Genomic DNA, 57,671 nt, shown 5'->3' on the forward strand with positions numbered 1-57,671 from the left:
CATCAATGGTACATGCTTATGTGCAGCGGCATGATAAACAACTTGAGGCTGATATTGACTCATTACTGACATCATTTTCAGATCATCCTGTACATCAGCAATTTCTGTGGTAACGACAATATCTGTGTCACCGTATAGCTCTTTCAATTCCATTTCGATAGAATAAATACTATTTTCACCATGACCTAATAAAATCAATTGTTTTGGGTTGAATTTTGCAATTTGACGACAAATTTCAGATCCAATTGAACCACCAGCACCAGTTACTAAAATAATTTTATTAGTAATAAATTCTGAAATACTTTCAATATCCAATTCAACAGGATCACGTCCTAATAAATCGTCTACTTGGACATCACGAAATTCATTCACTGAAACTTTTCCAGTCACTAAATCCTCTAGCATTGGAAGAATTTGTGTTTTTATTTTTGTCTTGGAACATTCTTGAAAAATCATATTTAATGCTTTCTTGCTAAGTGAAGGAATTGCTATTATGATGCTATCGATATCTAATTGCTGAACAGCAAATTCAATACGGTCAATTCCTCCAATTACCGGTATTCCAAGAATATCCAACCCTTGTTTCTTTATATTATCATCTATAAATGCCACAGGCAGTAATTCAGTATCATTACTATTCAAAAGTTGCCTTACAACCATTGTACCTGCAGAACCCGCACCAATAATTAGTGTTCTTTTTTTGTCCTCCCCTTTTTGAATATAAGCATCTCTGAACATCCGCCATAGAAAACGTGATCCTCCAATCAGTAGAATATGAATCATCCACGTTACAACAAGAAGACGGAAATAAATATCTTGAACCAATATTTGTTGTACTACTGCTGTTGTGATAACAGAAAGTGTGATTGCTTTTAAAATAATTAGCAATTCTCCTACACTTGCATACTCCCATGCTTTTTTATAAAGCTTATAAATAAAAGAAAAAATATGATGGCTAAATAGCAGCGTCATTGCACTCACTACGATGGGAAATGTTATGACATTGAAATCAGCACTTACTAAGAAGCGACTAAAGAAAACCGTAGTTAATACGATTAAGGAATCAATTAAAATTAATAAGGATAATCTCTGGCGATACGTCATAATAGGCCCCCCTCTCTAAATTTTTTATATATAACAAAAGGAAATCCTCATAATTGTTATCTTAGAATTAAAAGATTTATATATTGAATATGTCTAGCTAAACATATAGACAAGGAAAATAATCAATAACCAACTAATACAAAGTTCCTATCTACAAAATCCTTTAGAAAGACTTTCTAGACAAGAACTTCAAATAAGTTTGGGCATCCAACCCTCCCTCACACCACACTCTTGACGACTAACGTCTAAGGTTCTTCAACCCACAGTATGATCGAGTGTCTCCATTGATAGTGGTAAGGAGACATCACCGTACCCTATAATTTTTTATAGGTGGTCTTTCATTCTCTACTATAAAATATATGAAAAGCTTCTCATCCTTACGTCACCCATTAGGAAAGCACTGTATTATTATTTTATGTATAATCAATTCTAATAAATCTCTTATACTTTTTTATTTAGAATAGCCCCTACAAGCTTTCCTTTTGTTAAATCTAAGGCCCTATTCGCTTCAACAACTGCTTCACTAGCAGTTTGATAGCAACTTAACACCAATAATACCCCATCACATTGACTAGCTAGTATATTTGTATCTATAACCTCAAGAAGGGGCGGAGAATCAAATAAAATAATGTCATACTGCTCTATTGCTTTGCTAATTAAATTTTGCATAGATGGTAAACTAAGCATCTCAGCTGGATTATTAATTTCGGGACCACTTGTCAATATATGTACATTTTTGATTTCTGTCTGCATTACCACTTTTTCTAATGCTGCTTTTCCCTCCAAAACATTTGTTAATCCAGATTTATTTTCCATTCCAAAAATCGCATGTAGTTCCGGAGTTCGCAAATCCGCATCAACAACTAAGACTTTTTCATCTCGCTGAGCCATAGAAACCGCCAAATTTGCCACAGTGGTGGTTTTACCTTCTCCATATCCAGGAGAAGTAATAATTATAGTTCTTGTTTTGTCCGTGCCAATTGCAAATTGAAGGTTAGTACGAATTGTTCGATATTCCTCAGCCATCTTCGATTTCGGAGCGATATGAGCAATTAAATGACTATTATCAAGGATACGGCTTTGCTTTTTATTATGAATCAAATGTTTTCCCCTCCACTATTACACTTTCTCTCTTACTTGTTTTATCTACTATATTATTTTTCTTCATTTGAGAAACACTTCCTAAAACGGGAACCGGTAATAATTTTTCAATGTTACGTTCCGATTTAATTGTTTCATCAAGAGAATCCAATACAAAGACTACTCCGATACTCAGTATAAGACCGGCAGCCAAGGCCATCTCAATCGCTTTTGCATGATTCAAGTTTATCGGTAAAGGATGCTCTTGTACTTTTGCTTCTGTTAAGATGCGGACATTCGAAAAATTTAGGATAGCATTGGCCTCTTCTTTATAAACACTTGCTGTAGCATTGGCAATTTTGACTGCCTCCGCTGGATTAGTATCCACAGCTGTAATAACAAAAACCTGCGACTCTTCAATCTTTCCAACACTAACCTGTCCATTCAATGCATCTGCTGATTTTTGCGAATTTAATTGCTGGGCCACTTTCTCTAAAACAATAGGTTCCTTTATCATCACTTTAAGTGTAGCTATAGCATCAGCATTAGCTGGAATGAGGATTCTTGCAGAAGACGCATATAAAGGCGTTTTCATGAAAATGCTATATATACCACCAATACATGCCGCTAATATCGTAATTACTGCAATAATCCAAAATTTTCTTTTTATAACATTAAATAAATTTTTTAAGTTTATTTCCTTTTCCATGTTTCCCCTCCATTACTGTCTATTTAACTAATAAAAAAAGCTAATCGCTGGTAAATCAAATCGTATAACCTAAGTTAATTTTGATTATATCGAACATAATTTACTAAATCATAAGTAGAATGAAATTTCTGAGTATATATTTCATTCAGAAAATATATACCTTGTTTCTTTAATCTTAATATACTCATTTAATATTCATTTTAGTTCTTGATAATGAAGCCGTCAATATAAATTTATACATCAAATCCAACGATTACCTTATTATATTTAATTCAATTATCCTTATATAAATTCAAAAATAACTTCATAAATAATTATTTCAAATGAATTAATTTCTTCATATATTGACATATTATAAAAACTATTTAAAACTGAATTAAACAATATCCTACAAGTTTGACGACTGAAAAAAAGAAGTATTATTAAAAAGCTAATTCCAAAAACAGATTCACCTTAACTGTTTACCCAACATATTGATTCTGATCCATAAAAATTTTAGCATCCTTTTCTACAAAAAAAGACTTCATTTCTAATGAAGTCTTTTTTGTATCGTTAAAGCTTAGTTACAAACCATTTCACTTTCCACTAACTTTTTCATATAATCTAATAGCTCTTTTTTTAACTCTTCGTGTTGCAGTGCCATTTCAATTGTTGTTTGAATAAACCCTAGTTTTTCTCCGACATCATAGCGCTTTCCTTCGAAATCATATGCAAATACACGTTGAATTTCATTTAAACGCTGAATCGCATCTGTTAACTGAATTTCTCCGCCTGCCCCTGTTTGTTGATCTTCTAAGAACATAAAGATTTCTGGAGTTAACACGTAACGCCCCATAATCGCTAAGTTAGATGGTGCTGTTCCTTTAGCAGGTTTTTCAACAAATTTACTCACTTGATAACTGCGATCCTTTTGCTCTAGCGGATCAATAATACCATAGCGATGCGTTTCATTCTCTGGAACAGTTTGAACACCAATTACTGATGATTGTGTATTCTCATATTGATTCATTAATTGGCGTAAGCACGGCGTATCCGCTTGAACAATATCATCACCAAGTAGTACCGCAAATGGCTCATTTCCAATAAATTTACGAGCACACCAAACAGCATGTCCTAAACCTTTAGGCTCTTTTTGGCGAATATAATGAATATTGATCTTTGAAGATTCTTGTACTTTTTCAAGAGTTTCATACTTTCCTTTTGATAGTAAGTTTTGTTCTAATTCAAAGGAATGATCGAAATGATCTTCAATTGCACGTTTTCCTTTTCCTGTTACGATAATAATATCTTCAATTCCAGACGCAATTGCCTCTTCCACGATATATTGAATTGTTGGTTTATCAACAATTGGTAACATTTCTTTTGGCATTGCTTTTGTTGCTGGTAGGAAGCGAGTCCCTAATCCAGCTGCTGGAATAATAGCTTTTCTTACTTTTTTCAATGATATTCCTCCTAGTAATCTAAAACATATTTATATAAACTATAAAATTTAACCACTATAAAAAGAATTAAATAATTTAATTACACTACTATGTAAAAATAAATTATCTATCCTCTGTTTTAATTTTATGATTTTTGCCTACTCATATTTCCCACATTATTATTCTATAACTAAAGATATTACTAATACAAAATCAATGAAATATTATATCGATATCTCTGACAATACCTTCTTATTCTATTTTAACTTTTTTTGTACTTGTTCTTCTAAAATATTTTCCCACTTATCACCAACAACATTAAAAGTATATCTTTCAACATTTTTTTTAGCCTTGCGACCATATTCTTTTCTTAATTCTTCAAATTCCATTAAGGTCATTAATGAATTAGCAAGTTCATCAATATTTCCTTCTTCTACAAGCAATCCATCTTCTTTATTTTTAATTATTTCGACAGGCCCTGTACAAGCAAAACTTACACAAGGAACTCCTACTGACATGGCCTCAATTATAACCATTCCAAAAGGTTCATATCTGGAGCTTAAAACATAAATTGATGAATTAAGCATCTCACCAATAATATCATTCGTTTTTGGCATTAAGAAAATATTATTATAGGCTTTATAATCAAAAATCTGTTGTCGAAGAAGTTGTTCATCTTCTCCCGAACCAAATATTTTTAGCTTCCAATCCGGATATTTCTCTATAACTTTAGAAAACGCAGGGACTAAAAGGTCAAAACCTTTCTGAGGTACATATCTACCCGCAGCAATCACTACTTTTTTATCTAGTGCAGCTATTTCTTTAGGAACCGCTGTAGCATTTTCTACTTTATATAACGTTACCCCAGTTCCCTTTAATAGTGATTGATAGTCGCTAATTTCTGAATCTGTTAAACATGTTAAAGCATCTAATTTCCCATAATATTTTTCAATTTTATTTTGTAAACACTTTTCATGACCACCGAAATACTTATGTTCTTGACCAATCTTAATTACATTATTACTTACAAATCTAGTTGCTAAGATATTAAATGATGGTATTGTTGTAATTAAGATACCCTCATTAATTTTCCTTAGAGCCGCAATAATCTTAAAATCGACAAAGAGATTAAACATATGATATAAATCTTCGCTTTTATCTATGAAATAACTTGGCATTTTCAATAAGATCTTTTTTATTACTTTCTGGTAAAGAGGTGTGTTTCTCCCAAATAATTTTCCTCTTCTAGCATCAAAGATAGGATTAAGCTTTACTTTTTTATTAATATCGAACATCGGTTTTGCACTCGTTCTTCTAACACTGACAATCTCCACATCATAATTTTGAGAGGCAAAATAGTTAGCAGTATTCACAACTGTTCTTACAGTTCCCCCCATTCCATAAATATTATATACAAGAAAGGTAATTTTCATCCTTATATACCTCACTATTTCTTTATTTTTCATTTGATATTTTCTTGATTTCTTTATAAATTCGTTCAAAATTCTTTTTATCATGACGCGCATAATATTTTTTAGACTTAATGAGGTACTTAGGTTTATATTTAAAATCTTTTTGAACATACTCATTAATATATTTTATTACTTCATCTTTTGTATATGCTATATCTCCAACTAACTCCCTGCTCAAATCTACATAAGATCCTCTATGTTTCAAATAATCATTGATATCAAAATGATAGAAAATCGATGGTTTTTTCAAGTAATTAAAATCAAACACAACACTTGAATAATCTGTAATCATTAAGGAACTACTTTGCATCAATTCTTTTACGCTTTCTTCGCCTAATTTAACAATTTGTATTCTCTTATATAAAGATGAAAATTCATCTTTATATTTTTTTTGTATTTCGATATGTGGAAAGAATTTTAATACTAAATCATTTTCCTCTAATAGATTATGCAACCTCTTATCTTTTAATAATTGACTATAATGCACATAAAAATCTGATGCTAAAAATTCTTTTTTTGAATCAATAATCCAATCTCTCCATGTAGGCATAAGAAGAATCTCTCGAGTTTTTCGACTTTTACTTTTATCTACTAAAGAATCAAATCTAGCTAATCCGGTAACCATCACTTGATCCTTTTTAAAATTCATTTCGTTTATCATAATATTTTGTTCATGTGTAGAGGAAACAACGAATTTTTTAATCATTCCATTATAAGACTTTCTATTAAACTGCAATTTTTTCATTGCAATAATACCATGTTGTAGGTAAATTACTTTCTTTGGATTACTTCCCATCTTAGGATGGACAATGCTTGGAATAACATCCCTAATGCCATGACTTACGATAAGATATTCACTTAAATGATATAGAACAAGGTGTTTAAAACTATCATACCGCAGAACCTTTTCTTTATACGGTTCTAGGTTTGCCATATTTTTGTTATTGGTTGTACTCACATAATAGTAATTTTCTGAGGTTTTATTCTTAACACAAGACTCAAAAAAAGCAAATCCATTATCTTGCGCAACTTCCCCCAAATTTTCCCCAATAAGCCATACTGGTTTCTTTCGAAATTTACTCCATACTTTAGCAACTCCTCTGGCCATTAAGAATTTTATTTTTTCTTTTTTTCTTTCATGTGCCTTTAAGCTCCTTATTTCAAGTGACATTATCTTATCCTTTTTATTAAAGAACGTAGAACAATATAAACCACTTTCCATTTTTATCGTATTTTCTTTAAAAGTGGAGTTTTTATTGATAATATTTATATCCTCACAAAGTACCATTGTTTCCACATTATTATTATTAACATTCGCAGCAAAGTACACATCCCATTTCCCTGCATCATGAAGCTCATTTACTTTCATAAATGATGAATTAATATAAAATAGATACTCATTAAGATTATTTAATTTACCTTTCTGTGTTACAGTTTGACCAGTTTTCTTTTCCTTAAAAACTAACCTTGCATCTTGCAATTCAAGCTGTTTTTCTACCGTTGAATAAATTTTGAGTTTTATATTATCCTTATTTACATCCATTTCAGTACAATAGGATTGTAAAGAATTCTGTACAGACACTGATAATTCATTTTGATTTGTATAATAGGGCTGAATTTGTATCGGATGCCCATTAACATTCCGGTTTAATGAAGGATAAATAATTGCCTTTGCTTTATTCTTTATATCATCTAAATTAGATATGAATTTAAACACAATATTATTTCCATTACCCTCAATATAAATCATAAACTGTAAGTTTACTTCACCAATTGTTTCAATATCAAATGAATCCCAATCATATGAGCTATTAAAATAATAGCCTCCGTCTCCTTCTGAAAATTCATTTATACAATTGATTTTTAAATCCATAGATTCCTCATGAAGATACACATCTTTTAAAACATAGTTAACATCCGGAATGCTTACAAAGCCTTTTACGATTAGCTTACTCGCTTCATAATCAACTCTAATAACATCACAGTATACTCCTTCATCTCTAACCAATACTGCTAAATTATTATCTAAAGTAACATATGGTCGGATTCTTTTTATAGTACCGGATCGGGAATAAATTGTTTTAGGTATAACTACAAAGTCCATTTTAGCTTCTAGGATAGAATCTAGATTTAATGGAACTCTATCTTTAACCCCGCTCACTTTAAAACTTAAGAACACATCCCAAATTCCCTTTTCTTCAAAGAAATCACCTTCTTCAAACGCTATTGTCTTTGTAAAAGAATGGTTTATTATCCTAATAGGATGTGATTGATGTCTTTTCGTATCTCGATGGATAAACAATAACTCTACCATCTGATTTTCCGCATCCACCATACAATTAAATTGCACGAATCCCTCGATAGTGAGCTTGTTCTGTCCTAAATTTACAGTTTTAATTTTAGTAGAAACCATTCTCTCTTCATTTTTTTCAATTTTAAGAATTAATTCCTGTTTATTATTACGAGAAAACACGTGATAATACAATTGATCATTATAACGAAAATAATGTCCAACTACTTTTTTTTCTTGTTTATTTTCAACCTTTATTAATACAGACTTGCCATTAAGCTCCCCTTCGCAATACAATTCCCAGTTACCTTCATATAAAGGATTTCCCTTTAAATTCAGCGTTACTTGATATTCATTTGTACTGTCATTCACTTTTAAATCTGTTAAGTTTTTCACTTCTTTTGTAAGGCCATTTTTCAAAAAGAACTCTTTTAAATAAACCTCTCTACGCTTAGACTTCGGGGAGAAATCCCCCAGTATTACAAAATCTTTTTCTTCATTTTCAAAAATTTCATTTGCAGAGACAACAATACCTACAGAGTCTTTTCTACTAAATTCAACAAACTGTTCAACTGAATTAATCGCATTCACTTGAAAAATTGTGTTATCAGGACATATAAAGAATTCCTTCTCCAAATTGTTATATACATGAAGAACAACAATGTCTTTATCTAGTTGTAAATAAACTTTTAATTTTCCATTATTCATTATTTCGGAAAGTCCCGAAATTGGTAGAACACATATAATTCTATCTTTATGGATTTTCATACTAGATAGTGATAACTGTTTTTTAGAATTTCCTTTATGAATAAATAATCCCTTTACTCTCTCATAAATATCTTGCATATTTCCATCTGTTTGTATAGAGATTTCAAGTTCGATGCTTTTATTTTGCGTAATTTTCATTTCTTCCAATAACACTTTTACTTTCAATTCAATCTCACCTTTCATCTGTTAACAGTTAAATCCACTATCCGACTACTTTGTGTCCATTTCTCTATTTACAATTTATGTTTTATAACTTATATAAAAAATTATCCTAACTACTATCATTAGTAGGATTGATATTTCTATATTCAAATAAAGATAACGTAGTATACTTATTTATTTAATTAACAATATAACGAAACAATTCTAACTAAAAAAGGGAGGATTTAGTTTTTCAGTTGCTCTCTCTTTGCAAGGATCTCCAGGACAATTCTCTTTGAATTATTTTTATCGATATATGAGAATAAGTGATTTCTAAGCGATTTATACCTTTCTTTCTCCTTAAATCCATTGTGCATATAGAAAGTTAAGAGTTGAACTAGTTCATCCACATGCACACATCTATCTCCAAATAATTCATGTTCTACGTTTAAATAACCATTCATTATATGATCGAACTGAAAGAAAATAATTGGTTTTTTTAAATAATACATATCCCAAGAAACACTAGAATAATCTGTTATAAGCAGTGAAGATTCCATTATCAACTCATTAATTTTTATATCTTTGTATTTTACAAATTGTACATTTGAAGTATTACACTCAAAATAACGAATAGAACTATGAATTCTTGGATGCATACAAAATTTTAAAATAACGTTATGTTTCTCTAGTTGTTCAACAAGGGTTGTATCATTTAGCAGCCTTTCATATTGCCTATAAAATTGACTATCTAAAAACCCTTCCTCTGATACCTCATCTAGCCACTCTCGCCATGTCGGTAGCAATAGAATTTGTTTTTGCTCCCCACTCTTATCTTGCAAATAATCCCACCTTGCTAATCCACTCACAATGATTTCATCTTCTGTATAATTAAAAAATTGTTTTACAATTTCTTTTTCATATTCCGAAGATACACAAAATAAATTCGTTCCATTCGGACTACCTTTTTTAAAAATTGAATCCACCTTTTTCAAACCTAGCACACCGTGTTGTAGAAAAACGTGCTTTTTAGTATGAATAACTTTCTTTAACGTTCCCCTGTTTTCTTTCCATATATAACAATGTGCCTTTGACTCAGAAGATATCATAAGTGTACTAGCAAGGAGATAAATCATATACTTGATGCTCATAAAGTCGATAACTTTATCCTCATATTGATCAAGCATCTTATAGTCATTAGACTTTTTGTTAATCACATAATATAGATTGGGAATTTGCTTATGATCATAGCAATACTTAAAGAAATAATAAGAATTATCTTGTGCGGTATGGCTAAATTTCTCATATACTAATACAATGCCTTTTCGATCCCAATGCCATTTAAATGTATAATATATGATTAATGCCAGCTTTTCTTTCAAAGCATATTTTAACTGATCATAGGTTCCCTTCCTTCGATAATGTAAGCTGAGTCCACCTTTAACAGTCACATATGGATATACTACATATCCATCTTCACCATGGTCACGCTGTAATCGATTGTTTAGCTTTCTATTAACAATATAGCTGGGATGTTTAATTCGATAACTTTTAAGTTCATCGGATTTCAAATGTACATAAAAATCCCAAAAAAACGGGCCTAGCTCAAGTTGATCCAGCTCTATTTCAAAGATAACCTTTTTTTCAAATTCATTTACGCTACTTTCCTGATACGGGAGTTGATAAACTTTATCTCCGTTCCTTTTTTTTAAAGTTATAGCCTCGACCGTACATTTATCTCTACATTTTACTCTAATAGCAAACTGCCATTTTCCTTTTTTCTTCTTAAATGACGTTATTCGTATTTTAGAAATTAACTTTCCGGAGGATTTGACCATTCGCTTCACTCTTTCTTTAGCACTTCAACGAATCAAATTCATATAGTTAAATATATGATTTTCAAGAAATTTGTATGTTATAACTCAACTATGAGCGATATACGAAGGTTTTAATCCCACCGTAATCATGTAAACACTTCATCAATTTAATTAGCATGTAAAAATATAGATATTTGATCAACAGTTATACCATCTGCGGATGAAAATTTAAAATCATATTTATCAGAGCGGTATATAAATGATGCTCCGTCTTCACTTACTAACTGCGCTTGACCTAACTTCTCTAACATCGCCACCTTAGGGATAGACATATTCTGTATTGTAACCTGTTTTACAGTGAACTGATGGTTATATAGAACATTGATATTTTCATAACTATTTAATGTACCCTCTAATAGTTCTTCGGTGTTTTTTGGCTTCCCTATCACACCTTGTACATCTTGTTGATTTTTTCCTAATAAAGATATACCACTTTCAAAGTTTTGATTTGAGCCCGATAGCCCCTTTAACTTGTTGGAGATAACCTCATACTGTAAAGCTGAGCTAAAAGGAATCGTACTTGACACACCCTCACTAATCCATCCTTCTGTTCCATCTTCATATACAATTTCCAACCAGTTTATATCGTTTTTTTCATCTTTTTGCTGTGTCTTTACCACAAACGGTGTACCAAATTCCATCATAGCTACTTGTTTACCATTTAGATTTGGCATACTTCTGATCTTTGCCTTTGCCATTTTCACATATCGAATATCTAAATCCGCCAATGGATTTTTTTTCTTTTCATTAGACACTTGTTTCTTTTTACTTTCAGCTTCCGCCTGGGGAGGCTGGACAAACAGATCCTTTTTCAAATAAGCAGTACTTCCAACTCCGATACATAAGACCAATCCTGCCAATGGAATCATATATTTTTTCTTCCGTTTCCTTGGATTTAATCCAGTATGTGCAATATCTAAAGCCTTAGCGTCCTCCTGCTTCATTTCCTGACCGGCTTGTTTTCTCTGTGCTTCTTCTTTAAATTTTTGTTGCTCCTCTTTACTCATAGCACGGTATTCTTTTAAAAACTGTTCGTATTTAGGCATTACGTCTTTCATAAGCCCATAATCCTTAATTTCACCATATTCAATCCATAACGCTTTTGTACAAAATTGCTTTACTTGTCCTAATGAATGACTCACAAAAAAGATCGTTTTCCCTTGTTCTTTAAATTCATTCATTCGTTTTAAACACTTATCTGTAAATGTTTGGTCACCTACAGACAAGGCTTCATCAATAACTAAAACATCTGGATTAATATTCACAGAAATTGCAAAACCAAGGCGAGATTTCATACCGCTAGAATATTTTTTTACAGGCATATCAATAAACTTACCAATATCGGCAAACTCGATAATTTCTGGTGTTAATGTTTGAATCTCATCCTTACTTAGCCCCATCATCAAACATTTCAATTCAATATTTTCTCGGCCTGTTAATTGGTTATTAAGTCCGACAGCTATAGCAATAAGTGATATTTTACCCTTTATATCAATAGTTCCTGCCGTAGGTGGTGTAATGCCAGCAATTAAATTAGACATTGTTGATTTACCAGATCCATTTACGCCAATAATACCAATTACATCACCTTTTTGGGCTTCAAAACTTAAATTTCTTAACGCGTAAAAATCTTCACCAAACCCGCCCGGATATATAATATCCTTTAACTTATCAGAACTTTTACTATGCATTTTATATTTTTTTGTTACATTATGAAACTTCACTGAATAGTTCATTTTTTACAATCCTCATTATAGATAGTCTACAAAATGTTTTCTAAATTTCACATGTACTGCTGTACCAATCAATAGCATAAAGAACACAATTCCCCAGAAATACAGTGTATACATTATATCTTCATAAAACCAACCCGTTCCTAAAAAAGCATTTCGATAGCCTTGGACTATGTAGCATAATGGATTCAGCTGCATAATCTTTTGTAAAACAAGCGGTAACTTCTCAGGGGTCCATAAAATGGGAGTTAAATAGAGTAGCATCCGCATTAAAGATTGCACTATCATTTGTACATCACGCACGATCGTAGATAAAGTAGAAGTAATTAAAGAAAACGCAAAAACAAGCATAACTGTGGCAAACATATAATAGGTCAATTGAATATAATAGATTGAAATCCCTTGACCCGATACTAAAAATATAAAGGTAACAATGCCTATTAATACTAGATGTTGATAAAAGTTAGACATAATTACATAACTAGGAATAACACTCATTGGAAAGCTCATCCTTGAGATCATATTTAACCTTGTATAAATAGATTTAGAAGCTTGCATAGTTGCAGGATTAATAAAGAACCATACCGATATGCCAGAAATCAACCAATATATAAATGGAACACCATTTACCCCTGAACCACCTCTTATTGCAGTTCCAAAAACAAACCAATAAATGCCCATTTGGATTAGAGGGTTTAACATTTCCCAAACGATGCCTAGATAGTTATCTTTATTTGTACTTTTAACTTGATAAATAGATAGGCGTTTAATTAAATAGAGACTATTTATCTGTTCTTTTAATACCATAATCATTGCATTCATTTTATTGTGCCTCTCCAAAAAACACTTTCTCTACTACACGTTTAGATGCAAGACCATCTTCCAAATAACAGTAGTTATTATAGAAAGTATCATATTTTTTTTCAAATTCGCCCAATCCATCCCTTGTGAATTTCATAATCTCTTCCAATACACCTTCAGTTGTTGAAACAACTGGTCCAGGAGCTTCCTTTTCTAAATCAAAATAAAAGCCTCTTAGCTTATCACGATATAAATCAATATCATACGTATAAAAAATAATAGGTCTTTTCAAATTTGCATAATCAAAAAAAACAGAAGAATAATCTGTAATTAGCACATCTGATAATACGTACAATTCATTAATATCGACATGATGGGAAAAGTCATAAACAAACCCTTTATACGGAGCTAAATCAAACTGTTCTGCTACTAAATAATGCATCCTTAACACAATGATATAATCAGAACTTAACTTTTGCTGTAAAAGGTTTAAATCCAGTTGTAAGTCTAATTTATAACGCCCTTGGCTATAAAATTGATCATCTCTCCACGTTGGAGCATATAAAATGATTTTTTTATCTACAGGTAAACCGTTTTTTTTCTTCAGCTCTTCAATCTTCTTACAATTATTGTTTACATATAAAAAGTCATTTCTAGGATATCCAACTTCAACTACATCTTTTTTAAATTGAAATGCGCTTCGGAAAATCTTTGTTGAATACGCATTCGGTGACAATAAATAATCCCAATTTTGCGCTTCTCTCTTAAATTTTTCCTTATATTTTTCTGTAGTTGTGCCTGGCATATGAACTTCTTTCATATCCATAGCTAATTTTTTTAGTGGTGTACCGTGCCAAGTTTGTACATAAGTAGTATGCTTAGGCTTTGGAAGCCACAATGGCATCCGACTATTTGTAACCCAATATTGCGCACGTGCCATTAAAATAAACCAACGGATTGAAAAGCGCTTAACATATGGAATATTCGCCTCTTTAAACTGTTCTATATAGTTTTTATTCACACTCCACACCATTTGGAATCCTAAATGTTGCTGTTCCATATACTCGTATATCGCACGTGGATTACAACTATACTGTTTGCCAGAAAAACTTTCAAAAACAACTAATTTCTTTTGAGCAGGTAAGTGACTGCATAGTACAAATATCGTTTTACAAGCAACCTTTACTATTCGATGATTTTTTATTTTTTTGATTACACTCATATTATCCATGCACCTTCTAACTACAATTAGCCTTTTTATAAATTATCACGATAACCATTTACATTCTTACATTCAATGCCCCTGATTCAAAGACCGTAAGAAAAATTAAACACCCACGAAAAAAAGCTAAGTATTTTCCTTGGATCTCACTTAGCCCCTTTACCTTACAACTTAACTTAAAGCTCAACCTCTTTTTGATCAAATAAGCAATTGACCAACTTCTTACTTGAATTCCCATCCGAATATTGATTCCAACGTGCATTGAATTGCTTCAACTTATTACTATCAAACGAATAGTTTCGCACTGTTTCAATAATTTCAGCTGAGTTATACACAACAGGTCCAGGGACATCAGCAATAAAGTCTCCAATGATTCCTCTTTTCTTCACATATTTCTTTAGATCATATGCAAAAAATATCATTGGTTTATTTAACAAACAAAATTCAAAAGGGACAGAAGAATAATCTGTTATTAAAATATCTGTTACTAAAAACAAATCATTTATATTCGGGTATAGAGAATAGTCGTATAAGAAATCTTTATACGATTCCTTATATTCCAGATTATTTCTAATAGCTGGATGTAGTTTGATCACAAGAATATATTCATCTTCTAAAGCCTCATACATTGCATCAATATTTAAATGTAAATCAAAATCTTCCAGTTCTTTATCTCTAAAAGTTGGAGCATATAAAATGACCTTTTTCCTTTGTAGATCAGGAAGACCACATAGGAGACTATTAACAATATGCTTTTGATGATTTTTATTAAAAAAAACATCTGTACGAGGGATGCCCGTTTTTAATATATTTTCCTCTTCTATTCCAAAGGCATCCATATAGATATTTGCCAAAGCATCAGAGCCTACTACAACTTTATGAAAATTGTTGTAAACCTTTAAAAACCTTTTTTGTGCGTATTTACTTCGCCTTTTAAAAGAAGGGGCCAATAATCCGAATTTTTTAATGGCACCCGCCGCATGCCAAATTTGGATACATTGTACCCCGCTTTTAAACCGGATCGTTGACAACGATCCAAAATAATTATCGATAATAACATGTTGAGATGTCGCTAAATGATACACTGCTTGTATAGTTTGTACTATACTTTTTGTTTCAAATGCGAATGATTTTACATCCGGATAACTTTTCACTTCATACTTACAAGTTGATTTATACAAAAAAACAACTTCACAATTTACATGTTGTTTCTGCATTTCTTCATAAATAAAGATAAGATTTTCCCCATAAGACATAATAAAGGTTACCTTATTTTTAAGAGGAAATACTTTTGCTATGTTGAATAGGATTTTGAACACAATTAGATATACTGTTACAATCAGTTCTCGAAACATAATACACTATCTAGCAACTAACACTAGCTCCTGTTTAATTTTAGTAGTAGAAATCCCAATTGTTCTTGGTAAATAAACAACCTCACAGTATTCTTTCAAAAAATCAAATTCTCCTCCCCAATCATCACCCATAACAAAAATATCTACGTCATGATTAACAACATCTTTTACTTTCTGCTCCCAACTATGCTCAGGAATCACCTCATCCACATAACGAACCGCTTCTAGAATCATTTTACGATTCTCATAGCTATGATAAGATTTTTTATTTTTTAATTTGTTAAATTCATCTGAAGAAACAGCAACAATTAAATAATTCCCTAAATCTTTCGCTCTCTTCAATAAGTTAATATGTCCCCAGTGCAATAAATCGAAAGTCCCATATGTAATAACCTTTTTCATAATCGCGCCCCCTGTGAAATGTTCTTTTTTTATAATTATTTGCTTTAGAAATATATTAAAATTAGAGCGTCCCTTGCACCTATGTAAATCCAAAACAAATTTACATAGATTTTACATCAAGTTCACACGAAATTCACAAGGATGATTATAACATAATTTTTATTTACAAACTATGACAATAACCTAACAACCATTGTCACATCTCGTTTAAGAAAGCGCTTTCTTATCTAGTGTTACAAATCTCCTCTTCCTTCCTTTTATTCACAAAAAAGTGCGAAGGAACTATTTCCTTCGCACTTTTTACTACCCTTTATATAACTATTTCAACATACGACGTGGCAATTTATCAATGTTCTCTAACATAATACCGGTACCAACTGCAACACATTGCATTGGGTTTTCAGCAATTAATACTGGTAATTTTAACTCTTCTGCTAGAAGCATGTCGATACCGTGTAATAAAGCTCCACCGCCTGTTAGAATAACACCACGGTCAATAATGTCCGCAGATAGTTCTGGTGGTGTGCGCTCTAGTACGCCTTTTGCAGCTTGTACAATGATAGCCGCGTTTTCTTTTAGTGCTTCTGTAATTTCTTCAGAGCATACTGTAATTGTACGTGGTAAACCAGTTACCATGTCACGTCCGCGAATTTCAAGCTCTTCACTACGTGCACCTGGGAATACTGTACCAACTTTAATTTTAATATTTTCTGAAGTACGTTCTCCAATCAATAGCTTATACTTACGTTTAACGTAGTTTAAGATCTCCATATCAAACTTATCGCCAGCCATTTTGATAGAGGAAGAGGTAACAATATCACCCATAGAAAGTACGGCAATATCTGTTGTACCTCCACCAATATCAACAACCATGTTTCCGCTTGGCTGGAAGATTTCCATACCAGCACCAACTGCGGATACTTTTGGTTCTTCTTCTAAAAATACTGTTTTACCACCTGAACGTTCAGCAGCCTCACGAATTGCTTTTTGTTCTACAGATGTGATATTTGTTGGACAGCAAATTAAAATGCGAGGTTTTGAAAAGAAGCTCTTCACGTCCAATTTGTTAATGAAATACTTTAACATTGCTTCTGTAATTTCGAAATCTGCGATTACACCATCTTTAAGCGGACGAATTGCTACAATATTACCAGGTGTACGTCCCACCATACTTCTTGCTTCTTCACCTACTGCTAATACTTTTCCACTATTACGATCAATTGCCACAACAGATGGCTCATTTAATACAATACCCTTACCTTTAACATGAATTAATACGTTAGCCGTACCTAGGTCAATTCCGATATCTCGCGCAAACATTCCCGTCATTTCCTCCTCGATATTCAAAATCAGGTTACACCCGAATTCTTTTACACCTAATTCCTGATTTTATCATAAATTTAACAGAAACGTAATATTCGCAAAAAGAATTCTTCTGAAAAATATTACCGAATTTGCAAGGAATGTTTGCTATTTTAGATTTATTGGCGCACAGGGTTTTCAGTATCTTCTTTTCTATACTTCTGCTTTGTTGCTTCTCCCCCTCTTAAATGACGAATAGACTTATGATAATCAAGAATTTCTTTCACTTCATTTGCGAGCTCTGGATTAATTTCTGGCAAACGTTCTGTTAAATCTTTATGGACTGTACTCTTTGATACCCCAAACTCCTTTGCGATTACACGCACTGTCTTTCTTGTCTCCACGATATACTTGCCAATCTTGATAGTTCTCTCTTTGATGTAATCGTGCACACCACTCGCCTCCCTAAATTGGATGTGAGAAGTGTGAAATGAGACTCGCTGCATACGACTATGAAGTAAATGTGAGTGCTGTTTGTAAGCGTTAAACATTCTTGGATTTATAATGAAATGATTCACGATTTCTCACCTCAAACACTCTCTTTGCATTGGTTTATACCATTGTATTGCCCGCACTACTGATATATGCTACATGTTCACTATTTTTGCGGACTAAGTTAAGAAAAATTACGTTTTTTTGTGAGAAATACGTTAACAATGACAATTATGGCGAAAAAAAGTGACACCTCTTTATAAAAGGTGTCACTCTTCTCTTTCATACTCTTCTTCTAACAACTGATGGTGGGGAACTTCTTTCTTACCGGCAATATAATAATATAAAGCGAATAAAACAAACAATAAAATGATAGCAATCGACAGAACAGATAAAAATGACACAGTATCCCCTCCCTTTTGTAATATATATTCGAGAATCTCGTCATTTTTCCTTGTTATTGCAACTTTTTTCTCGAAATTGATTATTTTTATATAAAAATAAAAAAATCAGCTCTCCTAATGAGAACTGATTTTTTTACTTTATTATTCTTGTGAAGAAGAACCGTTAGATGATTCTGTAGAACCATTCGTTGATTTTTCTTCTTTTTGAGATTTGTCATCTTGTTTGCCGTTCGTCTCTTTATCACTAGTCGAACCGCTTGTTGATTTTTCTTCTTTTTGAGATTTCTCATCTTGTTTGCCATTCGTCTCTTTATCACTCGTCGAGCCGCTTGTTGATTTCTCTTCTTTTTGAGACTTATCTTCTGTTTTACTTTCTGGTTTCGTGCTTGTTGACTTTTCTTCTTTTTGAGATTTGTCATCAGTTTTTTTACCAGAAGCATTTGTCGCCTTTGCAGCACCCGCATCAGCTTTAATTTCTGCTACTGATTTATTTAAGTAACGCTCAGGGTTCACAGCCACATTGTCTTTACGTACTTCAAAGTGAACGTAAGAACCTACCTCTTTATTCATTGCATTTAGACCTGATTTTCCTAACACTTCACCTTGCGCGACTCTTGCACCTTTTTCTACTTTCACACTGCCTAAACTTTGATAATATGCCGCTACACCATTTCCACTATCTACTGTTACAACATAACCAAGAAGTGAATCTTTTTCAGCTTTCGTTACTGTACCACTTAAAGCAGCTGTAACATCAAATTCTTTTCCGTTTTTCGCAGCAATGTCGATTCCTTTATTCGGGGAATATGTGTTGTTATAAAAGACAAGTGCTTTTTCTTGTTCCGCCTCTGATGCTGCATCTTCATAGAATTTCTTCTGTACTACTACTTCTGCATTTGCTGCAGCTGGCATTTTCATTACTTCTGAAGATTTTGTTACCGGTACTGCTTGATCTTCCGTTTGTGTATACGGTGTTGCTTGATCTTGGTTCGGAGCTTTCTTTGGATTAGCTCCCTGGAACCATAGCGCAACCATTAAGATTACCGCTGCACAAGCAATGTATAGTGCCGGAAACACCCATCTTTTTTGAAATAAATGTACTACTTTTCGCGACTTTTTACTATTTCTTCCTCGCATTCCATCATCACCTCAGCAATCATTTTGAACAATATTCACTCATCCTATACAACCTATAACTAATTACTTTTCGACAAAATCTGTAAAAATATGTATAAGAATTGCAGAATTTCCGAGGAAATGATGAAAAAAGAAAAAACTGAGCGTTTGAGCTCAGTTTTTAGTCCATTTGTTTCTTTCTATAAATGAAGAGTGTAATAACAAGTACTGCAACTAACCAAATTGTTATGTTCAATAAATTACTAGTAATTGCACTAAAACCTCCACCTTTTATAACACTGCTAACTGCAAGACCGATATGACGAGTTGGCAAATAATCGACTATTTTTGTAACGACTTCATTCTTCACAAACATTCCAATTAAATCACCGAAAAGGAATGTCATTAATATTGGTAATCCAATTGTTGATGTTTGCGGTACATTTTGAGCTAATAATCCAATACAAGTACCAATGAGGTTAAATATTAGCATTCCAAGAACAAAGATGAGTAATAATAATGCAATATTACCTTCTAATTTACCTAAAATAAGTAGATTAATAAAACAGATCGCTACTGTAATCATACCCGTTAATGAACTTTTACCAATTAATACTTCAATAGATGATGCTGGTGATAGCATAAGAACACGAAGCGTATTTTTTTCCTTTTCTTCAGCGATGAGCATCGCCTGTACAAAGCCTCCGACCATAACTAACGCCATCGCAGTTAACGTACTTGCTCCAACTTCTCTCATATTATCTGAGCGACTAAATAATACCGAAAAGACAAGTGGCATTACCAACATAATTAAAGTTTGTGAATTCGTTTTAAAATCCTGTACCTCTTTCCGAAAAATTGCTGAAAATCGTCTCATTGAAAATGTCATTATAGTCCCCTCCCAGTAACTTCAATAAAGATATCGCCTAATGTTGGCTCGTGTGAATGAATAGATAGTAATTCGCCTTTTTTCATCCATTCTGAAATGCGTTTTGCCCCTAATTCATCTTTTTTCACAATTTCTTTCTTCTTATCTGTTAACACAACTTGTATTTGATCTTTCGCGTATTGCAAGCGAAGGTTTTCTGGTGTATCAAGAGCTACTATTTCTCCTCCACATAGAAAGGCAATGCGGTTACAAAGCGTTTCTGCTTCGTCCATGTTGTGCGTTGTTAAGAAAATCGTTGTTCCTTCTTTATTTAAGTCTTTTAAGATTTTATGAATGTTTTGTACGTTTACTGGATCAAGTGCAGATGTTGGTTCATCTAAGAAGAGGATATCTGGTTTATGAAGAATTGCTCTCGCTAGTATGACGCGCTGCTTCATTCCTTTTGATAACTTTTTCACTTGTGTTTTTTTATCATCCAATAAGTTCACTTGTGCTAACACTTCATCAATTCGTTCTTTTTTACAATCGTATAAGTCACAAAATAATAGTAAGTTATCATAAATGCTAAGTCTGTCATATAAGCCGCTATTGTCTGTTAAAATACCGATTCGTTTGTAATCGATGCTGCTTGGCCCTGTAATGTCTTTACCTAATACTCGTACTGTTCCAACGCTATGAAGCAATTGAGAAGTTAAAATTTTCACTGTTGTCGTTTTCCCAGATCCGCTCGGTCCAAGAAATCCGAAGATTTCTCCTTGCTTCACCTCAATATTTACATTTCGAAGGGCCGTTTTTCCATCGAAACTTTTCATTACATCTTTCATTTCAATTGCCAATGTCATTTCGTCATCCCCTTTGTTTTTCTTTTTATAGATGAAAGTCGCTTTAGCGCTTTTCGTTTGTTTCGCTTTTCTTGACTCAATCATATGAAAAACAAAGGGGTTACGCAGTAAAATACCGGTAAAAGGAGTATTTTTACCGGTGAATGAATCCTATTTTGAGCTTATTGGAGCATTTTTATAGTCCAATTACACCTTTTAATTCATCCATTCGTCCTTTCGAAAGCGGGATTGAACTTTTTCTTTCGTCATCCAAAATTAAACTAAAACTATTACGTGTCCACGTAATGACTTCTCGTACTCTTTGTAAATTAACGAGGTACGAGCGATGACATCTAAAGAATCCGAATCCTGTTAATCTCGTTTCTAGTTCACTTAATGTTAATGCGCATACGAAGTCACCTTCGCGCACATGAATATGTGTCACTCCATTTTGTGTTTCAATGAAATGGATCTCCATCGGATCCAGTAAAATGATTTTATCGTTCACTTTCGCTGGTATTCTTTCCAGTTTCATTTGCGGAATCATTTGAACTACTTTTTCTTCATCTACTTCTTCAACTTCTTCTTGCTCTATTTCTATCTTTTTCACACCATCATTGTTTAATATGTATACATCTTCTGTCAACGAAAGGGCATCCGATAAAAAGGAGGACGTAATAAAGATTGCCTTTCCTTGCTCTTTCATTTTCATAATCGCTTTTCGAATAATAATCGTACTCTCTGTATCTACATTTTGCTCTGGCTCTTCTAAAATAACTAAATCCGGATTGTGAATCATAATCCGCCCGATATGAAGACGGCGTTTCTCTGAAAATGACAATTTTTCTATTTTAGCGTTTAACTTATCTAGGAGACCGACATATTGTACAACTTCTTCTATACTCATATGTGATTCATAAAGCCCTAATAAAAACTTGAAGTACTCCTTCACCTTTAAACGGTCATATGCTTCATCTTTCAAAAAACAAAAGCCGATGCGTGAATACATCTTCTTTCCAATCGATTCACCTTCAAATAGCACACTGCCCAAAGAAGCCTCTTCTTCTCCGATAATAATGCGATGCAACACTTTAGCTGTATGATTATTGCACTGCAAAACAACACATTGCCCTTTTTCAACCTCCAGTTCAATTGCCGGCAACTGGTTCGTCTTCCCTAATTGTTTCAACTCCAATAACGCCATTCTGTCTCCTCCAAATGTTTTTCCCTAATTATATCAAACATTTAATGGAAAATTATGATATTTCATGAAGTACCATAACAAATAAGGACCTGTCCCAAAATCGATGAGAGTAGCTCTTTTTTCATGTCGCATGATGGCAAATAAAGTGAAACTTTAATCAGTGGGGGTTTTGTTCATCCCCCACTGATTATTAGCCTTCACCAATCGAGCTTTTACGGGCAGCCCGACTCCCACAAATAGCGGGATAAAATTTTATCGGTGATTTTTCGAATATATCGACCACAACTCGAGTTTTATCAGCGATTCGACAATAGTAGCAACTTATAAATATGAAAAGACCGTCCCAAAACACCTTTTGAGACGGTCTCTTTTGCGTTCTATTTTTTCACCATTAACTTTCCTTCATAATCATTCATCGTCTTTATTTCAACGCCTTTATAATAATGAGCGACGATATCTGTATATTTCTTACCTTCCACTGCCATGCCATTCGCACCGTACTGGCTCATACCGACTCCGTGACCGAATCCTTTCGTCGTAACGGTGATGTTATCCCCTTCTTGTTTCCACGTAAAGTCTGAGGAGCGTAAATCTAACTTTTCACGAACTTGTTTTCCTGTTAATGTTTTCCCTTGGAACTCTACATCCTTTACTCGCTTTCCTTCCGTAAGGTCTTTAATATTACCAACCTTTCCGTTTGCTAGTACTTTCACACCGAGACGTTTTTGAAAATCAGATACTGTGAATTTTTGCTCACTCGTAAATTTTGGAGAGGCTTGATCCCACGGACTATCTACACTCTTTAAGTATGGATAATCATTTCCCCAATAATCAGCTGCATTTTCTGTTCGTCCGTTACTCGTTGAGAAGAAGGATGCTGAAATTGGTTTTCCATCATACGTTAAAACTTGTCCTGCGGTTTTCGAAACGGCTTCCTCAATTTTCTTTAAATTATTTTCGTAGTTATTACCCCATTGTTTCTTCAATTCCTCTTTGCTTTTGTACACTTGATCTTTCACTGTATCTGTCACGTCCGCATTGTTTTTCTTACCTCCGCTTAGCATACGCTGCACTACAAATGTTCTTGCTGCTAATGCCTGCGCCTTTAGCGCCTCTATTTCAAAGCTGGCATTCATCTCAGAAGCTACTACACCGGCCACATACTCCTCCATAGGTAATGTTTCTACCTTCTTCTGCTGATCACGGTATACAGCAACTTGAACCGCTGTATCCACTTTCCCTGGAGCTGGTATACTTTCTATCGCTGGAGGAGTTTTAGAAGCTGCTTCTTCCCCTACTTTTGCTTTCGCAAACGGAATAACAAGAGCAGCAGGTACAATGATAACGAGCGCTATTAAGAGCGCTACTGTAATGAAAAGCGGCTTTGAAAATTTCATCCTATTCCCCCAATATAAAGTTGGATTCCTTTCATTCTTATGGAACTACGGGATCTTTTAGAACATACTTGGGGGTATCGGTATAAAGTGAAACTATAATCAGTGGGGGTTTTGTTCATCCCCCACTGATTATTAGCCTTCACCAATCGGGCGTTTACGGGCAGCAGGGCTCCCACATAACTTCTTTGCTCCAGCCGAATTTTGAGGTGGGAGTTTTACTGCCCGCAAATAGCGGGATAAATTGAAACTTTAATGAGGCAGGGATCTTACTGACCACAAATAGCAGGATAAAAACGAAAATTTTCTAAATATTTTTACTGAGACGTGCATAAGTATAGAATTTATTGACTATAACAGTAATAACCCAAAAAAAAATAGCCCCTATGTCAAAAGACATAGAGACTACTTCAATTAAGCGTGAAGATCAGAAACTTCTTGTTCTTTCACTTCTTCTACTTTTTCGTTTACACGTTCAATAGTTGCACCTAATGCAGCTAATTTCTTATGGAAGTCTACATAACCGCGGTCAAGATGTTTTAACTCTGTTACACGAGTATAACCTTCTGATACTAAACCAGCTAAGATTAATGCTGCTGCAGCACGTAAATCAGTTGCGCCTACTTCAGCACCTTGCAGGCTACTTGGACCGTTCATAATTACAGAACGACCTTCGATTTTAATATCAGCATTCATACGACGGAATTCTTCAACGTGCATAAAGCGGTTTTCGAATACCGTTTCTGTAATCATACTTGTTCCATCAGCATGTAGTAATAATGCCATCATTTGTGATTGCATGTCTGTTGGGAAACCTGGATGAGGCATAGTTTTAATATCAACCGCTTTTAACTTATCTGGGCCGATAACACGTACACCTTCATTTTCCTCAATAATTTTAACACCCATTTCTTCCATTTTCGCTGTAATTGAGCGTAAATGTTCAGGCACAGCATTTTCAATTAAGATGTCTCCACCTGTAATTGCCGCTGCAACCATGAATGTTCCTGCTTCAATACGGTCAGGAATAATAGGGTGGTTTGCACCATATAATTTTTCAACGCCTTCAATACGAATCGTTCCAGTTCCAGCTCCGCGTACTTTCGCACCCATTGCATTTAAGAAGTTAGCTAAGTCAACGATTTCTGGCTCTTTCGCTGCGTTTTCAAGGACTGTTGTCCCTTTTGCTAATGTAGCTGCAGACATAATGTTTTCTGTCGCGCCTACGCTTGGGAAGTCTAAATAAATTTTAGCTCCTTTTAGTTCGCCCTCTACGTGTGCCTCAACAAATCCGTTACCAACTTTTACTTTCGCTCCCATTGCTTCAAAGCCTTTTAAATGTTGGTCAATTGGACGTGAACCAATTGCACATCCACCAGGAAGTGCAATACGAGCACGACCGTTACGTGCTAATAATGGTCCCATTACTTGAACAGATGCACGCATCTTACGTACATACTCAAATGGTGCTTCAATGTTTAATTCTTTAGAAGAATCGATTGTTACTTGGTTATTTTCAAATACGACTTCAGCATTTAAATGACGTAATACCTCGTTAATTGTGTATACATCAGATAATACTGGTACTTCAGATAGTACATTCTTTCCGTCACTCGCTAATAGGGCTGCAGCGATTATAGGTAATACAGCATTTTTTGCGCCCTCAACACGCACTGTGCCGCTTAACCGCTTTCCGCCACGGACGATGATCTTTTCCAAATTATTCCCCTCCGTGTCCTTTTTTCAGTATCTATTCACTCAATACTCAGAAGTTATGATCGGTGTGCCAACCACAATTGTATCTTTGTTGTTTGTAGAACGTATTGCTATTTGCACATTTATTTTCTCTCTATTTGTTGAAAGAGCGTCATTCCACTTTTTATTATATGCGGAGACTGATACAAATGCTCTTTCTTCTATCTGTTCGATCGCTCTTGCTGAAAGATCTTTCAAAACCTGATTGGTTTTATTTTGCAAAACACCTTCAATCTTATCATTCAGTACACCTTGAACACAAGTGTAAATTATAGGTTTTTCACTAAAAATTTTATCTATGTTCTGAACGTACTTCGGGTCCCATTTCGCCCCGCTCACTTCAAAAATAATAAAAGTGTTTTCTTTAGTATTTTCCTTACTCCAAGTTACTACTATTCGTTCTTCATGTGAAGAAGATTTTTTATAGGATGTAGCCTTATATCCATCTGGAGATTGTTCTAATTCCCAACTTTCGATGTTTGCCTCTTCCTTCACATCATTTAACAGTTTTTGAAACGTATGTATATTAGAAATTGTTTTCGTTTCTCGCGCTAACCATGACCACCGCTCTACTTTTGCATCGTTCTTCTCTAAAGCTGCAATCATGCTCTCCATTTTCTGTTCATCGCTTATAGGTTTCATCTCTTTATATCCAACCAAAAATAAAACAACACTTACGATAACGATAAGAATGGCTTTAAACTTCAATTTCATCCCCTCCTATCCCCATTGTTAACGGAGATATGAGGTTCTATACACTTACTTTACTAAATACGTTAAACTCTTTGAATAGCCTAAATAATCAAGGAAAAAGTTACTTACAGATGTCCCAATTGTAATTGTAATTAGGATGAGTAATACTCTCGTCTGCATCACTTTTCCAGACTTCATTAAGCGCTCAATGTGAATACCTTGTAAGGCCCACCACGTAATGGTAATAAATAATAAATGTGAAACAATGGCAATCAGTGCTTGTTGCCCTAAAAGATGTGCCAAAAAATCGACCCCTTTTTTTGCTTGGCTACTACTTACGCAAAATGTAAAAAACGATACCATAAATAAGTAGGAGCCACACTTTTTCACACGCAAATAAGCATCTTACATTTTACATCTTAATTTTCTGTTAAAAAACATATACCTATAGGTGTTTTCATTTGCTGTTACTCCAAAATAAAAAGCGTAGAGTACGGACTCTACACCCTTTATTTTTACTATTGTACCACGTTCCCTAAGAAGAAGAAATCTTTCATTAATGGAAAATATTCATAGAAGAAATTGTAACCAATCATCGGCATAATCCCTAGTATTACAATTGAAATTGCGCAAAGACTCATGACAATCTTTATATTTAACGGTAACCGAAGCTTTTCTTCTGTCTCTCCCGTGCGGAAAAATATTTGCTGTAATATCCGGAAGTAATATACGAATGAAATAACTGTTGTCCCCATCATAATAGAAGCTAATACGTAATGAGCAGGTTCAACATGAAGTGCCCCTAAAAAGATGTTAATTTTCCCGATGAAACCTGCTGTCCCGGGTATTCCAGCTAATGATAAAATAAAGACCGTCATCACTATAGCTGTAAAGGGGGACCGCTTATATAACCCTGTGAAAATCGTCATATTTTCCTTATCATTTTGTAAGATTAATCCGTGGATGATTGCAAATGCTCCTATATTCATAAGCATATATGCAAGCATATAAAACCACATACTATCCATCGTAAACTGCGATAGCGCTACAAGGGGGACTAGCAAATATCCAGCATGCGCGATACCTGAATAGGCAAATAGACGTTTTACGTTGTATTGCTTTAATGCTACTACGTTCCCAACAATCATCGTAATACTCGCTAGCACCGCAATGTATATGCTCATACGCCCGTATAAAGATTGTGCGTCTCCTTGGATTGCCACACCTGCAAACACCATAAGAAACAAACGCGTAATGAGTAAAAAACCGGAAATTTTAGAAATTGTTCCAAGAAAGGCAGCGACAGGTGTAGCGGCTCCCTCATATACATCTGGTGCCCACATATGAAACGGCACTGTTGCAATTTTGAACGAGAGTCCAACGAGCAGTAGTAGAAATGCAAGAGCTAACAATAATTGAATGCCACCAGCCAGCTCTTGCGTAAATGCCTTTTGCATTTCCACTATGTTGGTCGACCCTGTAATACCATATAAGTAGCTCATTCCAAAGAGCGTAATTGCTGTTCCAATTCCTCCGTTAATGACGTATTTCATCGCTGCCTCATTTGATGCGCGGTTTCTCTTTCGGATTCCTACTAGAATATACGAAGAAAGCGAGAGCAGTTCTAAACCGACGAATAGTGTGATGAAATCAACGCTAGAAGCCATGAACATCGCTCCTAGGAGCGCCATTAAAAACAAGTAATAATATTCTCCTTTGTCTTGAATAGGCTCCTTCTTGTCATCGCTCATTGCCATACATAAAACGAGAGCTGCTCCGCCTAACAACAACGTTTTAAACCCTTTTGAAAATCCATCTAGCACAAACGATCCATTTAAAATATCTCCTGCCGGTTCGCTGTATAGCGAAATTAATGACACTATCGCTAACAAGACAGCGGCAATTGCACTAATCGCTACGTACCTATGGTTCAACTTAAAAAACAAATCACATATGGAAAGAAGGATGGCAGCCCCGAGAATAATGAATTCTGGTACCATGAGATGCCATGATAAGCTAAGTAATGTGTTCATATCCATCCTACTTCACCCCCAATGTTTTCAATGTAGTTTGAAGCGAATCCCCTAGTAGTTCTGGCATTACTCCAATTACAATAATACAAATGATAAGCACTATAACAGGGACGTACTCCCATCCGTGTATATCAGATTTCGCTTCCCATTCTTTCTTACCAAATGTCACTTGAAGTATCGCTCTTAATACGTATACAGCGGTTAAAATAATTCCAAGTACACCCGCGGCGGCGATAACCGGTTTCCCTTGGAATAAACCGAGAAAGGCAAGAAATTCGCTAATAAATCCGGACATCCCTGGCATTCCAAGCGATGCCATGCCTCCCGCCAAGAAGAAGCCGCTAAGCACTGGAACACTTTTTGCGAGTCCACCAAGTTCTGTAATATCCGACGTCCCGAAACGCTCTTCAATGATGCCAAGTAAGAAGAAGAGCAAGGCTGCAATTAAACCGTGAGACACAACTTGGAATAGCGCCCCTTGTGTACCTGGTGCATTTAACGCCGCAAGCCCCATTAATACAATGCCCATATGCGAAATACTAGAGTAAGCAAGTACCTTTCTAAAGTCCGTTTGGATGAGTGCTAGAAAGGCCCCATACAATAAATTAATTACCCCTAAAATTGCGATTAGCGTTGCAAACTCACGAAAATATTCTGGGAATAGCCCTTTCCCGAAGCGAACAATACCGTACGCACCAATCTTCAGCAAAACCCCCGCATGAAGCATAACTACAGCAGGATGCGCTTCTATGTGTACATTGACCATCCAGCGATGCAAAGGGAAAACAGGGAGTTTAATCGCGAAAGCAATCATTATGGAAAGAAACAAGCCGAACTGTAAGTTACTTGAAACGGCCATTCCTCCCCCAGCACCTACACTCGTTAATATTTCTTTAAGCTCCGCAATATTTGTCGTACCTGTTTTCGCAAATAAAACCGAGAAAACGATAAGTAAAATAGCTGATCCAATACCGTTATATATTAAATAACTATATGCAGCCTTTTCACTCGACAATTTCCCCCACTTGCCAATTAATAAAAACATTGGTGGCAACGTAATTTCAAAGAAGATGAAGAACAGCATTAAATTTTGAGCAGCGAAGACACCGAGCATCCCTATTTCTAACATGAGTAACAGCATGTAGAATGCTTTCAAATTTCTTTTAATAGAAAATGCCGCAATAGCTGCAACCATCGCTAGAAGGGCTGTGAGCACCATCATTACAAGCGATAAACCATCAATACCAAGCTCGTAATAAATTGAAAACCACCTTTTGTCCACTGCTGTGAAATCCCCAAATTTAATCCATTTCACTTTTTCATCAAATATCGATAAACTCTTTCCTGAAGCGTATGTACAAGCGAGAACGATAGCAATTCCAAATGGAAGCGCCGTTCCGAATAAACCAAGCGCCTGCACTGTACGCGATTCTCGTTTCGGCGTTAATAAAAGCAAGAGAATTCCTAAAAGTGGGGAAAAAATGAAGAACGTTAATAGCAATCCATTCACCGTAAATCCCCTCCCGTATATAACAAAATAATTAGGAGCACTGCGAGCGAAACTGCTGTTACAGTTCCATACACTTGTACATTCCCGTTTTGAAGCCTTGATCCGATGCCGCTCATACCTTTAACGAGTCCTGCAATTAAAACTGCGATTCCTTCTACAACGTATACTTCAAATAAGCGAAGCACATGAGCGATTCCTTTCGTAATAGGAAGCACCGTCACATTGTATAGTTCATCCACATAATATTTTTCTTTCAAAAGGTTATAAAGAGGCGTCCCTTCTCCGCCGGCCCAATCTCTAGAGATAGATTTCTTGCCATATATGAAATATGCGAGGGCAATTCCCGCAAATGAAACGAGCGTCGCAACAACCATAATCCAAACAGGGCCATGCACTTCCTTCACCTGGAATCCTATATCTTTCGTAAGCCAATCCCCAAGAAACGTTCCGAACCACGGTGTATTTATATAGCCTGCCACTACCGCAAGAACACCAAGGACAATCATCGGATACGTCATGGTGCGAGGCGATTCATGCACATCTTCCTTCGTCTTCGTTTCCCCTGTAAAGACAAGAAAGTATAGACGGAACATGTAAAATGCTGTTAGAAATGCCGCAATTACCGCTAAAACGAATAGAAAGTAATTGCCATTCATCCAAGCCGCCGCTAAAATTTCATCTTTACTAAAAAATCCGGAAAGGAGGGGAACACCGCTAATTGCAAGTGTACCGATTAAAAACAGCGCAGCGGTTACTTTCATCTTCTTCTGTAAACCGCCCATTTTATTAATGTTTTGCGTGTGCACTGCATGAATTACACTCCCTGCAGCCAAGAACAATAGTGCTTTAAAAAAGGCGTGTGTCGTTAAATGAAAGACGCCAGCTACATAACCAGCAGAGCCTAGCGCAAGCATCATATAACCGAGCTGACTAACTGTAGAATAAGCAAGAACCCTCTTTATATCAGTTTGTACAAGACCGATAGAGGCCGCGAAGATTGCAGTAAAAGCCCCAACGATTGCAACAGTTTGCATCGCTACCGCACTCGCTGAAAATAGCGGGAACATCGTCGCTACTAAATATACGCCAGCTGCAACCATCGTTGCCGCGTGAATAAGCGCCGAAACAGGCGTCGGTCCTTCCATTGCATCTGGCAACCATGTATGAAGCGGGAACTGGCCCGATTTCCCCATCGCACCGATAAAAATTAATATCGCCGTTATTGTAATCATAGAAGGAGAGAGGTCGCCCGTATGAATTGCTTTAAAAATCGCGTCATATTCAAAACTACCTGCGTGCCAAAAAATTAAAATCATCCCAATAAATAGCCCAACATCCCCAATGCGTGTCATAATAAAAGCTTTTTTCGCAGCAGCCTTCGCTTCTTCTTTAAAGAAATAAAAGCCGATAAGTAAAAACGAACCAAGGCCGACTAACTCCCAAAATATATAAAGCTGTAATAAATTCGGCGATATAACTAGCCCAAGCATCGCAAATGTAAAGAGCCCTAAATATGCATAAAAGGTCGGTAATCTTTCATCACCTTTCATATAGCCTTTTGAGTACACATGTACAAGAAAACTCACAAGCGTAACGATAAACAACATTAAAGCTCCTAATGCGGTAACTTCAAAACCAAATGATATATCTATATCTCCTGTCCTAAGCCATACCCACTTATGCTTCACTGCCTCGGATGAAAACCGTTCTATTAGTACCACTACCGCGGATATAAAGGAGAGAAAGGTAAAGAAAATACCTAGTACACTACTTCCCTCTCTAATTTTCTTCCCGAACACAATAAGTAACAAAAACGAAACAAGCGGGAAAAGCGGTATGAGCCATGCATAATCGATCATTGTTTCCTTCCCCCTTTTCGGTCACAATGCTATCCTTTGAGCGTATCCATCTCATCTACATGAACTGTCGGGCGATTACGGTACAAAGCAATCAAAATTGCAAGACCTACCGCTGCCTCCGCTGCCGCTACGGACATCGTAAACAGCGAAAAAATTTGTCCTGTTAAATTCGGAAACAAGCCTAATTTACTAAACGCTACTAAATTTAAATTGGCCGCGTTAAGCATTAATTCGATACAAACTAATACAATTACTGTATTTCGCTTTGTTAAAGCTCCAAATAAGCCGATGCAAAACAAAATAATCGCAAGTGTTAAATACGCAGAAGCTGGAACGCTACTCATGGGAATCCTCCTCTCCCTCATCCTTCTTCGCAAGGATAATCGCTCCTACAAGTGCTACAAGTAAAATAACTGAGGTTAACTCAAATGGAATAATATATTTTGAATAGAGAAGTGTACCGATTTGAAGTGTGTTGTTTTCATGGAGAGGTAAACTTCCTTGTGTGCTTTGATTTGAAAAATCGATACTATTAACAGCGAAATACATAACTGCTCCAAATGCTACAACCGCAAAGAAGATAATCCATTTTCGAAGAGTAAGGCGCGATTCATTTTCCGCGTTATGTTTCGTTAACATAATGCCAAAAATCATAATAATAGTGATCGCACCAGAGTAAAGTAAAATTTGTGCAACTCCGATAAATTCGGCCGATAAGAGAAAGTATAAACCCGCAATGCTAAGGAATGTAAGCACAAGGGCCAGCATCATATGCATTACTTTCGTTAAATTCAGCATAAGAACACCGCCGATAATCGCAGACAAGGATAATATAAAGAAAGCTACAAACTCGCCATTCATGCTTTATTCTCCTTCCTGACGTTCTCGTCGTTCTCGTCAAGCCACTGCAAATTTTTAAATAAATCATCACGTGAATACTCTGCGAGTTCAAAGTTATTTGTCATTACAATCGCCTCTGTCGGGCAAACTTCTGTACATAAATCGCAAAGAATACAAATTTCAAAATTAATATCATACGTGTCGATAATTTTTCCTTTTTTCGTAGGATCAGGATGTTTTTTTCCTGTTAATTGAATGCAATCTGTCGGACAAATGTTGGAACACTGATTACAAACAATACATTTCTCTGGATAAAACTTTTGAATACCTCGAAAGCGGTCTGGTAATGGCAACGGTTGATTCGGATAATCATACGTCACCTTTTTCTTACTCAAATTACTAAGCGTATATTTTAACCCTTTAAATAGTCCTTTCATCTCTTACTGGCACCCCCTTCATAGATTAGAAGAATAGCTCCTTAATCAATGCCGTTAAGAAAATATTTGCAAGTGCGATTGGCAATAATACTTTCCAGCCGAACTCCATTAACTGGTCACCTCTTATACGCGGGAACGTAACGCGGAACCAAATTAATAGAAAGACCACACTGCTGAATTTCAAAGCAAACCATACGGCTCCTGGAATAAATCCAAGGAACATAACTGGATTCCATCCGCCTAAAAAGAGTACTGTAATTAAGGATGCCATTCCGAAGAAATATACATATTCTGAAAGCATGAAAAACGCCCAGCGAAACCCTGAGTATTCCGTATGGTATCCTGAAACAAGTTCTGACTCCGCTTCGGGTAAATCAAACGGTGTCCTATTTAATTCTGCAACTGCCGCGATTAAGAAAATGACGAAACCGATTGGCTGTGCGAAAATGTACCATACCTTCTCCTGCGCCGCTACAATTTCATTCAAGTTAAGACTACCAGCTAGTAAAACGACACCAATTACACTCATTACAAGTGGAATCTCATAAGAAATCATTTGCGCCGCCGCACGCATCCCTCCTAGAAGGGAATATTTATTATTTGATGCCCATCCCCCAGTTACAACTCCGATCGTTGTAATCCCAGAAACAGCAATGTAATACAGTAACCCTACGCCAATATCCGCGAACTGAAATTTATCGGTAAACGGTATAACCGCAAGTACCATAAATGCTGGTGCAAATGCAATAACAGGTGCTAATATAAATAACGGTTTATCAGCAGCTTTCGGAATACTATCTTCTTTTAATAATAGTTTCAAAACATCCGCTACCGTTTGGAGTAAGCCGAACCGGCCACCAACTTGGTTTGGTCCAATCCGTCCTTGCATAAATCCCATCACTTTCCGTTCTGCCAAAATACCGTATGTAACGAAGCCAAGGACTGCAAATAATAGAAGCACCGCTAATCCGAAAAAAATGAAGAAATTCGTCCAACTTGAAGGTGATTGTAAGAGCGTCTCAATCATTAGCCGTCAACCTCCCCAAGTACAATATCAACCCCACCTAAAATCGTAATTAAATTGGCGATGTTTTCACTTTTCAATAACTTCGGTAAGATTTGCAAATTATAAAAAGACGGTCTGCGAAATTTCAAACGGTACGGCTCTTTCTTTCCATCACTAGCAATATAACAGCCAATCTCTCCCCGCGGTGACTCTATACGGACGAACGCTTCTCCCTTAGGTGCTTTAATAATTTTCGGCACTTTCGCCAGCACGGCTCCATCGTTTGGGAACTGCTGGGCTGCTTGCTCAATAATTTTTAATGACTCCTCAATTTCCTTCATCCGGCAAACGTAGCGGTCCCAAGCATCTCCCGTGCTCCCAACAGGAATATCAAAGTCAAAACGATCATAAATAGAATACGGCTCATCTTTGCGAAGATCAAAGTGGACTCCCGTGCACCGCAAATTTGCGCCGCTTAAAGAATACGAGATCGCCTCTTCCGCGCTATATACGCCAACGCCTTTCACACGATTTAAGAAAATTTCATTTCCGCTAACAAGGTCGTGATACCCTTCCAACTGCTCTCTCATATACGGAACAAACTCTTTCACCTTTTCAATCCAGCCGTCTGGCGCATCCCACTTCACGCCGCCAACTCTCATATAGTTGAAAGTAAGCCTTGCACCGCACAATTCACTTAATAAATTTATAATCATCTCTCGTTCACGAAAGGCATATAGAAATGGACTAACCGCTCCTATATCAAGCAGGTTCGTTCCCCACCAGACGAGATGGCTCGCAACTCTCCCAAGCTCCATCGCAAGCACCCGTAAATATTCAGCACGCTCTGGAATCTCAAGATCCATCATCGTCTCTACAGCGTGGCAAATAACGTAATTATTCGTCATTGCTGATAAATAGTCCATTCGATCTGTGTACGGGATAATTTGCGTATATTGCAAGCTCTCAGCGATCTTTTCTGTTCCGCGATGCAAATATCCGATAACCGGTGTAGCCTCTTTAATAATTTCCCCGTCAATCTTAATTACAAGCCGAAACACACCATGTGTACTCGGATGCTGCGGCCCTACATTTAAGAGCATCTCTTCCGTACGAATCACAAGCTACACCTCCACATCATATGGTTCGTAATCTTTCCTAAGCGGATACCCTACCCAATCATCCGGCATTAAAATGCGAGATAAATTAGGATGACCTTCAAATACAATACCGAGCAAATCATACGCTTCACGCTCCGGCCAATCTGCCCCTTTCCAAAGCGGCGTCACCGATTTTACTTGCGGCGCTTCCCTATCCAGCTTTACCTTCACTGCTACTGACTGTTTCTTTCCATATGAAAACAAATGAACGTATACTTCCATATGTGTCACAAAATCTGTCGCATGTAGCTCTGACATATAATCAAAAGCAAGTCCCTCATGGAATCGTAGCAATTCCATCACTTCATAATATTTCGAAGGCTCCGCCACAAGCGTTGGAACATCTTTTGAAAGCTTATTAATATAGGAATCTACTAATGCATATTCTCCTATCTTCTCCTTAACAACCTCCACATAGCGATTTAAATATGGTTGGTTAACTGATGGTTCTTCCTGCTGCGGTTCATCTTCCTTCTTATTTACAGCTCCCTTTGCCCTTACCGCTGCTGCCGCTTTGGCAGCTGCTACAGCCTTCGCCTTTGCTTTAACTTTTTCCTCGTCCGTTACTCCTTCTGTTCCTTCTCGATTCTGCTTAGCTAATACCGCTGCTTTTGCTTTTGCGGCTGCTGCGGCTTTCGCCTTCGCTTTGACCTTTTCCTCTTCCGTTACTTCTTCTGTTCCTTCTCGATTCTGCTTCGCTAGTGCGGCTGCTGCGGCTTTCGCCTTCGCTTTAACTTTTTCTTCGTCCGTTACTCCTTCGCTTCCTTCTCTCTTCTGCTTCGCTAATGCCGCTGCTTTTGCTTTTGCAGCTGCTGCGGCTTTCGCCTTCGCTTCTTCTACATTAATCCCCTTATCTTTTGGTAGGGCTTTCTCTTTTTCTCGATGTTCTCCTTCAAGTTTAGACATTTCTGCCTCATGTTTCGCAGCAAGACGTTTTCGCGCTTCCTCTTTCGCGTGACGGGCTGCTTCTCTTTTCATACTCTCTAAGTCTTTATTTGGATCACTCATTTATTCGTCACCTGCTTCCCGGTCCTCGCCTCGTAACGAATTTTTTCTTTTAATTTATTAATTCCATAAATTAAAGCAGCAGGATTTGGAGGACATCCAGGAATATACACATCAACTGGTACAATTTGATCTACACCTTTCACAACAGCATACGAATTCACATACGGGCCACCGGCTGTTGCACAAGATCCCATCGCAATTACCCACTTCGGTTCAGGCATTTGATCATATAGGCGCCGAACAATAGGTGCCATTTTCTTCGTTACCGTTCCTGACACAATCATGACATCCGATTGTCTTGGTGAAGTCCGAAAAAATGACCCAAATCGATCTAAATCGTAATGTGATGAGCCTACTCCCATCATTTCAATCGCACAGCATGCCAGTCCAAATGTCATCGGCCATAAAGAGTTGCTCCGCGCCCATCCCTTCAACTGTTCCAATGTAGAAAAAAAGATATTTCTTTCTAATTCCGCTCGCTCCTGTGGGTGTAATTCCTCAAAATTTATAACCATTGTAACACCTTCTTTTTCCAAGCATACGCTAATCCAACTAGCAACATCACAACAAAAATGAGCATTTCAATCAGTGCAAATAAACCAAGTTTGTCATATGCAACAGCCCATGGGTATAAAAATAAAGTTTCTACATCAAAGATGACGAACAATAAAGCGAAAATATAATAACGAGCATGAAACCGAATATTTGCATCATGAAAAGGCTCAATTCCACTCTCATACGTCGTCGCTTTCGCTGCACTTGGTTTGTTTGGACGCAGCATTTTCCCTAATGTAAGAGCCACTACCGGCAACAATATACCTAATAGCAAGAAAATCAAAACAATCATATAACTATTTTCATATACACTTGCCATTGTGAAACCCTCCCCCTGAATTAAGAACAAGTTCACATAGTAAACAATATGTCTTACTTGCATCATTTATTATTTTTAAATTTTTCTAAATAATGCAACTATTTTATTCATTATAGCAAACTTCAAATTCCTATGTCGATATATTGGGAACAGAAACAACAATTAATACTTGCTGAACAAATCTATTTTTACAACTCATTATAAATGTGTAAAATAAATATAGAAATTCTATATGTTTTTCAAGCAATCCTAAAAATCATAAACTATAAAAAGGTGGTTCTTATGTATATACAGTGGGTGATATAAATGAAAAAACAAACACATATAAGTATTCTTATAAGCATTTCATTGTTGTATATAGCTATTCATTACGTATCAATGCCCTTTTTATATGAGTACGCACTCCCATTTCAAATATTAACTGGAATAAGTACCATATTAATTGATATTACAATTTGCAGTTATATATTTTATTTTTCAAATATAAAACAAGGGTTATCTCGTTTATTTTGGATAACATTAACTATCGGATCCTTCTCTTATTTCATTGGCGATATAGTAGTTGCTTATCAACGCTTAATTCTGCATGACTACTATACATTCGTTGATCCATCAGACTTTTTTTACTTATTATTTTTAATTAGCTTTGCATTTGCCTTTCTATATGAAATTATTTATGGCCGAGACTTATTGGAACAGCTTTTTACGATATGCGATATTTGTATTATTGTTACGGCTCAATTTACTTTAAGTTACTATTTGCTTATTGAAAGAACCATTCATATTTTTACAACATCATATATCGACATGTTTGTTCAACTCACGTATCCAATGGCTGATTTACTCTTTCTTTTAATAGGAATCAATCTTTTATTCAGACCATTATTCCTACTACCAAAACAAGTTGGCGCTCTTCTTGGCAGTGCTTTAATTTTGTATGCTACTACGGATGCTATTTATGCTTATATAAAATACTTCCAGCCTGAGCACTCTATGTTCACAGTTGCTCCATTCTATCAAGTAACCTTATTATTGGTAGCAATCGCCTGTATACTTCATACAAAAGAGCCTGAAAAACAAGAACAAGTACTACTAACGCCTCAATTTGGTGAATCAATCCGATTATCATTACCGTATATTTCTGTCGTGATGCTTATTGTTTTTATATTGGTCGAAAATGTTTTTGCACCTATCGTAGTAATTGGACTTATGGTAACTTTCGCCTTCGTTCTCATACGCCATATGTTAGTTCGAAGACAAAATAAAATATTATTGCTAGCACAAATGCAATTCAGCTTAGAACTCGAGAAACAAATCGAACTACGTACAGAAGATTTAGTAGAACAAAAAAATGAGTTATATCATAACCAACAAATGTTTAAATCTTTATACGAGCATCATCCAGATCCAATTTTTACATTAGATTTGTACGGTAATTTTCTCAATGTGAACAACGCTGGAACTACTTTACTCGGCTATCAAACGAATGAATTATTAAACCAACCATACTATTCACTTATGTATGAACCAGATTTGGAAGAAATCATTAATGCCTTTCATTACGTGAAAAAAGGGAAATCTATTTCTTTAGAAATACGGGCATATCATAAAAATAGAGATATTTACTACTTGCATGTTACAGCTGTCCCCATCTTTTTAAAGGAACATATTTCTGGGGCCTATTTAATGATTAAAGATATTACAGAAAGCAAGCAGCAACAAGAGCAAATTAATTTCCTAGCATATCACGATACTTTAACGGAACTTGCAAATCGCCGTTCATTTCATCAGCAGTTAGAAAAAGCAATTGCACGAGCAAAAAAATCGAAAAAACCTTTTGCTGTTATGTTTCTTGATTTAGACCGTTTTAAAGTTATTAACGATACTCTCGGTCATCGAGTAGGAGATCTTCTTTTAATTGCTGTAGCAAAAAGACTAGAACGAATATCGACGTCAAATATGAAACTTGCTCGGTTAGCTGGGGATGAATTCACAATTCTTATAGAAGATTATAAAGAAGATAGAGGTGTACAAAAAATAGCTGATATGATTGTACTATCTATGAATGAGCCATTCGAAATTGAAAATCAACATTTACAAATCTCGCCAAGTATCGGGATTGCAATATACCCAGAAGCAGGCGAAGATCCGTTATCTATTTTACAGCATGCTGATATGGCCATGTACGAAGCAAAAAATAAAGGGAAAAATCGGAGCTCTCTTTACACGAAAGAACTATATAAGAAAATGGAACGAAAAGCTCGAATCGAAAAAGATTTGCCACTCGCTTTAGTAAACAACGAATTTTATCTCGTCTATCAACCACAAATTGATACGACAACAAATAAAATTATCGGTGCTGAAGCATTAATACGTTGGAAACACCCGCTCCTAGGTGACATTTCACCATGTGAGTTCATTCCAATTGTGGAAGAGACTCCGCAGGTCATCCCACTTGGACATTGGGTGTTAAGAGAATCTTGTCTTCAACTAAAAATATGGCAAAGTTTTGGATACACAAACTTAAAAATGAGTGTCAATTTATCAGCGAAAGAATTTCAACAAAATCAATTAATCGAAAATATTTCACGAATACTAAGGGACGTTAAGATTGATCCGAAAGATGTAACACTTGAACTAACAGAACGAATTGCGATGATTGATGAAAAAGAAATATTATCGAGACTAAAGCAATTAAAAGAATATGGTATTCAAACGTCCATTGATGACTTCGGTACCGGCTACTCTTCTCTTGCTTATTTATCAATTTTCCCTATCGATACATTAAAAGTGCCAAGAGAATTTACACAACTAGCCGATCATCGACCTGAAGAAAGAGCCATCGTTTCCACTATCCTTTCTCTTGCAAATACATTAAATCTCTCTGTCGTTGCTGAAGGAATTGAAACAGAAAAACAGCTTAAGTTTCTGCAAAAAAACAACTGTAAATACATGCAAGGTTACTATTTCAGTAAACCTCTAACAAGTAAACAGTTTATAAAATTTCTACAAAAAACACCCAGTATGAACCAATAGTTCACACTGGGTGTTTTTTAAAGTGTCGGAATTCTTTTTTCGTAATATTCTTCTGCAATCTCTTCGTAAAAAGCTGCTGACGTAGTATAAAAATATGGAATCAACCATAAAAATCCAATCCCTAATGTAATACAACTTAATATAAACCAACCAATAAAACTTAAACATAAAATGAAATACTCCATCTTATGTCCAGCCATCATACGACGACTTTCTGTAATAGCTTGATTTATTGAATACTCAGGATGATCATTTATAATAAAATACGTCATCGCATAAGAAAATGATTTAATAATGCCTGGAATAATAAATAGTAAGCACCATAAGAAAATATAAATCTTTACTACTATATATAATAAAAATGACTTTATAAACTTACTTCCTTCTGTAAACCATCTAAATATATGCCCAATACGCGCTTCTTTTTCACGAATTATATGTAGTGCTAAACAATACCCCCCTAGCGTTAAAGGCCCCACCAGCAATATTGTAATAACATCTATTGAAAGTGAGCTATTCACTTCTTTCCACTCCCAAACTTGAGAGAGAATGAACTGAATACTAAAACTAAAAGCTGAAGTAAGAATCGAAATAAGTAATGTTGTCCCAACAGCTAAGCCCCATTTTCCTTCCAGTGAATCTAGCGCTTCTCCTTTTAAATCACTAATCATAATTAGCCTCCTATACGTAACAATTCTATTAGTATAGCACGTCCCTACTGCAATTCACCTTTTGCAATATAGCGATAAAAATGTGCTGTCGTTGTACCTACATATGGACTAAGCCAAAGAAATCCTATTCCAAGAGTAAGAATCGCTAAAATAGCCCATCCTATGAAGCTAAGCCATAAAAGAAATAAATCTAGTTTATGTCCCTTCATAAAATTCTTACTTTCTTTCATCGCCTGTGAAACGCTATAATCTGGATTTTCAATCATAACATAATACGTCATCGCATAAGAAAAATACATCACAATCATTACAACAATCGAAATAGCTAATAGTACAAAGAAAGCAATCGTTAACGATACATTCCCTTCCTCACCAAAAAACGCGAATACACCTAGTAACAACATCGGAATCCACGTACCTGTATATAACAAAATCGCAAGCATAGCCCACATTGTTTTCATCATTCTTTTAAAGCCACGAAATCCTTCAAATAAATAATCTACTCTAGCATCTTCTCGTTTACTAATTTGTAGCAACACATTCGTATAACCGTATGATGTAATACCATAAGATGCATTACTCAAAATGATCATTATGCAATAAAAAATTCCAAATATAATACCTGCTCCGACTGATATTGTTTCCTCTTCAAGTGATCCTGTTAAACCAGCAAATAAGAAAAATATAATAATTCCTGGAATTAAAAGTATAAGCATTGCAGCCATTGAAACAACATAACTTAAAATAATATGTAAAATCGTTGATCCAACACCTAGTCCCCATTTTCCCTTTAAAGAGTACAATGCTTCTCGTTTCATTTCACCGATCATTTATTCAGCTCCTTTATGAAATATAAATTGTTATATATTCTCTACTTATACAAACAACAATATAATTATACCAATTTTGTTAGTTTATTCTATCTACTAAATTGAGTTTCAGTTTCGACATTTAAATAAAACACAGCTATGCATAACAAAAACTAACTTGCAGTTCTTTTTATTTCTTGATTTTCACTTAACATGGGACAGAAAAAAGCTCTGGTCGCTTCTATGCACGGCTAGATGCTCTCTCCTAGTTAAAAAGAGGCGTTTTTTTCCCCATCTAAATTTATAGCTATATATAACAAAAAGATAACCTGCAGTTCTTTTTATTTCTTGATTTTCACTTGGCATGGGGCAGAAAAAGGCTCTGACCGCTTCTATGCATGGCTAGATGCTCTCTCCTAGCTAAAAAGAGGCGTTTTTTTCCCCTTTTAATTTATATCCATAACAAAAAATCCGTAAAGGCAAGAGCCCTTACGGATTTTTTTATTTCATATCAGAAACGTTTAAACGGTTCACAGCACGCTGTAATGCCATTTCTGCACGTCTAAAGTCAACATGTGCTTGTTTATCTTGCATACGTTGCTCAGCGCGACGTTTCGATTCATTTGCACGATGGATATCGATATGGTTTGCTTCTTCAGCAGATGATGATAATACAGTTACTTTATCTGGACGAACTTCGATAAAGCCACCGCTTACTGCTACATAATCAGTGTGCCCACCATTTTTCAGACGAACTGCACTAATTTTTAGCGGTGCAACAGTTGGAATGTGACCTGGTAAGATCCCCATTTCCCCACTCTCTGCTTTTACACTCACCATTTCTACTTCTTTTTCGTAAACCGGTCCATCAGGAGTTACAATACTGACTGGAAATGTCTTCATAATTCGTCCCTCCCAAGGCCTTACGCCATCATTTTCTTCGCGTTTTCAATAACTTCTTCAATGCTACCAACAAGACGGAACGCATCTTCTGGAAGGTCATCATATTTTCCTTCTAGAATTTCTTTGAAACCACTAACTGTATTTTTTACAGGTACGTAAGAACCTTTTTGACCTGTAAACTGTTCAGCTACGTGGAAGTTTTGTGATAAGAAGAATTGAATACGACGAGCACGATGTACAACTAACTTATCTTCTTCAGATAACTCATCCATACCTAAGATAGCGATGATATCTTGAAGCTCTTTATAACGCTGTAAAGTTTGCTGTACTTGACGAGCTACTCCATAATGCTCTTCTCCTACGATTTCTGGAGAAAGCGCACGAGATGTAGATGCTAATGGATCTACGGCTGGGTAAATACCCATTTGTGTTAAACGACGCTCTAAGTTTGTTGTTGCATCTAAGTGAGCGAACGTTGTAGCTGGTGCTGGATCCGTATAGTCATCGGCTGGTACGTATACCGCTTGGATAGACGTGATAGATCCTTTATTTGTAGATGTAATACGCTCTTGTAATTGACCCATTTCTGTTGCAAGTGTTGGTTGGTAACCTACCGCAGATGGCATACGACCAAGAAGGGCAGATACTTCAGAACCTGCTTGCGTGAAACGGAAGATGTTATCGATGAACAATAGTACGTCTTGTCCTTGCTCATCACGGAAGTGTTCAGCCATTGTTAAGCCTGTTAATGCAACACGTTGACGTGCTCCAGGTGGCTCATTCATTTGTCCGAATACCATCGCAGTTTTCTTAATTACGCCAGAATCGCTCATTTCGTGGTATAAGTCGTTACCTTCACGAGTACGCTCACCTACACCAGCGAATACAGAGATACCACCGTGCTCTTGTGCGATGTTGTTAATTAATTCCTGAATTAATACTGTTTTACCTACACCGGCACCACCGAATAGACCGATCTTACCACCCTTAATGTAAGGAGCAAGTAAGTCTACTACTTTAATACCAGTTTCAAGAATTTCTACTTTAGTAGATAATTCTTCGAATGCAGGCGCTTGACGGTGAATTGGATCACGACGTACATCCGCAGGAACTTCACCATCTAAGTCAATTGCATCACCTAATACGTTAAATACACGACCAAGTGTTGCATCACCAACTGGTACAGAGATTGCTTTACCAGTATCTTCTACTTCTGTGCCACGAACAAGTCCATCTGTGGAAGACATTGCAACTGTACGAACTGTGTCATCACCTAAATGAAGTGCAACTTCAAATGTTAAGTTAATGCTTGCTCCGTTTTCGTTGCTTTGTTTTACCGTAAGGGCGTTGTAGATTTCTGGTAGCTTTCCGCCATCAAACTTAACGTCTACAACCGGACCCATGATTTGCGTAACGCGCCCTTTATTCATCGGGTTCCCTCCTAGCTTTCTTTTAATTAGCCAGCTTTCTAAGAGAAGTCGGCTTTTAATTTTTATTAGTTTAGCTTTCGCGGTTCTCCTGAAAGAACCGCTTACGCTTTTTATTGAATCTAGCTCCGGTGGCTAGAAGGGTCGGTCATTTCACCCCTTCCTACGAGGCAAAGAACGCCTCTTTGTCAGGAGTTCCAATGCCCTCCCCTTCTGAGCAAGCCACCTACGCTTTTTAATACTATTCTAACGCTGCTACTCCACCAACGATTTCCGTAATTTCTTGCGTAATCGCTGCCTGACGCGCACGGTTGAATGAAAGTGTAAGTGAATCGATAACTTCCATTGCGTTGTCTGTAGCACTCTTCATTGCTGTCATACGCGCCGCGTGCTCACTTGCTTTACCGTCTAGTAATGCACCGTACACTAAGCTTTCTGCGTATTGTGGCAATAATACTTTTAGAATTTCTTCTTCAGAAGGTTCGAATTCATAAGCTGTCGTCGGTTTGTCAGACTCCACATCCGTAAGCGGTAAAATTTTATTTTCCGTTACTTCTTGTGAAATTTTACTTACATAATGATTGTAGTAAATATACAGCTCATCATAAGCACCATCTGCGAACATCGCAATTGCTCGAGAAGCAATATCTTTAATATCAGTAAATGATGGGTGGTCAGATAATCCAACTACTTCATCAATGATGTTAAAGCCGCGACGTTTTAAATAATCACGTCCTAGTCGTCCAAGCACAATAATTGAATATTGGTTTGAATCCATATTATGACGTTCACGAATTACGTTACTTACTGTACGTAATACGTTACTGTTATAACCACCTGCTAGTCCGCGATCAGATGTAATAACGATGTACCCTGTACGCTTTACAGGACGCGCATTTAGCATTGGATGATTAATCCCTTTACTTCCTTGCGCAATGCTCGCTACTACTTCTTGAATCTTTTCCATATACGGAACGAAAGATTTAGCATTTTGCTCTGCACGGTTTAACTTAGATGCAGATACCATCTCCATCGCTTTCGTAATTTGACTCGTTTTCTTTGTCGAGTTAATCTTCGCTTTTATATCGCGTAAAGATGCCACAGGTTTTCACCACCTTTTTTCCGGAAGTTGGCACGATTAGTAAGAATCCTCTTCCTAATCTACGTTGCAAGATATTCTTGCTCATGATTGAAGGAAAAGAATAGGTGCACCTACTCTTTTCCTTTACATAACCGTCAGCAATCTCAAAGTTTGAGATGCCTTTATATTATCTAGCTCCAGCGGCTTGAATGCTCGGTGGCTTCACTTCTTCCTCACATTCAGAACGAGCCGCTTCCGCTTTTATTTATCTAGTTCCGTCTCCTAGCCCCTTTCGTCTAAGAACCTTCCCCACCAAAAGGTAGAAAGCACCTTTTGTGGGAAAGAGCCTTAGCCGATGGGGCTGAACAGTCGACTTCACTTTTCATTATTATTCAGAAGCTACAAATACTTTTTTAAATCCATTGATTGCTGCTGCAAATTTGTCGTCATCCGCAAGTTTCTTAGTTGTGCGAATTTCGCTTAATAAGTCAGCTGCATTTGAATCTAACCAAGCATGGAATTCTTCTTCGAAACGAGTGATATCTACTACTGGGATATCATCTAGGAATCCACGTGTTAAAGCGTAAAGAATGATAACTTGTTTCTCTACACGTAACGGTTTGTGTAATCCTTGTTTTAATACCTCAACTGTACGAGCACCACGGTTTAATTTCGCTTGTGTTGCTTTATCAAGGTCAGAACCGAACTGAGCGAACGCTTCTAACTCACGGTAAGATGCAAGGTCAAGACGAAGTGTACCTGATACTTTACTCATCGCTTTAATCTGAGCAGATCCACCTACACGAGATACAGAAGTACCCGCATCGATCGCTGGACGTACGCCAGAGAAGAATAGGTCAGATTGTAAGAAGATTTGTCCATCCGTAATAGAAATTACGTTTGTTGGGATGTAAGCTGATACGTCCCCTGCTTGTGTTTCGATGAAAGGTAGTGCAGTTAAAGAACCGCCGCCTCTTGCATCACTTAATTTTGCTGCACGCTCTAATAAGCGAGAATGTAAGTAGAATACATCCCCTGGATATGCTTCACGACCTGGAGGACGACGTAATAGTAATGAAAGCTCACGGTAAGCCGCTGCTTGTTTTGATAAGTCATCATATACTACTAATACGTGTTTACCATTGTACATGAACTCTTCACCCATTGTTACACCAGCATAAGCAGCTAAGTATAATAATGGAGCTGGTTGAGAAGCTGATGCAGTTACAACGATTGTGTAATCTAATGCACCGTGCTTACGTAGTGTTTCTACTACGTTACGTACTGTTGATTCTTTTTGTCCGATAGCTACATAGATACAAACCATATCTTCATCTTTTTGGTTAATGATTGTATCAAGTGCAACTGCTGTTTTACCTGTTTGGCGGTCACCGATGATTAACTCACGTTGACCACGGCCAATTGGTACAAGAGCATCGATCGCTTTAATACCTGTTTGAAGTGGCTCATGAACAGATTTACGATCCATTACACCTGGTGCTGGACTTTCAATTGGACGAGTGTTTGTTGTATTGATTGGGCCTAAACCATCAACTGGTTGACCTAATGGGTTTACAACACGACCGATTAGTTCTTTTCCTACTGGTACTTGCATGATGCGACCAGTACGACGAACTTCGTCACCTTCACGGATTTCTGTGTAAGGTCCTAAAATAATGATACCTACGTTGTTTTCCTCTAAGTTTTGTGCTAGTCCCATAACGCCGTTAGAGAACTCTACAAGTTCACCAGCCATAACGTTATCAAGACCATGAGCACGCGCGATACCGTCACCAACTTGGATAACTGTACCAACATCACTTACTTCGATTTCAGACTGATAGTTCTCGATTTGTTGCTTTATCAGTGCGCTAATTTCTTCAGCTCTGATGCTCATGTGCTTCACCCCTATCTATTCTTCATTAATTCACGCTGAATACGTGCTAATTTTCCTTGTAAGCTTCCGTCGTAAATGCGATTTCCAATACGTACTTTAATGCCGCCTAGTAAATCTTCATCCACAACATTTTTCACGCGAATTGCATCTTTTCCTGTTTTTTTTGCAAATGCTTCTGCAATGTTAAGTTTTTCTTCTTCCGATAGAAGACGAATAGAATATACAGTTGCATCCGCTACGTTACGTTCTTCATTAGCAAGAACAACATATTCATTTGTAATTTCAGGTAGGATATCAATACGCTTGTTATCAATTAAAATATATAACGTATTTAAAATAGATTCAGAAACAGATGCGAATACGTTTGCAAGAAACGTTTTCTTCTGCTCTTTTGAAATGTTCGGTTGCGTTAAAAAGCTATGTAGTTCTCCGTTCTTTGTAAAAACGTTTTGTACAAGGCGTAATTCCTCTTCAAACATTTCTAATACGTGTTTTTCTTTTGCAATTTTAAAAAGAGCGACAGCATAACGTTTTGCTACAATCCCATTGCTCATCGCGCTTCTCCTACTTCTTTAATATAATCGCGGATTAACTTCACTTGATCTTCTTCTTTTAGTTCTTTTTCAATTACTTTAGAAGCAATATGAACAGATAAAGAAGCGACTTGTTCTTGTAAAGCAGCAATTGCTTGCTCTTTTTCGCGTTGAATTTCTTGTACAGCAGATGTTTTAATTGATTCTGCTTCTTCTTTCGCAGCAGCAACAATAACATCCTTTTGATCTACAGCTTGTTTCTTCGCTCTTTCGATTAACTCTTGTGCTTCAACACGCGATTGTTTTAACATTTCACGTTGTTCTTCTACTAATTTCTTCGCTTCAGCATTACTTCTTTCTGCAGCGTCGATTTCATTAGTAACATGCTCTTCACGTTCTTTCATAATTCCCATTAAAGGACCCCACGCAAATTTGCGTAGCATTACTAATAGAAGTAAGAAAATGAACAATGTATAAGCAATCGTTCCAAATGGAATGGAAGCCCCTAATAATAAAGTTGGCACAAGGATTCACTCCCTTCAAAATATCTAAATTGATCATATGAAAAAAAAAGACATACGTTTCGTTCATAAAGCAATGGCGAAGAAAGTTCAAAAAACACTCTTCGCCATCTATGTAAGGGGAGTCTCCCTTATTTGTTCATTACGATGAAAGCAATAACTACACCGATAATTGGAAGTGCCTCAACTAATGCAACCCCGATGAACATAATTGTTTGAAGTGCGCCTTTTAATTCTGGTTGACGAGCAACACCTTCGATTGTACGTGATACGATAAGACCGTTACCAATACCTGCACCTAATGCTGATAAACCAATTGCAATTGCAGCTGCGATTACACCTAAACTCATTTAATTTGTCCTCCTTTGTATTATAAAAAAATAAATTTTTTCTTACTTAAATTATATTAATGGTCATGGCTTACTTTATGAGCCATATAAACCATCGTTAACATTACGAAAATAAATGACTGGATTGATCCAACGAATACACTGAATCCCATCCATGCTAACATCGGTACAAGTGCACCTAATGCTCCTAAGAATGATGCTCCGCCTAACTTAGCAAGTAATCCTAATAAGATTTCACCTGCGTAAATGTTACCAAATAAACGAAGACCTAACGTTAATGTGTTAGCAAACTCCTCAATAACCTTTAATGGGAATAAGAATTTCATAGGTTGGAAATAACCTTTAGCATATTCTTTCGTACCCTTCATCTTAATTCCATAGTAATGGGTGAGGGTAACTACCATCACGGCTAATGTTAATGCAACTGCTGGATCAGACGTTGGTGATCTCCACCATGCAATATGTTCGCCAGCCTCAACTGTTGAATACATGAATGGTAAACCAAGGAAGTTCGATACGATGATAAACATGATAAGCGTAACGCCAAGCGTTAAGAATCGTCCACCTGTTTTCCAGTCCATCGTACTATTGATAATCCCTTTCACGAAGTCAAACACCCATTCCATGAAGTTTTGCATTCCGGTTGGGCGAAGCGCTAAGCTGCGAGTTCCGATAACAGCGATTAAGAAAACAATAACTGCTGCTACAGTAACCATCATAACTGATGACAAATCGAACGTTAAACCTAGAAATTCAACTAATTTACCGTGTTCCACTAGTAATTCACCTCTCTTCCCTGCTCGTATACTCTAAATAAAGAAAATCTATGATCATGACAAGGTATCCTGTCAGCAATCCTACACCTAAGCCCCACATCGCAATTAATTCTTGATATTTGGCTGCAAATAAAATTAATAACCCCATCGTGGCGAATCTTGAATATGTACTTACCGCTGTTGCTTTAAATTTCACGTTTTCTCCATTTGTTACGCGATCTAATAGCTTGTCTGTTCTACGTGCAATGATGCGCAAACTAAGAAAACTGAAAATCGTTCCGATAATCAGTCCAAGAAATACATCCTTGTAAGAGGTAAATCCCCATCCTAGCACTAGAAACGCAAGCAAGTAGTACATATATTTCTTTTGTCTTTGGACAAGTCCATGTACGTCTATCATCATTGCTCTCCCGAATAGTAATGTCGAATGAGTCGAATCATTGCGTATACCCCTGTTCCTAACCCGAGTAATAACCCTATAATAAGAAACAATGGAAACGTTCCAACCTTATTATCAATCCATTGCCCACCAAAGATTCCAATAAGAATAGAACCAACTAACTGAGCAAGAATTCCTGACATTAAAGCATACGCTTTTATATGGCTGCGATCGTTTTTTTGCAAGGATTCATCCCTCCAATATGTAACCCTCATTCACGATGTGTTAATAATAACTCATTTTTCTGCATAAATTCTATACAAAATAAAAAGTTTACATTTTCGTCACGGAAAAGATGTATTTTTGTCACTGAAAGCCCTACCATCTATCCCCGTTGTTAGCATACAATAGGGTATTAACAGTGTCAACGAGAAATCGTAAAAAATCAAAAAATTTGAGTATTAGGCATTTCCTCCCAAAAATGAAAACGTTCCCCTTCTAAATACTGGTTAGAGATATGCAATTTCTAACAGTTTTCTCTTTATAATAGAAGAAAATGTTCACAAGTTTGTCACTATTATATTTTTAAGATATAGCGCTTTCCTTCCATAATATAGTGCCCCCAAGACGTAAGACTTCTATATTATATGTGATGTGTATATAACTTATGTTGTATATACCCTGTATATTTATCTCCCCCTCCCCCGCACGCCCAAGGCGAAAAAAAAACGAGCGGGGAATCCCCCTCTCGTCTGTTGTCTTACTTCGTTCCGAATAAACGGTCACCAGCATCACCAAGACCTGGAACTACATAACCATGGTCATTTAACTTCTCATCTAATGCCGCTACATAAATATCAACATCAGGATGCTCTTCCTGTACTACTTTTACTCCTTCTGGAGCAGCTACGATACACATTAATTTAATTTGCTTTGCACCGCGCTTTTTCAGAGAATTAATTGCTTCAGCTGCAGAACCACCTGTTGCTAGCATCGGATCTAGTACGATAAAGTCACGCTCTTCTACATCCGTTGGAAGTTTCACATAGTATTCTACCGGTTGCAATGTTTCAGGGTCACGGTATAAACCAACGTGTCCTACTTTTGCTGCTGGGATTAATTTCAGAATTCCATCAACCATTCCTAAACCTGCACGTAAAATCGGAATTAAACCAAGTTTTTTACCAGCGATCACTTTTGTTGTCGCTTTGCTTACAGGTGTTTCAATTTCAATGTCTTGAAGTGGAAGGTCGCGAGTAATTTCGAAAGCCATTAAGCTTGCTACTTCGTCCACTAATTCACGAAAATCTTTCGTACCTGTATTCTTATCGCGAATATATGTAATCTTATGTTGAATTAACGGGTGATCAAATACATACAGTTTTCCCATGTGAATCTCTCCTTTAGATGATATTCATGCGTTTACACGCTTTTTTACACTATTTACGATTGTAAAGAAAACGCTACTAATATTCAAGGGCAAATTTGGTAAAATCGTGAATTAGAATGAATCTATCTAGTATCTTTACCAATTATGGGAGCTGTATCCTTCATTATATCGCCAAAATTTATTCATCATTTGTATACATACTTTAAAAATAATATATGTCCACAAAAAAGACTGCCAAAACAATTACGTTTCAGCAGTCTTTTTCAATCTATTATAGATTTGTATACATTGGGAATTTGCTCGTTAACGCTTCTACACGCTTACTTGCTTCTTCTAATGCAACTTCATTCTCATGATTTTTTAATGTATAAGCAATAAGTGCCGCAATTTCATCCATTTCTTCTAAACCGAAACCACGAGATGTTACAGCTGCTGTACCGATACGTACGCCGCTTGTTACAAATGGGCTTGCTGTTTCAAATGGAATTGTATTTTTGTTCACTGTAATACCAACTTCATCTAATACGTGCTCTGCTACTTTACCTGTAATTTCTAAGTTACGAACATCAATCAAGATTAAGTGATTGTCTGTTCCACCAGAAACAAGTGTAAGTCCTTCTTTTTGAAGACCTTCAGCTAAGCGGTTCGCATTATTAATGATATTTTGTGCATATGTTTTAAACCCATCTTGTAGTGTCTCACCAAATGCAACAGCTTTTGCAGCAATTACGTGCATAAGTGGACCACCTTGAATACCAGGGAAGATTGATTTATCAATTTGTTTTGCAAATTGTTCTTCACATAAAATCATACCACCACGTGGACCACGTAATGTTTTATGTGTTGTTGTTGTAACGAAATGTGCATGTGGTACTGGGTTTGGATGTAAACCAGCAGCTACTAAACCAGCGATATGTGCCATATCAACCATAAAGTATGCGCCCACTTCATCTGCAATCTCACGGAATCGTTTGAAATCGATAACACGAGGATATGCACTTGCACCTGCAACGATTAATTTTGGTTTATGTTCTTTCGCTTTTGCTAATACATCATCGTAATTAATACGGTGAGATTCAGCATCCACGCCATATTCTACGAAATTATATTGTACTCCACTGAAGTTAACAGGGCTTCCGTGTGTTAAGTGACCACCATGAGATAAATTCATACCAAGTACTGTATCGCCTTGCTCTAAAATTGTGAAGTATACTGCCATGTTCGCTTGTGCACCAGAATGTGGTTGAACATTTACATGCTCTGCGCCAAAAATTTCTTTCGCGCGATCACGTGCGATATCTTCCACTACGTCTACGTGCTCACAGCCACCATAGTAACGTTTTCCAGGATATCCTTCAGCATACTTATTTGTTAAAACAGAACCTTGTGCCTCCATTACTGCTTCACTTACGAAGTTTTCCGAAGCAATTAACTCAATCTTTGAACGCTGTCTTCCTAGTTCTGCCTCAATTGCAGCAAATACCTTTTCATCTTGACGTTTTAAATGATCCACCAAAATCCCCCTTTTCTGAACGAATTACATCAATTCCCAATAGTTTTTTCTCATTTATTCAGAAAAAACGAAAATTCAGGTTGTAATTCTTTCGAACCTTCATGTTTTCAACTACATTCTAACATGACTTTCTATATCATAAAAGAAAAAAAAAGACCAAAATTGGTCTTTTCTTTCTTCTATTATAAAGTCAGACTACATACCTTTTACCTTTCGATATAAAGCTGTTATAGGACTTTATAATTTTTCATGTTTAACGGCAAGAAATAGCTTCTTCATTTGCCGCATAAACAGCACGCGCTCCACCTATTAGTTTCCCACGTGTTTTCGCCATCGTTACATGCGCACTTCCTATTTCCTTCACACTTGTACGAACCGGTACAGCTACATGCTTTAAATGCATACCGATAAATGTATCGCCAATATCCATTCCTGCATCTGCTTTAATAAACTCAATTACTACCGGATCTTTAAAATTGTGATACGCATACGTCGCTAATGCACCACCTGCTGATCTAACAGGCGTAACTATTACAATTTCAAATTGATATTTCATCGCTACATCTCTCTCAACTACTAAAGCACGATTTAAATGCTCACAACATTGAAACGCCAATTCAATACCTGTTCGTTCTTGAAATTGTTTTAATTCAGAAAAAATCGCCTCTGCCACTTCCATCGTTCCTGATGTTCCAATTCTCTCACCTAGCACTTCGCTCGTGCTACACCCCACTACAAAAATTTGGCCACTTTGCAGTGAAGCTTGTTCTTGGAAATCAGAAAGCGACATTTGCAGCTGTTCTCTTACCTTTACGATTTCTGTCATTACGCCTCTTCCTTTCACAGGTTGGTTCACCAAATTATATTTCATACTACTTATAGTTAGAATCTATTACTTTGTTTCGTACGTTTTAATTTTTCCTACGCGGTTTTCGTGACGGCCACCTTCATAGTCAGTTGTCAGCCAAATTTTCGCGATATCACGCGCTAGACCCGCTCCAATTACACGCTCGCCCATTGCTAACATGTTAGTGTCATTATGCTCTCTCGTCGCTTTCGCACTGAAAGTATCATGAACTAATGCACAACGAATACCATTTACTTTGTTTGCTGCGATTGACATACCAATGCCTGTCCCGCAAACTAAAATGCCACGATCCACTTCACCATTCGCTACCATTTCTGCTGCTGGAAACGCAAAATCAGGGTAATCAACAGAACCAGCCTCACATTCACAACCTAAATCAATATATTCAATATTTAACTCTTCTAATAAACTTACAAGTTCTTTACGGATATTCATACCGCCGTGATCAGATGCTACTACTACTTTCATTTTTACCCCTCCAAAGTTTCAATCAATTATCTTCATTTCACACTCGCTACCTTAATGGAACGAAGTGATCTCCAATATCGTATTATACACGAAACATCAACCTTCTGAATGTTTTTTCAGTAAAGTTTGTACAAGTTTTTCCATCTCTTCTAACGTTTCTTTATAAATAGAAAGCGATCCGCCAAATGGATCTGAAATATCCTTACTTACACCCTCAGTTAATCCATATAATGTATCCAATTTCTTTTCAACACTCGGATAATGCCCAAGTACAATTTGCTTATGGTTTTCCGTCATTGTTACTACAATATCCGCCCAATCAACCAAAGTATCGTTTACCTGCTGTGAAGCATGATCGATTACAATTCCTTTTTCAGCTAAAGCTTCCTTTGCATGTACCGACGCATCGCTTCCAGGATAGGCGAAAACACCAGCAGATTGCACTTCAAATTTACCTTCTCCATAATGACGAAGCAAAGCCTCAGCCATCGGACTACGGCATGTATTTCCAGTGCAAACAAATAACACCCGTTTCATCTAAACCCACCCCTTTTTTCTGTTTCCTACCATTTATCCCGCTATTTGCGGACAGTAAGACTCCCACCTCAAAATTCGGCAAATGCGAGGGATTTAGGTGGGAGTCGGGCTGCCCGTAAAAGCCCAATTGGTGAGGGCTAATAATCAGTGGGGGATGGACAAAACCCCCACTGACTAAAGTTTCACTTTATCATAGCGTACATTAGAATAGAACAAAAGAAATGTGAATATACGAAAGGCGCATTTCTCTTATATTTTTTCTAAGAAAAATGCGCCTTATCCACATATATGTGAAACCCTATTTCCAAGTGCCCAAAGTATTTACCATACATAATGAACACACTACGAAACAAAATAAGGAATCCATTTCATACGAAACAGATTCCTTTCATACAATAATTATTTCATTGTAACTTTCATTACTTCTGTTGAACCTTTTGTAGCTGCTACACCCACAGTTGTCTTAATAGACTCAGCTGCATCTGTGTTTGTAATAACGATTGGAGTAATTGTGCTTTTCGCTTTTTCACGAATTAATTCTAAGTCGAATGAGATTAATTTATCTCCAGCTTTTACAGCTTGTCCTTCAGAAACGTGAGCTTCGAAACCTTCACCTTCCATTTTTACAGTTTCTAATCCAACGTGGATTAAAATTTCTGTACCGTTTTTCGCTTTAATTCCAATAGCATGTTTCGTGTGGAATAATTGTACGATTTCACCATCAACTGGAGATACAACTACACCTTCAGTAGGATCGATTGCAACACCGTCACCCATCATACGACCAGCGAATACTGGATCTGGTACTTCTTCAATATTTTTCACTGCTCCAGTTAATGGAGCTACGATTATTTCTTCATTTGTTTTTGAACCAAAACCGAATAATTTTTTAAACATAGGATAGTCCTCCTTATAATTTACCTAAAAGTTTATAGGGCAATCTCTATTCAAGATCGAAATACACGTAAGACTTCATACTTCGAATGTTATACTGTAAAAACGCTTTCGAAATAAATCATGTCATTACTACTAGACTCCTATTGTAGCGCCTCACAAAATCCCAGTCAATTCTGATTGTCTGAATAACAATGCGAAGTTAACTTCTACTTATATTTTCTCTTTTTTTCACTTACTTGTCTAGAGGTCTTTACTACATTTTATTTTTTGTTGTTAATTTGTAAAATTTCTTTCAAATTTTTGTTGAGATCCACTTGACTAAAGTAAGTAACTATTTTATTATTTACTTACATAAGATAAGTAAATAACTTTTAGGGAGTTTCAAAAATGATGGATATCGGTCTTCTTATTATTCGTCTTATTATAGGAATTACATTCATGGGTCACGGTGCTCAAAAATTATTCGGTTGGTTTGGTGGCTACGGTCTGAAAGGAACAGGTGGCTTTATGGAATCAATCGGTTTACGCCCTGGTGTATTTATGGCATTTATGGCTGGCGCAACTGAACTATTAGGTGGTTTCTTATTCGCATCAGGTATTTTCACTGTAGTCGGTTCATTATTTATCGTAGGAACAATGTTAGTAGCAATCTTCACAGTTCACGGAAAAAATGGTTACTGGGTAACACAAAACGGATTCGAATATAATTTAATGTTAATCGCTGTCGCTATCGGTGTAGCTTTAATTGGACCTGGCGCTTACGTTTTACTTTAATATTTATCTCTATTTCAAGATATTTACCAAAAAAGAGATTACTTCAAATTGAGGTAATCTCTTTTTCACATCATCAAAAAAATATTATTTTCAGCAGGAGATTCCCATTGATATCTTGTAAACAAACAATAAGTATTCATATTTAGAAAGGGGATTACAACATGTTATCCATTAATCCAAACGAACAAACCGAAAAAGATAATTACAAATTACTAACAGGAAGTATCATTCCACGTCCTGTTGCATTCGTTACTTCTGTAACTAAAGATGGTGTATTGAACGGTGCGCCATATAGTTATTTCAATATCGTCGCTGCCAATCCACCACTTATCTCAGTTTCAGTACAACGAAAAGAAGGAAAACCGAAAGACACTTCCCGAAACGCAATCGAAAAAGGGGAATTCGTCGTACATATTTCTGATGAATCTTACGTAGAAGCGATCAATGAAACAGCAGCCAACCTACCTCCTAATGAAAGTGAAATCGAATTAGCAAAACTAACACCGATCGACAGTGATGTCATTTCAGTACCAGGGGTGAAAGAAGCAAACATTCGAATGGAATGCGTATTAGAACGCGCTATCCCGCTCGGCGGAACCGAAGACTCACCAGCTTGTGATCTACTAATTGGCCGTGTCGTTCGCTTCCACGTCGCAGAACACTTATACGAAAACGGCCGAATTCACGCCGAAGAACTAAAACCAATAAGCCGCCTAGCAGGACACAACTACGCAAAACTAGGAGAACAATTTGAATTAGTAAGGCCACTTTAAAAGTGAAGGCGGCTCGTTCAGCTCTGACCAGCTAAGGTTCTTAGATGCGAAGAGCTGGCCACTGGAGCTGGATACATCTAAAAGCGTAACCGGCTCGTTCAGCTTCGTCACTCAAACATAAAATCCCCCGCTTAAAGCGGGGGATTTTTTCACTGTAATTCTTCGTTCTTCTCCTCTATTGCAGGTAATTTCTCTTTTTTAGATTTACCAAGCTTTATAACAAAGAAATATAAAGAAAGTAATGTGATAAGGAAAACAATTAAGAATGGGTACGGTGAATAAAACACACGCGCTGCCTCAGATTTTCCTGCAACAAATTTTAATGACTCAATATCTAAAAACTCAGCAAACATTTGTACACCGATCATACTAAACCAAAAAACAAAAAAACTAATAATAATACCAAAAACTTGTTTTAATCTCGTCATTTGTACCACCCTTTTTATATTTGCAGAGTATTGTATTCAGGTGTACAGAAAGGAATTATCTTACCATTCACGAATCAATTTAATCCAACCTAAAACCGCAATTTGCAAAATAATGCCCCAAATGATAAGCCTACGTAACCATCTTGGAAAAAAGGTTATAAATACGACATACCATTTTAGCATCCGATTTATATTCCCACCCTCATATGAAAATTATATAGGAAAAAGGAGATATAATCCAAACCCAACAAGAATAATACCACCTACTATTTCACCATATGTACCAAGCATACCTTTCGCATGTCTACCGATTAATAAACCAATCCACGCTAACAACATGCTAATAAATCCAAAAAGTAATATAGTAACAATCGTCTGCGCTCCGTAGATTCCAAGACTAAGACCTACTGAAAAACTATCTATACTGACACCAAATGCAAATACAAATAAACTAATTCCAATTGGAGC

59 protein-coding genes (2 of these 59 cut by a window edge) are annotated in these 57,671 nt (G+C 36.3%); 3 read left to right on the forward strand and 56 right to left on the reverse strand.

The annotated features are described in order from the left end of the window. The 34 genes from CQZ94_RS15115 to nuoA all read right to left on the reverse strand — a co-directional run. A protein-coding gene (locus CQZ94_RS15115; protein WP_002184563.1) for a polysaccharide biosynthesis protein crosses the window boundary here: on the reverse strand, window positions 1–1,104 show its 5' portion. 711 nt of this gene lie to the left of the window's left edge; the window shows 1,104 of its 1,815 coding nt (coding positions 1–1,104); the start codon lies at window positions 1,102–1,104; its stop codon lies off the left edge, out of view. Between the two features lie 441 nt (window positions 1,105–1,545). Continuing rightward, complete coding sequence (locus CQZ94_RS15120) at window positions 1,546–2,205, reverse strand: CpsD/CapB family tyrosine-protein kinase (protein WP_002184562.1); 660 nt, start codon at window positions 2,203–2,205, stop codon at window positions 1,546–1,548. Further along, window positions 2,195–2,893 (reverse strand): YveK family protein, encoded by a 699-nt coding sequence (locus CQZ94_RS15125; RefSeq protein WP_105586044.1) that lies wholly within the window; start codon window positions 2,891–2,893, stop codon window positions 2,195–2,197. Before CQZ94_RS15125 ends, CQZ94_RS15120 begins: the two co-directional genes overlap by 11 nt. Window positions 2,894–3,452: 559 nt before the next feature. Continuing rightward, window positions 3,453–4,334: a UTP--glucose-1-phosphate uridylyltransferase GalU gene (gene galU / locus CQZ94_RS15130; protein ID WP_041488624.1), complete on the reverse strand. Its 882-nt coding sequence runs from the start codon at window positions 4,332–4,334 to the stop codon at window positions 3,453–3,455. A gap of 237 nt (window positions 4,335–4,571) precedes the next feature. Beyond that, complete coding sequence (locus CQZ94_RS15135; protein WP_233152496.1) at window positions 4,572–5,780, reverse strand: glycosyltransferase family 4 protein; 1,209 nt, start codon at window positions 5,778–5,780, stop codon at window positions 4,572–4,574. Continuing rightward, complete coding sequence (locus tag CQZ94_RS15140; protein ID WP_105586045.1) at window positions 5,770–9,009, reverse strand: CDP-glycerol glycerophosphotransferase family protein; 3,240 nt, start codon at window positions 9,007–9,009, stop codon at window positions 5,770–5,772. Before CQZ94_RS15140 ends, CQZ94_RS15135 begins: the two co-directional genes overlap by 11 nt. Window positions 9,010–9,230: 221 nt before the next feature. Further along, on the reverse strand, window positions 9,231–10,823 hold the full coding sequence (locus CQZ94_RS15145; protein WP_105586046.1) for a CDP-glycerol glycerophosphotransferase family protein: 1,593 nt from the start codon (window positions 10,821–10,823) through the stop codon (window positions 9,231–9,233). 146 nt (window positions 10,824–10,969) lie between these two features. Further along, entirely contained in the window at window positions 10,970–12,598 is a 1,629-nt protein-coding gene (gene tagH, locus CQZ94_RS15150; RefSeq protein ID WP_105586047.1) for a teichoic acids export ABC transporter ATP-binding subunit TagH, read from the reverse strand. Between the two features lie 15 nt (window positions 12,599–12,613). Continuing rightward, on the reverse strand, window positions 12,614–13,417 hold the full coding sequence (locus CQZ94_RS15155) for an ABC transporter permease (RefSeq protein ID WP_044438318.1): 804 nt from the start codon (window positions 13,415–13,417) through the stop codon (window positions 12,614–12,616). A gap of 1 nt (window position 13,418) precedes the next feature. Further along, window positions 13,419–14,618 (reverse strand): CDP-glycerol glycerophosphotransferase family protein, encoded by a 1,200-nt coding sequence (locus CQZ94_RS15160; protein ID WP_105586090.1) that lies wholly within the window; start codon window positions 14,616–14,618, stop codon window positions 13,419–13,421. A 176-nt stretch (window positions 14,619–14,794) separates the two neighbouring features. Next, window positions 14,795–15,973 carry a CDP-glycerol glycerophosphotransferase family protein gene (locus CQZ94_RS15165; RefSeq protein WP_078176149.1) on the reverse strand — a complete coding sequence of 393 codons (1,179 nt, stop codon included), beginning with the start codon at window positions 15,971–15,973 and terminating at the stop codon, window positions 14,795–14,797. Between the two features lie 6 nt (window positions 15,974–15,979). Next, window positions 15,980–16,375 carry a glycerol-3-phosphate cytidylyltransferase gene (gene tagD / locus CQZ94_RS15170; RefSeq protein WP_078176150.1) on the reverse strand — a complete coding sequence of 132 codons (396 nt, stop codon included), beginning with the start codon at window positions 16,373–16,375 and terminating at the stop codon, window positions 15,980–15,982. A 318-nt stretch (window positions 16,376–16,693) separates the two neighbouring features. Beyond that, window positions 16,694–17,695 carry a rod shape-determining protein gene (gene mreB / locus CQZ94_RS15175; protein WP_044438315.1) on the reverse strand — a complete coding sequence of 334 codons (1,002 nt, stop codon included), beginning with the start codon at window positions 17,693–17,695 and terminating at the stop codon, window positions 16,694–16,696. Window positions 17,696–17,856: 161 nt separating this feature from the next. After that, window positions 17,857–18,129, reverse strand: coding sequence for a sporulation transcriptional regulator SpoIIID (gene spoIIID / locus CQZ94_RS15180; RefSeq protein ID WP_002089714.1), 273 nt, complete (start codon window positions 18,127–18,129; stop codon window positions 17,857–17,859). A gap of 309 nt (window positions 18,130–18,438) precedes the next feature. Further along, a complete protein-coding gene (locus CQZ94_RS15185) occupies window positions 18,439–18,573 on the reverse strand; it encodes a hypothetical protein (RefSeq protein WP_002016211.1) in 135 nt (44 codons plus the stop codon). A 141-nt stretch (window positions 18,574–18,714) separates the two neighbouring features. Next, on the reverse strand, window positions 18,715–19,710 hold the full coding sequence (gene spoIIQ / locus CQZ94_RS15190) for a stage II sporulation protein SpoIIQ (RefSeq protein ID WP_105586048.1): 996 nt from the start codon (window positions 19,708–19,710) through the stop codon (window positions 18,715–18,717). A 160-nt stretch (window positions 19,711–19,870) separates the two neighbouring features. Next, window positions 19,871–20,578, reverse strand: coding sequence for an ABC transporter permease (locus tag CQZ94_RS15195; RefSeq protein ID WP_078176152.1), 708 nt, complete (start codon window positions 20,576–20,578; stop codon window positions 19,871–19,873). Beyond that, complete coding sequence (locus tag CQZ94_RS15200) at window positions 20,578–21,420, reverse strand: ABC transporter ATP-binding protein (protein ID WP_002184548.1); 843 nt, start codon at window positions 21,418–21,420, stop codon at window positions 20,578–20,580. Before CQZ94_RS15200 ends, CQZ94_RS15195 begins: the two co-directional genes overlap by 1 nt. 175 nt (window positions 21,421–21,595) lie before the next feature. Next, a complete protein-coding gene (locus CQZ94_RS15205; protein ID WP_002184547.1) occupies window positions 21,596–22,603 on the reverse strand; it encodes a LytTR family transcriptional regulator DNA-binding domain-containing protein in 1,008 nt (335 codons plus the stop codon). 377 nt (window positions 22,604–22,980) lie between these two features. Further along, complete coding sequence (gene spoIID / locus CQZ94_RS15210; protein WP_002184544.1) at window positions 22,981–24,000, reverse strand: stage II sporulation protein D; 1,020 nt, start codon at window positions 23,998–24,000, stop codon at window positions 22,981–22,983. Window positions 24,001–24,411: 411 nt separating this feature from the next. Then, a complete protein-coding gene (gene murA, locus CQZ94_RS15215) occupies window positions 24,412–25,716 on the reverse strand; it encodes a UDP-N-acetylglucosamine 1-carboxyvinyltransferase (protein WP_002068497.1) in 1,305 nt (434 codons plus the stop codon). 39 nt (window positions 25,717–25,755) lie between these two features. Next, window positions 25,756–26,460 carry a YwmB family TATA-box binding protein gene (locus CQZ94_RS15220; RefSeq protein WP_181149507.1) on the reverse strand — a complete coding sequence of 235 codons (705 nt, stop codon included), beginning with the start codon at window positions 26,458–26,460 and terminating at the stop codon, window positions 25,756–25,758. Window positions 26,461–26,511: 51 nt separating this feature from the next. Continuing rightward, window positions 26,512–26,748 carry a DUF1146 family protein gene (locus CQZ94_RS15225; RefSeq protein WP_002113021.1) on the reverse strand — a complete coding sequence of 79 codons (237 nt, stop codon included), beginning with the start codon at window positions 26,746–26,748 and terminating at the stop codon, window positions 26,512–26,514. Between the two features lie 215 nt (window positions 26,749–26,963). Next, the gene (nuoN, locus tag CQZ94_RS15230; protein WP_374954546.1) at window positions 26,964–28,478 is read right to left on the reverse strand and encodes an NADH-quinone oxidoreductase subunit NuoN; all 1,515 of its coding nucleotides are present in this window, start codon (window positions 28,476–28,478) and stop codon (window positions 26,964–26,966) included. A 7-nt stretch (window positions 28,479–28,485) separates the two neighbouring features. Then, entirely contained in the window at window positions 28,486–29,988 is a 1,503-nt protein-coding gene (locus CQZ94_RS15235; RefSeq protein WP_105586051.1) for an NADH-quinone oxidoreductase subunit M, read from the reverse strand. Beyond that, the gene (gene nuoL, locus CQZ94_RS15240) at window positions 29,985–31,847 is read right to left on the reverse strand and encodes an NADH-quinone oxidoreductase subunit L (RefSeq protein ID WP_105586052.1); all 1,863 of its coding nucleotides are present in this window, start codon (window positions 31,845–31,847) and stop codon (window positions 29,985–29,987) included. The genes CQZ94_RS15235 and nuoL overlap by 4 nt, the downstream gene beginning before the upstream one ends. Window positions 31,848–31,876: 29 nt before the next feature. Further along, window positions 31,877–32,191, reverse strand: a complete 315-nt coding sequence (gene nuoK / locus CQZ94_RS15245) for an NADH-quinone oxidoreductase subunit NuoK (RefSeq protein WP_000100081.1) — start codon at window positions 32,189–32,191, stop codon at window positions 31,877–31,879. Then, window positions 32,184–32,708, reverse strand: coding sequence for an NADH-quinone oxidoreductase subunit J (locus CQZ94_RS15250; protein WP_001012819.1), 525 nt, complete (start codon window positions 32,706–32,708; stop codon window positions 32,184–32,186). The genes nuoK and CQZ94_RS15250 overlap by 8 nt, the downstream gene beginning before the upstream one ends. Then, the gene (nuoI, locus tag CQZ94_RS15255; protein ID WP_000677191.1) at window positions 32,705–33,124 is read right to left on the reverse strand and encodes an NADH-quinone oxidoreductase subunit NuoI; all 420 of its coding nucleotides are present in this window, start codon (window positions 33,122–33,124) and stop codon (window positions 32,705–32,707) included. The genes CQZ94_RS15250 and nuoI overlap by 4 nt, the downstream gene beginning before the upstream one ends. A 25-nt stretch (window positions 33,125–33,149) precedes the next feature. Continuing rightward, window positions 33,150–34,151 carry an NADH-quinone oxidoreductase subunit NuoH gene (gene nuoH / locus CQZ94_RS15260; RefSeq protein WP_002144750.1) on the reverse strand — a complete coding sequence of 334 codons (1,002 nt, stop codon included), beginning with the start codon at window positions 34,149–34,151 and terminating at the stop codon, window positions 33,150–33,152. After that, entirely contained in the window at window positions 34,151–35,251 is a 1,101-nt protein-coding gene (gene nuoD / locus CQZ94_RS15265) for an NADH-quinone oxidoreductase subunit NuoD (protein ID WP_105586053.1), read from the reverse strand. Before nuoD ends, nuoH begins: the two co-directional genes overlap by 1 nt. 3 nt (window positions 35,252–35,254) lie before the next feature. Then, a complete protein-coding gene (locus tag CQZ94_RS15270; protein WP_105586054.1) occupies window positions 35,255–36,298 on the reverse strand; it encodes an NADH-quinone oxidoreductase subunit C in 1,044 nt (347 codons plus the stop codon). Next, on the reverse strand, window positions 36,295–36,813 hold the full coding sequence (gene nuoB / locus CQZ94_RS15275; RefSeq protein WP_002089729.1) for an NADH-quinone oxidoreductase subunit NuoB: 519 nt from the start codon (window positions 36,811–36,813) through the stop codon (window positions 36,295–36,297). Before nuoB ends, CQZ94_RS15270 begins: the two co-directional genes overlap by 4 nt. Further along, window positions 36,804–37,172, reverse strand: coding sequence for an NADH-quinone oxidoreductase subunit NuoA (gene nuoA / locus CQZ94_RS15280; RefSeq protein ID WP_000179270.1), 369 nt, complete (start codon window positions 37,170–37,172; stop codon window positions 36,804–36,806). The genes nuoB and nuoA overlap by 10 nt, the downstream gene beginning before the upstream one ends. A 306-nt stretch (window positions 37,173–37,478) precedes the next feature. On the opposite strand from nuoA, the gene CQZ94_RS15285 reads away from it, so the two are divergent. Then, window positions 37,479–40,208, forward strand: coding sequence for a putative bifunctional diguanylate cyclase/phosphodiesterase (locus CQZ94_RS15285; RefSeq protein ID WP_105586055.1), 2,730 nt, complete (start codon window positions 37,479–37,481; stop codon window positions 40,206–40,208). Window positions 40,209–40,225: 17 nt separating this feature from the next. On the opposite strand, the gene CQZ94_RS15290 is transcribed toward CQZ94_RS15285, so the two are convergent. From CQZ94_RS15290 to CQZ94_RS15390, 19 genes are all read right to left on the reverse strand, one after another. Beyond that, on the reverse strand, window positions 40,226–40,879 hold the full coding sequence (locus CQZ94_RS15290; RefSeq protein ID WP_105586056.1) for a DUF975 family protein: 654 nt from the start codon (window positions 40,877–40,879) through the stop codon (window positions 40,226–40,228). 44 nt (window positions 40,880–40,923) lie between these two features. After that, window positions 40,924–41,709, reverse strand: a complete 786-nt coding sequence (locus CQZ94_RS15295) for a DUF975 family protein (RefSeq protein ID WP_105586057.1) — start codon at window positions 41,707–41,709, stop codon at window positions 40,924–40,926. A gap of 480 nt (window positions 41,710–42,189) precedes the next feature. Then, complete coding sequence (gene atpC, locus CQZ94_RS15300; protein ID WP_002016279.1) at window positions 42,190–42,591, reverse strand: F0F1 ATP synthase subunit epsilon; 402 nt, start codon at window positions 42,589–42,591, stop codon at window positions 42,190–42,192. 20 nt (window positions 42,592–42,611) lie between these two features. Next, a complete protein-coding gene (gene atpD / locus CQZ94_RS15305; protein ID WP_002144743.1) occupies window positions 42,612–44,021 on the reverse strand; it encodes a F0F1 ATP synthase subunit beta in 1,410 nt (469 codons plus the stop codon). Window positions 44,022–44,259: 238 nt separating this feature from the next. Next, the gene (gene atpG / locus CQZ94_RS15310; protein WP_002089737.1) at window positions 44,260–45,120 is read right to left on the reverse strand and encodes a F0F1 ATP synthase subunit gamma; all 861 of its coding nucleotides are present in this window, start codon (window positions 45,118–45,120) and stop codon (window positions 44,260–44,262) included. A 367-nt stretch (window positions 45,121–45,487) separates the two neighbouring features. Further along, window positions 45,488–46,996, reverse strand: a complete 1,509-nt coding sequence (gene atpA / locus CQZ94_RS15320) for a F0F1 ATP synthase subunit alpha (protein ID WP_002113043.1) — start codon at window positions 46,994–46,996, stop codon at window positions 45,488–45,490. Between the two features lie 11 nt (window positions 46,997–47,007). Then, complete coding sequence (gene atpH, locus CQZ94_RS15325) at window positions 47,008–47,550, reverse strand: F0F1 ATP synthase subunit delta (protein WP_087996354.1); 543 nt, start codon at window positions 47,548–47,550, stop codon at window positions 47,008–47,010. Next, complete coding sequence (gene atpF / locus CQZ94_RS15330; RefSeq protein ID WP_002016287.1) at window positions 47,547–48,053, reverse strand: F0F1 ATP synthase subunit B; 507 nt, start codon at window positions 48,051–48,053, stop codon at window positions 47,547–47,549. Before atpF ends, atpH begins: the two co-directional genes overlap by 4 nt. 128 nt (window positions 48,054–48,181) lie before the next feature. After that, window positions 48,182–48,400 (reverse strand): F0F1 ATP synthase subunit C, encoded by a 219-nt coding sequence (atpE, locus tag CQZ94_RS15335; protein ID WP_000052064.1) that lies wholly within the window; start codon window positions 48,398–48,400, stop codon window positions 48,182–48,184. Between the two features lie 56 nt (window positions 48,401–48,456). Continuing rightward, on the reverse strand, window positions 48,457–49,176 hold the full coding sequence (atpB, locus tag CQZ94_RS15340) for a F0F1 ATP synthase subunit A (protein ID WP_002089740.1): 720 nt from the start codon (window positions 49,174–49,176) through the stop codon (window positions 48,457–48,459). A 7-nt stretch (window positions 49,177–49,183) separates the two neighbouring features. Then, window positions 49,184–49,576 carry an ATP synthase subunit I gene (locus tag CQZ94_RS15345; RefSeq protein ID WP_105586058.1) on the reverse strand — a complete coding sequence of 131 codons (393 nt, stop codon included), beginning with the start codon at window positions 49,574–49,576 and terminating at the stop codon, window positions 49,184–49,186. Continuing rightward, complete coding sequence (locus CQZ94_RS15350) at window positions 49,576–49,800, reverse strand: AtpZ/AtpI family protein (protein ID WP_001171219.1); 225 nt, start codon at window positions 49,798–49,800, stop codon at window positions 49,576–49,578. The genes CQZ94_RS15345 and CQZ94_RS15350 overlap by 1 nt, the downstream gene beginning before the upstream one ends. A gap of 26 nt (window positions 49,801–49,826) precedes the next feature. After that, window positions 49,827–49,940: a DUF4024 domain-containing protein gene (locus CQZ94_RS15355; protein ID WP_033712414.1), complete on the reverse strand. Its 114-nt coding sequence runs from the start codon at window positions 49,938–49,940 to the stop codon at window positions 49,827–49,829. 375 nt (window positions 49,941–50,315) lie between these two features. Continuing rightward, entirely contained in the window at window positions 50,316–50,945 is a 630-nt protein-coding gene (gene upp, locus CQZ94_RS15360) for a uracil phosphoribosyltransferase (RefSeq protein ID WP_098775787.1), read from the reverse strand. Between the two features lie 271 nt (window positions 50,946–51,216). Further along, entirely contained in the window at window positions 51,217–52,458 is a 1,242-nt protein-coding gene (gene glyA, locus CQZ94_RS15365; protein ID WP_142395846.1) for a serine hydroxymethyltransferase, read from the reverse strand. Between the two features lie 253 nt (window positions 52,459–52,711). Then, window positions 52,712–53,284, reverse strand: coding sequence for a TIGR01440 family protein (locus CQZ94_RS15370; RefSeq protein ID WP_105586060.1), 573 nt, complete (start codon window positions 53,282–53,284; stop codon window positions 52,712–52,714). 66 nt (window positions 53,285–53,350) lie between these two features. Further along, entirely contained in the window at window positions 53,351–53,794 is a 444-nt protein-coding gene (rpiB, locus tag CQZ94_RS15375; protein WP_000869917.1) for a ribose 5-phosphate isomerase B, read from the reverse strand. 96 nt (window positions 53,795–53,890) lie between these two features. Further along, window positions 53,891–54,331, reverse strand: a complete 441-nt coding sequence (locus tag CQZ94_RS15380) for a low molecular weight protein arginine phosphatase (protein ID WP_105586061.1) — start codon at window positions 54,329–54,331, stop codon at window positions 53,891–53,893. A 399-nt stretch (window positions 54,332–54,730) separates the two neighbouring features. After that, window positions 54,731–55,228: a PTS sugar transporter subunit IIA gene (locus CQZ94_RS15390; protein ID WP_105586062.1), complete on the reverse strand. Its 498-nt coding sequence runs from the start codon at window positions 55,226–55,228 to the stop codon at window positions 54,731–54,733. 387 nt (window positions 55,229–55,615) lie between these two features. On the opposite strand from CQZ94_RS15390, the gene CQZ94_RS15395 reads away from it, so the two are divergent. Continuing rightward, entirely contained in the window at window positions 55,616–56,002 is a 387-nt protein-coding gene (locus CQZ94_RS15395) for a DoxX family protein (protein WP_105586063.1), read from the forward strand. A 161-nt stretch (window positions 56,003–56,163) separates the two neighbouring features. Then, entirely contained in the window at window positions 56,164–56,775 is a 612-nt protein-coding gene (locus CQZ94_RS15400) for a flavin reductase family protein (protein ID WP_002123782.1), read from the forward strand. A gap of 149 nt (window positions 56,776–56,924) precedes the next feature. Here the strand turns inward: CQZ94_RS15400 and CQZ94_RS15405 are convergent, their stop codons facing one another. The 3 genes in view from CQZ94_RS15405 to CQZ94_RS15410 are tightly spaced (at most 60 nt apart) and all read right to left on the reverse strand, a layout consistent with a single transcriptional unit that may run on beyond the window. Then, entirely contained in the window at window positions 56,925–57,203 is a 279-nt protein-coding gene (locus CQZ94_RS15405; RefSeq protein WP_105586064.1) for a DUF3935 domain-containing protein, read from the reverse strand. 60 nt (window positions 57,204–57,263) lie between these two features. Beyond that, the gene (locus tag CQZ94_RS31765) at window positions 57,264–57,386 is read right to left on the reverse strand and encodes a hypothetical protein (RefSeq protein ID WP_255835269.1); all 123 of its coding nucleotides are present in this window, start codon (window positions 57,384–57,386) and stop codon (window positions 57,264–57,266) included. 30 nt (window positions 57,387–57,416) lie between these two features. Continuing rightward, window positions 57,417–57,671: the 3' end of a manganese efflux pump MntP gene (locus tag CQZ94_RS15410; RefSeq protein ID WP_105586065.1), read on the reverse strand. The gene runs 294 nt beyond the window's last position; only the last 255 of its 549 coding nucleotides appear in the window; its start codon lies beyond the right edge, outside the window; its stop codon occupies window positions 57,417–57,419.

The sequence above is a fragment of the Bacillus sp. MYb209 genome, from assembly GCF_002975175.1.
In the GTDB taxonomy this organism is placed as follows: Bacteria; Bacillota; Bacilli; order Bacillales; family Bacillaceae_G; genus Bacillus_A.

Excerpts from the sequence above, each read along its gene's own strand:
- CQZ94_RS15125 (WP_105586044.1), bottom strand. The coding sequence starts at position 2,893 with ATGGAAAAGGAAATAAACTTAAAAAATTTATTTAATGTTATAAAAAGA.
- CQZ94_RS15135 (WP_233152496.1), bottom strand. The coding sequence starts at position 5,780 with ATGAAAAATAAAGAAATAGTGAGGTATATAAGGATGAAAATTACCTTT.
- CQZ94_RS15145 (WP_105586046.1), bottom strand. The coding sequence starts at position 10,823 with ATGGTCAAATCCTCCGGAAAGTTAATTTCTAAAATACGAATAACGTCA.
- tagH (WP_105586047.1), bottom strand. The coding sequence starts at position 12,598 with ATGAACTATTCAGTGAAGTTTCATAATGTAACAAAAAAATATAAAATG.
- CQZ94_RS15155 (WP_044438318.1), bottom strand. The coding sequence starts at position 13,417 with ATGAATGCAATGATTATGGTATTAAAAGAACAGATAAATAGTCTCTAT.
- CQZ94_RS15160 (WP_105586090.1), bottom strand. The coding sequence starts at position 14,618 with ATGAGTGTAATCAAAAAAATAAAAAATCATCGAATAGTAAAGGTTGCT.
- CQZ94_RS15165 (WP_078176149.1), bottom strand. The coding sequence starts at position 15,973 with ATGTTTCGAGAACTGATTGTAACAGTATATCTAATTGTGTTCAAAATC.
- tagD (WP_078176150.1), bottom strand. The coding sequence starts at position 16,375 with ATGAAAAAGGTTATTACATATGGGACTTTCGATTTATTGCACTGGGGA.
- mreB (WP_044438315.1), bottom strand. The coding sequence starts at position 17,695 with ATGTTTGCGCGAGATATCGGAATTGACCTAGGTACGGCTAACGTATTA.
- spoIIQ (WP_105586048.1), bottom strand. The coding sequence starts at position 19,710 with ATGCGAGGAAGAAATAGTAAAAAGTCGCGAAAAGTAGTACATTTATTT.
- CQZ94_RS15195 (WP_078176152.1), bottom strand. The coding sequence starts at position 20,578 with ATGACATTTTCAATGAGACGATTTTCAGCAATTTTTCGGAAAGAGGTA.
- CQZ94_RS15200 (WP_002184548.1), bottom strand. The coding sequence starts at position 21,420 with ATGACATTGGCAATTGAAATGAAAGATGTAATGAAAAGTTTCGATGGA.
- CQZ94_RS15205 (WP_002184547.1), bottom strand. The coding sequence starts at position 22,603 with ATGGCGTTATTGGAGTTGAAACAATTAGGGAAGACGAACCAGTTGCCG.
- spoIID (WP_002184544.1), bottom strand. The coding sequence starts at position 24,000 with ATGAAATTTTCAAAGCCGCTTTTCATTACAGTAGCGCTCTTAATAGCG.
- nuoN (WP_374954546.1), bottom strand. The coding sequence starts at position 28,478 with ATGAACACATTACTTAGCTTATCATGGCATCTCATGGTACCAGAATTC.
- nuoL (WP_105586052.1), bottom strand. The coding sequence starts at position 31,847 with ATGATCGATTATGCATGGCTCATACCGCTTTTCCCGCTTGTTTCGTTT.
- nuoK (WP_000100081.1), bottom strand. The coding sequence starts at position 32,191 with ATGAGTAGCGTTCCAGCTTCTGCGTATTTAACACTTGCGATTATTTTG.
- CQZ94_RS15250 (WP_001012819.1), bottom strand. The coding sequence starts at position 32,708 with ATGAATGGCGAGTTTGTAGCTTTCTTTATATTATCCTTGTCTGCGATT.
- nuoI (WP_000677191.1), bottom strand. The coding sequence starts at position 33,124 with ATGAAAGGACTATTTAAAGGGTTAAAATATACGCTTAGTAATTTGAGT.
- nuoH (WP_002144750.1), bottom strand. The coding sequence starts at position 34,151 with ATGATTGAGACGCTCTTACAATCACCTTCAAGTTGGACGAATTTCTTC.
- CQZ94_RS15270 (WP_105586054.1), bottom strand. The coding sequence starts at position 36,298 with ATGAGTGATCCAAATAAAGACTTAGAGAGTATGAAAAGAGAAGCAGCC.
- nuoB (WP_002089729.1), bottom strand. The coding sequence starts at position 36,813 with ATGGTTATAAATTTTGAGGAATTACACCCACAGGAGCGAGCGGAATTA.
- nuoA (WP_000179270.1), bottom strand. The coding sequence starts at position 37,172 with ATGGCAAGTGTATATGAAAATAGTTATATGATTGTTTTGATTTTCTTG.
- CQZ94_RS15285 (WP_105586055.1), top strand. The coding sequence starts at position 37,479 with ATGAAAAAACAAACACATATAAGTATTCTTATAAGCATTTCATTGTTG.
- CQZ94_RS15290 (WP_105586056.1), bottom strand. The coding sequence starts at position 40,879 with ATGATTAGTGATTTAAAAGGAGAAGCGCTAGATTCACTGGAAGGAAAA.
- CQZ94_RS15295 (WP_105586057.1), bottom strand. The coding sequence starts at position 41,709 with ATGATCGGTGAAATGAAACGAGAAGCATTGTACTCTTTAAAGGGAAAA.
- atpC (WP_002016279.1), bottom strand. The coding sequence starts at position 42,591 with ATGAAGACATTTCCAGTCAGTATTGTAACTCCTGATGGACCGGTTTAC.
- atpD (WP_002144743.1), bottom strand. The coding sequence starts at position 44,021 with ATGAATAAAGGGCGCGTTACGCAAATCATGGGTCCGGTTGTAGACGTT.
- atpA (WP_002113043.1), bottom strand. The coding sequence starts at position 46,996 with ATGAGCATCAGAGCTGAAGAAATTAGCGCACTGATAAAGCAACAAATC.
- atpH (WP_087996354.1), bottom strand. The coding sequence starts at position 47,550 with ATGAGCAATGGGATTGTAGCAAAACGTTATGCTGTCGCTCTTTTTAAA.
- atpE (WP_000052064.1), bottom strand. The coding sequence starts at position 48,400 with ATGAGTTTAGGTGTAATCGCAGCTGCAATTGCAATTGGTTTATCAGCA.
- CQZ94_RS15345 (WP_105586058.1), bottom strand. The coding sequence starts at position 49,576 with ATGATAGACGTACATGGACTTGTCCAAAGACAAAAGAAATATATGTAC.
- CQZ94_RS15355 (WP_033712414.1), bottom strand. The coding sequence starts at position 49,940 with ATGGTAGGGCTTTCAGTGACAAAAATACATCTTTTCCGTGACGAAAAT.
- upp (WP_098775787.1), bottom strand. The coding sequence starts at position 50,945 with ATGGGAAAACTGTATGTATTTGATCACCCGTTAATTCAACATAAGATT.
- CQZ94_RS15370 (WP_105586060.1), bottom strand. The coding sequence starts at position 53,284 with ATGACAGAAATCGTAAAGGTAAGAGAACAGCTGCAAATGTCGCTTTCT.
- rpiB (WP_000869917.1), bottom strand. The coding sequence starts at position 53,794 with ATGAAAGTAGTAGTAGCATCTGATCACGGCGGTATGAATATCCGTAAA.
- CQZ94_RS15380 (WP_105586061.1), bottom strand. The coding sequence starts at position 54,331 with ATGAAACGGGTGTTATTTGTTTGCACTGGAAATACATGCCGTAGTCCG.
- CQZ94_RS15390 (WP_105586062.1), bottom strand. The coding sequence starts at position 55,228 with ATGTTTAAAAAATTATTCGGTTTTGGTTCAAAAACAAATGAAGAAATA.
- CQZ94_RS15395 (WP_105586063.1), top strand. The coding sequence starts at position 55,616 with ATGATGGATATCGGTCTTCTTATTATTCGTCTTATTATAGGAATTACA.
- CQZ94_RS15400 (WP_002123782.1), top strand. The coding sequence starts at position 56,164 with ATGTTATCCATTAATCCAAACGAACAAACCGAAAAAGATAATTACAAA.
- CQZ94_RS15405 (WP_105586064.1), bottom strand. The coding sequence starts at position 57,203 with ATGACGAGATTAAAACAAGTTTTTGGTATTATTATTAGTTTTTTTGTT.
- CQZ94_RS31765 (WP_255835269.1), bottom strand. The coding sequence starts at position 57,386 with ATGCTAAAATGGTATGTCGTATTTATAACCTTTTTTCCAAGATGGTTA.